Origin of the sequence: Caballeronia sp. LjRoot29 (assembly GCF_964252755.1) — a bacterium.
GTDB lineage: Bacteria > Pseudomonadota > Gammaproteobacteria > Burkholderiales > Burkholderiaceae > Caballeronia.
This window is the reverse complement of the sequence record NZ_CAXUPU020000030.1, coordinates 1-57671: the sequence shown is the minus strand read 5'-3', so window position 1 is coordinate 57671 and position 57671 is coordinate 1. Positions and strand designations below refer to the sequence as shown.

The 57671-nt window shown below is 60.0% G+C and carries 45 protein-coding genes and 2 pseudogenes (1 of these 47 running past the window's edge); 18 read left to right on the top strand and 29 right to left on the bottom strand.

Annotated features, from left to right (window positions below; translation table 11 throughout):
- Positions 1-1101, bottom strand: the 5' portion of a protein-coding gene (locus ACSQ83_RS26755) for a 2Fe-2S iron-sulfur cluster-binding protein (RefSeq protein ID WP_436230231.1). It extends 984 nt beyond the left edge of the window; only the first 1101 of its 2085 coding nucleotides appear in the window; its start codon is at positions 1099-1101; the stop codon falls past the left edge of the window.
- Between the two features lie 74 nt (positions 1102-1175).
- Positions 1176-1826 carry a glutathione S-transferase family protein gene (locus ACSQ83_RS26750; protein ID WP_436230230.1) on the bottom strand — a complete coding sequence of 217 codons (651 nt, stop codon included), beginning with the start codon at positions 1824-1826 and terminating at the stop codon, positions 1176-1178.
- A 115-nt stretch (positions 1827-1941) separates the two neighbouring features.
- Here ACSQ83_RS26750 and ACSQ83_RS26745 point away from each other — a divergent pair, with 115 nt between their 5' ends.
- Positions 1942-2844 (top strand): LysR family transcriptional regulator, encoded by a 903-nt coding sequence (locus tag ACSQ83_RS26745; protein ID WP_436230229.1) that lies wholly within the window; start codon positions 1942-1944, stop codon positions 2842-2844.
- Between the two features lie 2 nt (positions 2845-2846).
- Here the strand turns inward: ACSQ83_RS26745 and ACSQ83_RS26740 are convergent, their stop codons facing one another.
- Positions 2847-4094, bottom strand: a complete 1248-nt coding sequence (locus tag ACSQ83_RS26740; protein ID WP_436230228.1) for an acyl-CoA dehydrogenase family protein — start codon at positions 4092-4094, stop codon at positions 2847-2849.
- A 656-nt stretch (positions 4095-4750) separates the two neighbouring features.
- Between ACSQ83_RS26740 and ACSQ83_RS26735 the strand changes: the two genes are divergently transcribed.
- Both ACSQ83_RS26735 and ACSQ83_RS26730 read left to right on the top strand, forming a co-directional pair.
- Positions 4751-6031 carry a lactonase family protein gene (locus ACSQ83_RS26735; protein ID WP_414969686.1) on the top strand — a complete coding sequence of 427 codons (1281 nt, stop codon included), beginning with the start codon at positions 4751-4753 and terminating at the stop codon, positions 6029-6031.
- A 117-nt stretch (positions 6032-6148) separates the two neighbouring features.
- Positions 6149-7063 (top strand): LysR family transcriptional regulator, encoded by a 915-nt coding sequence (locus ACSQ83_RS26730; protein ID WP_414950475.1) that lies wholly within the window; start codon positions 6149-6151, stop codon positions 7061-7063.
- A 5-nt stretch (positions 7064-7068) separates the two neighbouring features.
- On the opposite strand, the gene ACSQ83_RS26725 is transcribed toward ACSQ83_RS26730, so the two are convergent.
- Positions 7069-7731 carry a peroxiredoxin-like family protein gene (locus tag ACSQ83_RS26725; RefSeq protein ID WP_414950474.1) on the bottom strand — a complete coding sequence of 221 codons (663 nt, stop codon included), beginning with the start codon at positions 7729-7731 and terminating at the stop codon, positions 7069-7071.
- A 286-nt stretch (positions 7732-8017) separates the two neighbouring features.
- Here ACSQ83_RS26725 and ACSQ83_RS26720 point away from each other — a divergent pair, with 286 nt between their 5' ends.
- Complete coding sequence (locus ACSQ83_RS26720) at positions 8018-8785, top strand: SDR family NAD(P)-dependent oxidoreductase (protein WP_414950473.1); 768 nt, start codon at positions 8018-8020, stop codon at positions 8783-8785.
- A 154-nt stretch (positions 8786-8939) separates the two neighbouring features.
- Complete coding sequence (locus ACSQ83_RS26715) at positions 8940-9227, top strand: DUF1330 domain-containing protein (RefSeq protein ID WP_414950472.1); 288 nt, start codon at positions 8940-8942, stop codon at positions 9225-9227.
- Positions 9228-9479: 252 nt separating this feature from the next.
- Here the strand turns inward: ACSQ83_RS26715 and ACSQ83_RS26710 are convergent, their stop codons facing one another.
- Entirely contained in the window at positions 9480-9806 is a 327-nt protein-coding gene (locus tag ACSQ83_RS26710) for a hypothetical protein (RefSeq protein ID WP_414969685.1), read from the bottom strand.
- A 55-nt stretch (positions 9807-9861) separates the two neighbouring features.
- Complete coding sequence (locus ACSQ83_RS26705; protein ID WP_436230227.1) at positions 9862-11451, bottom strand: alpha-amylase family glycosyl hydrolase; 1590 nt, start codon at positions 11449-11451, stop codon at positions 9862-9864.
- Between the two features lie 48 nt (positions 11452-11499).
- Here ACSQ83_RS26705 and ACSQ83_RS26700 point away from each other — a divergent pair, with 48 nt between their 5' ends.
- Positions 11500-13164 carry an alpha-amylase family protein gene (locus tag ACSQ83_RS26700; RefSeq protein WP_436230226.1) on the top strand — a complete coding sequence of 555 codons (1665 nt, stop codon included), beginning with the start codon at positions 11500-11502 and terminating at the stop codon, positions 13162-13164.
- Positions 13165-13234: 70 nt separating this feature from the next.
- Here ACSQ83_RS26700 and ACSQ83_RS26695 read toward each other — a convergent pair whose 3' ends face one another.
- Entirely contained in the window at positions 13235-14062 is an 828-nt protein-coding gene (locus ACSQ83_RS26695; RefSeq protein ID WP_436230225.1) for an SDR family NAD(P)-dependent oxidoreductase, read from the bottom strand.
- Between the two features lie 134 nt (positions 14063-14196).
- Between ACSQ83_RS26695 and ACSQ83_RS26690 the strand changes: the two genes are divergently transcribed.
- The gene (locus tag ACSQ83_RS26690; protein ID WP_436230224.1) at positions 14197-14715 is read left to right on the top strand and encodes a MarR family winged helix-turn-helix transcriptional regulator; all 519 of its coding nucleotides are present in this window, start codon (positions 14197-14199) and stop codon (positions 14713-14715) included.
- A gap of 379 nt (positions 14716-15094) precedes the next feature.
- On the opposite strand, the gene ACSQ83_RS26685 is transcribed toward ACSQ83_RS26690, so the two are convergent.
- The gene (locus tag ACSQ83_RS26685) at positions 15095-16222 is read right to left on the bottom strand and encodes an aminotransferase class V-fold PLP-dependent enzyme (protein WP_436230223.1); all 1128 of its coding nucleotides are present in this window, start codon (positions 16220-16222) and stop codon (positions 15095-15097) included.
- A gap of 192 nt (positions 16223-16414) precedes the next feature.
- Between ACSQ83_RS26685 and ACSQ83_RS26680 the strand changes: the two genes are divergently transcribed.
- The gene (locus ACSQ83_RS26680; RefSeq protein ID WP_436230222.1) at positions 16415-17143 is read left to right on the top strand and encodes a transporter substrate-binding domain-containing protein; all 729 of its coding nucleotides are present in this window, start codon (positions 16415-16417) and stop codon (positions 17141-17143) included.
- A 35-nt stretch (positions 17144-17178) separates the two neighbouring features.
- Here the strand turns inward: ACSQ83_RS26680 and ACSQ83_RS26675 are convergent, their stop codons facing one another.
- Entirely contained in the window at positions 17179-18069 is an 891-nt protein-coding gene (locus ACSQ83_RS26675; protein WP_436230221.1) for a LysR family transcriptional regulator, read from the bottom strand.
- A gap of 156 nt (positions 18070-18225) precedes the next feature.
- Here ACSQ83_RS26675 and dld point away from each other — a divergent pair, with 156 nt between their 5' ends.
- Entirely contained in the window at positions 18226-19995 is a 1770-nt protein-coding gene (dld, locus tag ACSQ83_RS26670) for a D-lactate dehydrogenase (RefSeq protein WP_436230220.1), read from the top strand.
- A 32-nt stretch (positions 19996-20027) separates the two neighbouring features.
- Here the strand turns inward: dld and ACSQ83_RS26665 are convergent, their stop codons facing one another.
- On the bottom strand, positions 20028-21533 hold the full coding sequence (locus ACSQ83_RS26665; RefSeq protein WP_436230258.1) for a catalase: 1506 nt from the start codon (positions 21531-21533) through the stop codon (positions 20028-20030).
- Between the two features lie 357 nt (positions 21534-21890).
- On the opposite strand from ACSQ83_RS26665, the gene ACSQ83_RS26660 reads away from it, so the two are divergent.
- Positions 21891-22778: an oxidoreductase gene (locus ACSQ83_RS26660; protein ID WP_436230219.1), complete on the top strand. Its 888-nt coding sequence runs from the start codon at positions 21891-21893 to the stop codon at positions 22776-22778.
- Positions 22779-23822 carry an AraC family transcriptional regulator ligand-binding domain-containing protein gene (locus ACSQ83_RS26655; RefSeq protein WP_436230218.1) on the top strand — a complete coding sequence of 348 codons (1044 nt, stop codon included), beginning with the start codon at positions 22779-22781 and terminating at the stop codon, positions 23820-23822. It abuts the gene before it with no gap.
- Positions 23823-24019: 197 nt separating this feature from the next.
- Here ACSQ83_RS26655 and ACSQ83_RS26650 read toward each other — a convergent pair whose 3' ends face one another.
- The 12 genes and pseudogenes from ACSQ83_RS26650 to ACSQ83_RS26595 form a co-directional block, all read right to left on the bottom strand.
- Positions 24020-24247, bottom strand: a complete 228-nt coding sequence (locus tag ACSQ83_RS26650; RefSeq protein WP_436230217.1) for a hypothetical protein — start codon at positions 24245-24247, stop codon at positions 24020-24022.
- Positions 24248-24249: 2 nt separating this feature from the next.
- Positions 24250-25665, bottom strand: a pseudogene (locus ACSQ83_RS26645) (YeiH family protein).
- A 320-nt stretch (positions 25666-25985) separates the two neighbouring features.
- The gene (locus ACSQ83_RS26640; RefSeq protein ID WP_414950459.1) at positions 25986-27338 is read right to left on the bottom strand and encodes a TAXI family TRAP transporter solute-binding subunit; all 1353 of its coding nucleotides are present in this window, start codon (positions 27336-27338) and stop codon (positions 25986-25988) included.
- Positions 27339-27521: 183 nt separating this feature from the next.
- Positions 27522-28100 carry a peroxidase-related enzyme gene (locus ACSQ83_RS26635; protein ID WP_436230216.1) on the bottom strand — a complete coding sequence of 193 codons (579 nt, stop codon included), beginning with the start codon at positions 28098-28100 and terminating at the stop codon, positions 27522-27524.
- Positions 28097-29952, bottom strand: a pseudogene (locus ACSQ83_RS26630) (acyl-CoA thioester hydrolase/BAAT C-terminal domain-containing protein). The gene ACSQ83_RS26635 and the pseudogene ACSQ83_RS26630 overlap by 4 nt, the downstream one beginning before the upstream one ends.
- 7 nt (positions 29953-29959) lie before the next feature.
- On the bottom strand, positions 29960-31537 hold the full coding sequence (locus ACSQ83_RS26625; RefSeq protein ID WP_436230215.1) for an ABC transporter substrate-binding protein: 1578 nt from the start codon (positions 31535-31537) through the stop codon (positions 29960-29962).
- Between the two features lie 35 nt (positions 31538-31572).
- The gene (locus ACSQ83_RS26620; RefSeq protein ID WP_436230214.1) at positions 31573-32586 is read right to left on the bottom strand and encodes an ABC transporter ATP-binding protein; all 1014 of its coding nucleotides are present in this window, start codon (positions 32584-32586) and stop codon (positions 31573-31575) included.
- The gene (locus ACSQ83_RS26615) at positions 32583-33629 is read right to left on the bottom strand and encodes an ABC transporter ATP-binding protein (RefSeq protein WP_436230213.1); all 1047 of its coding nucleotides are present in this window, start codon (positions 33627-33629) and stop codon (positions 32583-32585) included. Before ACSQ83_RS26615 ends, ACSQ83_RS26620 begins: the two co-directional genes overlap by 4 nt.
- Entirely contained in the window at positions 33626-34561 is a 936-nt protein-coding gene (locus ACSQ83_RS26610; protein ID WP_436230212.1) for an ABC transporter permease, read from the bottom strand. Before ACSQ83_RS26610 ends, ACSQ83_RS26615 begins: the two co-directional genes overlap by 4 nt.
- Positions 34558-35532, bottom strand: coding sequence for an ABC transporter permease (locus ACSQ83_RS26605; protein ID WP_436230211.1), 975 nt, complete (start codon positions 35530-35532; stop codon positions 34558-34560). Before ACSQ83_RS26605 ends, ACSQ83_RS26610 begins: the two co-directional genes overlap by 4 nt.
- Positions 35529-37004 carry an NAD(P)-binding domain-containing protein gene (locus ACSQ83_RS26600; protein ID WP_436230210.1) on the bottom strand — a complete coding sequence of 492 codons (1476 nt, stop codon included), beginning with the start codon at positions 37002-37004 and terminating at the stop codon, positions 35529-35531. Before ACSQ83_RS26600 ends, ACSQ83_RS26605 begins: the two co-directional genes overlap by 4 nt.
- Positions 37001-37990 carry a LysR family transcriptional regulator gene (locus tag ACSQ83_RS26595; RefSeq protein ID WP_436230209.1) on the bottom strand — a complete coding sequence of 330 codons (990 nt, stop codon included), beginning with the start codon at positions 37988-37990 and terminating at the stop codon, positions 37001-37003. Before ACSQ83_RS26595 ends, ACSQ83_RS26600 begins: the two co-directional genes overlap by 4 nt.
- Before the next feature lie 567 nt (positions 37991-38557).
- Between ACSQ83_RS26595 and ACSQ83_RS26590 the strand changes: the two genes are divergently transcribed.
- On the top strand, positions 38558-40618 hold the full coding sequence (locus tag ACSQ83_RS26590; RefSeq protein ID WP_436230208.1) for an alkyl/aryl-sulfatase: 2061 nt from the start codon (positions 38558-38560) through the stop codon (positions 40616-40618).
- 78 nt (positions 40619-40696) lie between these two features.
- Positions 40697-41200, top strand: a complete 504-nt coding sequence (locus tag ACSQ83_RS26585) for a hypothetical protein (protein ID WP_436230207.1) — start codon at positions 40697-40699, stop codon at positions 41198-41200.
- Between the two features lie 418 nt (positions 41201-41618).
- On the opposite strand, the gene gabD is transcribed toward ACSQ83_RS26585, so the two are convergent.
- Together gabD and gabT are read right to left on the bottom strand one after the other, a co-directional pair.
- A complete protein-coding gene (gabD, locus tag ACSQ83_RS26580; protein ID WP_436230206.1) occupies positions 41619-43088 on the bottom strand; it encodes an NADP-dependent succinate-semialdehyde dehydrogenase in 1470 nt (489 codons plus the stop codon).
- A complete protein-coding gene (gene gabT / locus ACSQ83_RS26575) occupies positions 43085-44368 on the bottom strand; it encodes a 4-aminobutyrate--2-oxoglutarate transaminase (RefSeq protein WP_414950488.1) in 1284 nt (427 codons plus the stop codon). The genes gabD and gabT overlap by 4 nt, the downstream gene beginning before the upstream one ends.
- A gap of 124 nt (positions 44369-44492) precedes the next feature.
- On the opposite strand from gabT, the gene ACSQ83_RS26570 reads away from it, so the two are divergent.
- Positions 44493-45983: a PLP-dependent aminotransferase family protein gene (locus ACSQ83_RS26570; protein ID WP_414950487.1), complete on the top strand. Its 1491-nt coding sequence runs from the start codon at positions 44493-44495 to the stop codon at positions 45981-45983.
- A 169-nt stretch (positions 45984-46152) separates the two neighbouring features.
- On the top strand, positions 46153-46623 hold the full coding sequence (locus tag ACSQ83_RS26565) for a MarR family winged helix-turn-helix transcriptional regulator (protein WP_436230205.1): 471 nt from the start codon (positions 46153-46155) through the stop codon (positions 46621-46623).
- Between the two features lie 27 nt (positions 46624-46650).
- On the opposite strand, the gene ACSQ83_RS26560 is transcribed toward ACSQ83_RS26565, so the two are convergent.
- From ACSQ83_RS26560 to ACSQ83_RS26540, 5 genes are all read right to left on the bottom strand, one after another.
- On the bottom strand, positions 46651-48924 hold the full coding sequence (locus ACSQ83_RS26560) for a molybdopterin cofactor-binding domain-containing protein (RefSeq protein ID WP_436230204.1): 2274 nt from the start codon (positions 48922-48924) through the stop codon (positions 46651-46653).
- A 348-nt stretch (positions 48925-49272) separates the two neighbouring features.
- Positions 49273-49917: an N-carbamoylsarcosine amidohydrolase gene (locus tag ACSQ83_RS26555; RefSeq protein ID WP_436230203.1), complete on the bottom strand. Its 645-nt coding sequence runs from the start codon at positions 49915-49917 to the stop codon at positions 49273-49275.
- A 24-nt stretch (positions 49918-49941) separates the two neighbouring features.
- Positions 49942-50976 (bottom strand): 2,5-dihydroxypyridine 5,6-dioxygenase, encoded by a 1035-nt coding sequence (locus ACSQ83_RS26550; protein ID WP_414950443.1) that lies wholly within the window; start codon positions 50974-50976, stop codon positions 49942-49944.
- Positions 50977-51025: 49 nt separating this feature from the next.
- A complete protein-coding gene (locus tag ACSQ83_RS26545; protein ID WP_436230202.1) occupies positions 51026-51853 on the bottom strand; it encodes an alpha/beta fold hydrolase in 828 nt (275 codons plus the stop codon).
- Positions 51854-51907: 54 nt separating this feature from the next.
- On the bottom strand, positions 51908-52660 hold the full coding sequence (locus ACSQ83_RS26540; protein ID WP_414950441.1) for a maleate cis-trans isomerase family protein: 753 nt from the start codon (positions 52658-52660) through the stop codon (positions 51908-51910).
- Positions 52661-52977: 317 nt separating this feature from the next.
- On the opposite strand from ACSQ83_RS26540, the gene ACSQ83_RS26535 reads away from it, so the two are divergent.
- The 3 genes from ACSQ83_RS26535 (at position 52978) to ACSQ83_RS26525 (ending at position 57584) form a co-directional block, all read left to right on the top strand.
- A complete protein-coding gene (locus ACSQ83_RS26535; protein WP_414950440.1) occupies positions 52978-54138 on the top strand; it encodes an FAD-dependent monooxygenase in 1161 nt (386 codons plus the stop codon).
- A gap of 71 nt (positions 54139-54209) precedes the next feature.
- A complete protein-coding gene (locus tag ACSQ83_RS26530; RefSeq protein ID WP_414950439.1) occupies positions 54210-54719 on the top strand; it encodes a (2Fe-2S)-binding protein in 510 nt (169 codons plus the stop codon).
- 45 nt (positions 54720-54764) lie between these two features.
- A complete protein-coding gene (locus ACSQ83_RS26525; protein WP_436230201.1) occupies positions 54765-57584 on the top strand; it encodes a c-type cytochrome in 2820 nt (939 codons plus the stop codon).
- Positions 57585-57671 lie beyond the last annotated feature (87 nt).

Genomic DNA, 57671 nt, shown 5'->3' with positions numbered 1-57671 from the left:
GTCAGCGGCCTGAAAATAGAACGACCGCACGCCGGGCGCTTCGTCGCTGACCTTGGAGACCGTTAACCTGCTCCATGCGTTCCTGGCTGCTTGCGTGCTCTCGGGCGCTTTCCAGCTACCCAGTTTCGCAAGTTGCGGTGCGTATTCCACACCTGACCAGCGCATGGGCAACGCATGCGGCGTGCGACGGACTTCACGCACATGCCAGCGAATCAGGCGCTCGGCGCCGTCGAAGGAATGAAGTTCCGCGCCATCCCAGATGATCTCGGCCACCGCGGCCAGATACAGCAGATCGCCGCTCTCGAAGTCGATCACCAGCAACCCCGCGCGCGGATCGTGCATCAGGTTGCCGATGGTATTGAAAAACAGGTTGCCGCTGAAATCAGGAGTGGTCAGCGTGTTGTCATCGTCGATGCGAATAAACCCCGGCTTGCCGCCACGATGCGACACGTCGGCGCCTCGTCCCAAGCCCGCTTCGTTCGACGTATTCGCGCTGGCGACGAAGAACGTATCCGCCCGTGCAACCAGCGCGCGGTCATCATTGCTCAGATGATTCGAAACAAGCGGCGTTTCTGACGCGGCTTCGTCCACATCGAACTGGACCGGCGTACGGCTCTGGATGTACTTGGCGCAATTGCCGAAGCTCTGGCTGACGGCAAGCGTGATCGCTTGATCGTCGATGGCGGTAATGACACCGTTCACACGATTGCGCCGCCGCGTGGCGGGTTGGATACCGAGTCCGCCCAACACCGATCCGACCTGCCACGTGGCCTTGAGCGGATCGCCTGCCAGACTCCGTCCAGCAATACGCAACGTGCGTTCATCGGGCGCTGAAATAAAACCCGGCGCGCCGACCCGCAGCGTAGCCCACGGTTGGCCCGTTTCATCGACTCCGCCGAGCACCATGAACGGTTGTTCTGCAAAAAACCGGCGATGCTGCTCGGGCATGTAATCGCGAATCCCGCGACGCGCATCGACGTCCATTCTCTCGCGCACGCCTGCACGTTCCTGCGCGGCGAGTTCGCCGGCATGAAAAGGCGATTCCACGGCACGCCAGCCCGAAGGCGGTGCGGCAACACGAGTGGGTGCAAGAGAGGACATGATGTTCCCGGTATCAGAGAAGTGTATGCCGTGCGGAAGATAAGTGCGCGCGGGAGTTAAGCGGCTTATGTGAGTTACGCGGTCTCGGCGAGCAGGCCAGCCTTGGTCGCGGGCATCGCGATGAAACGCGGCAACGCCTCGACGCGTTTCAGCCACGCGCGCAAATGCGGGTACGGTTCGAGCGAGATGCCGCCTTCGGGCGCGTGAGCGATGTACGTATAAACGGCAATGTCCGCGATGGTCGGCGTTTGTCCCACGGCGAACGGTTTGTCGCGAAACTCGGGATCGATGATCTCGAAGAGGTCTTCTGCCATCTTCTTGGCGGTCGCATAGTCCTTCGGCGCGCCGAATACCGTGACCAGTCGCGCGGCACAGGGACCGTACGCAATCTTTCCTGCTGCCAGCGACAACCAGCGTTGCACCGCCGCCGCGCCGGCCGGATCCTCCGGCAACCACGACGCATCGCCGTATTTGCGCGCGAGGTAGACCAGGATCGCGTTGGAATCGGACAGCACAACATCGCCGTCCTCGATCACCGGTACTTCGCCGAACGGATTAAGTGCCAGATGCGCCGGCTTGCGGTTATCGCCGGCTTTCATGTTGAGTTCGATGGTGGTGAACGGCAGGTCGAGCAATGTCAGGAACAGCTTCGCCCGATGTCCATGGCCAGAAAGCAATGTGGTGTGGAGACGTATGGGCTGAAGGGGTTTGGGCGGCGTGGGCATGATCGACTCTGTAAAGGTTTGAACCGGGTTTTCAATGAAGCCAGCATAAAGCGCCGCATTGAACATGAGAAGACGGATAATGCTGGTTACACAATCCTCTTTAAGTGGACAATCCATGACTAGCCTGAGCGCTGTGAACCTCAACCGGCTGGTGGTTTTCGCGGCGGTGGTGGAGGCAGGTTCGCTGACGGCCGCGGCCGACCGTCTCGGCATAGCGAAGACCATGGTGAGTACGCACATGCAGCGTCTGGAGGCGGAGGTCGGGGCGACCTTGCTCATGCGTACCACGCGCCGGGTTAGCGTGACCGAGGCGGGCAGGACGTTCTACGAAGCGAGCCGGCAGATCCTGAGCGCCACCGAAGAAGCCATCTCAGCGCTGGCGCAGGAGTCCGGCGTGCTGCGGGGAACGTTGCGCGTGGCGACGCCTATTGACTATGGCGCAAGCGTGATCGCGCCCGTACTCGTCGGGCTGCAGCAAGACCATCCGGAACTCAGGATTGAACTGGTATCGGCGGACCGGCAGGTGGATCTGGTCGCCGAATCAGTCGATGTCGCGATCCGGCTCGGGCGGCTGGCGGACTCGAGTCATCGCGCAGTGAAGATCGGCGGCTTCGTGAAATGGCTCGTCGCGAGTCCCGCATTTGTCGCGCAATGGGGCAAGCCGACCACGCTAGAAGCAGTCGTGAAATTGCCGTTCGTCGCTATGTCCGCTTTGCAGAAGCCGTTGGTCGTACCGCTCGAAAGCACGCGCGGCGGCAAGCGGACCGTGCGCTTCAGTCCCGGATTTTTCGCCGACACCGCGCCGACCTGTCGGGCGGCAGCATTGGCCGGCGGCGGCGTGGCTTACCTGACGGATTTCTCGATTGGAGAGGACGTTGAAGCGGGACGGCTGGTGCGCTTGCTGCCGGCGTGGTCATCGCCGCCCGCGGGTATTCACGCCATCTTTCCTTCGGCACGTTATCCCGTGCCGAAGGTGCGTGTGTTTATCGATGCACTGAAAGCGCATCTGGAGACATGAGCTTAAGTGGATGCCGGTCCCGGTCCCGGGCCTGCCCCGATCTGCCAGACGTAAATGGGTTCTTTCCGGTTGATCGACCAGTCGCCAACAAGTTTGGCTTTGTACGCGATCGGGTTATGCGACGAGACCGCGCGCGCATTGCGCCAATGGCGATCAAGCGCCTTGCCGCCACCAATAGCCGATGCACCCAGCGCATCGAATAAATGGGTCGAGGCGCGCAACGCAAGTTCTGTCGCCACGATCTGTCCTTTCGCCGACTCTATTTCGGCCTCAATGTTGAAGCGCTTTTCGGCATCGACTTCATCGGCAAAACGCGCCTCATACGCTCGCTGCGCCGGCTCCGTTGCGCGCAACGCGATCGCTTCCGCGGCATAGGCCCAGGCCGCGATTTCTCCAACCACTTGCTGAATCTGAACGTCCTGGCTGACATGCGGCGCATTGCCGTGGCTATAGATACGCTTGCGTGCGCGCACTTCCGCCGCTGCATCGAGTTCAGCCGCCCGGGCAATGCCGGCCAGCGTCGCAAGATGGAACAGTTGATAGAACGCGGTCTGATATTTAAAGCGCCGCGCGAAGTCGACAACATGACCCGGTTCGACCACCGCGTCCTTGAACACCGTGGTGCCGCTGCCCGTGGTGCGCTGGCCGAAACCATCCCAGTCGTCGCTTAGCGTCACGCCCGGCTGCTTCGCGGCCACCGCGACAATGACGTCGCTATTGTCTTCAGCGCGCTGCGCATAGACGTCGATCCAGTCCGCGAAAATGCTGCCGGTGCTGTAGTACTTCTCGCCGTTCAAGACCCAGCGGCCGCCTTGTTTCGATACTTGCGTGTTGACGCTGCCCAGTACAACGTTGCCGACTTCCGTCCACGCATTGCCGAACAGGTCGCCGCGCACGAAACGTGCAAACCACTGATCGCGTTCGGCGCCTGGCGGCGCGTTGACCACGTCCTCGACGAAAGCAAAGTGGCCGCGCAACGCTTGCGGGAGATTCGAATCGGCAGCGCCAAGCTCGATCAGCAAACGAAACAATTGCTTGATGGAGACACCGGCGCCGCCATGCGATACAGGCACGCGCAGCGCGCCGAAACCCGCTTGCTTAAGCTCCGCAATCTGATCGTAGGGCAAGGTCCTGAGCTGGTCGCGTTCAACCGCACCTGCGGCAATGTGTTCGAAAATGGGCCTGAAGCGGCTGGCGACACTTTCGTAATCCGCTCCAACCGATAACGCGACAGGCGGCAGTTGTGTCATGTCGAAAATCCTTGGGTGTTGTTGATAACGAGGCGAACGGCGGGCTAACACGCTGATTCAAGCGCGAAGGTCTTCAAATCTAGCCGATCGACTCCGCGCGCGTTAGATCGTTTTCCGCAATGTTTATCGGCTTGGTATTTATTGCGGCCGATGGATAGTTGCATTGCGTTGATATCGCTGTTGCAGCGTCGATTTTCTTTGCCGCTTCGCAAATAGTTTCACTAGCTGATTTGCTAAGTAATCCTGTATATATGGCCGTTTCTTGGTTCACTGCCTTATTGCGGCGGAACCAGTTTCAACGGCTGATGCAGACCCCGTGCGGGGCATGCCGCGACGGGGATGTCGAGTGCTTTTGTCTAGTTGACGCGTCGACATTGCATGCTAGAATTATCTTCAATTAAAACATATATTCCATAATTAAGGAATTAAACATCAGGGACGCTCACTCATTCAAGCGACGCATTGTCGGTGCGATGGCCGACGCGAACGAAGGCCACAGCGGGCGCCGGCGGCAACTGCTGCGCGGGCGCGAAGCGCTGTGATGCTGAAGCCCGCGAATCAACCTTTCAACACTTGCACCTTTCGCAAGACGGTTATCTCTGTAGCGGCGCTCATATTCACTTGGGGGCTGTTGGTCATCATCCAGGAGGCAAGCAATGAGCAAAGTTCGAAATCGAAATCTTGATGTCCATGCATCGCAACCACGACGTGTCTGGCTCAAACGCGTGAGCGCGCTGGCAGCCATGTCGGCCATGGGGTCGCTCTCGATTGCTCGCCCCGCGCAGGCGGCGAGTGCGGCCACCAAAACGAGGACGGGCGTGCCGCTATTCGCGTACGTTGGCACCTATACGCCTAATGGTCTTGGCATCCATCGCTTTCAAGTCGACACGGCCACCGGCAAGCTTGCCCCGCTAGAGCCGGTACGCGGTATCGAGAACCCGAGCTGCCTCGTCGTAGACCCGCACCAGCGTTTCCTGTTTGCCGTAAGCGAGGTGAAAAACTACAGCGGCACCGCGAACGGTTCGGTCAGTGCCTACGCAATCGACCAGGCTACCGGGTCATTGCATCTGATCAACACGGTCAATTCGCAAGGCGCCGGACCGGTGTATCTGAGTCTGCATCCGAGCGGCCGCTTCCTGCTGGTCGCAAACTACAACAGCGGAAGCATCGCGGTATTTCCGGTGGCGAGCGACGGCACGTTGGGCGACGCCTCTTCCGTGCAACAGCCACAGGCCCCCGCAGGCGCGCAACACGCGGCAGAAGGCGTCCCTGGGAGCTTTGCAGTGAGCGACCATGACGGTTCGCACGCGCACAATATTGTGTCGTCGCCGGATGGGCGCTTTGTGATTTCGACTGACCTCGGTGTCGATCGGACCTATGTCTGGAAGTTCGATGAAGCTACTGGAAAGCTGTCGCCGAACGACCCACCGTTCGTCGCCGCTTCGGCAGGCGCGGGGCCGCGACATGTCGTGTTCCATCCAAGCGGCAGGTACCTGTACGAAGTCACCGAGGAAGCATCGACCCTGGTCTGCTACGCCTACGACAGCGCGCGCGGCGTGCTGACACAATTGCAATCCGTCTCCACGCTGCCAGCCGCCTACCAGGGCACGAGCTTCGCATCGGAAATTCTGCTTTCACACGACGGCCGCTTTATCTACGTGGCGAACCGTCTTCATGACACGATCGTCCAGTTTCGCGTGGGCACGGACGGCCATCTGACGCGCGTGGGTGAGATTCCGACCGGCGGCGATTATCCGCGGGTGATCAAGTTTGATCCGTCGGGCCGGTTCTTGTATTCACTGAATCAACGCAGCGATCACATCGCGATCTTTGCCGTCGATGCCGCCAGCGGCAAGCTTCGATTCACCGGCACCTACGTGGCGGTCGGGAGCCCATCGGATATTACCTTCGCGTCTCCGGCCAGCGCAGGACAGTAGCGCACAACACGCGGTCCGGACGCGCGGCACCTCGGGACTCCGGCGTCAAAGGCGCCATGCACCGATGCTCGGTAGACTGTGCTACTTGATTCAGAACAGTTTGCAGGAGAGCCGTACATGGACCGCATGACCGCGATGGAAACGTACGTCACCGTAGTCGACGCAGGGTCATTTTCTGCCGCGGCTCGCCGGCTGAAATTGGGCCAGCCGGCGGTCTCGAAGTCGATAGCGCAACTCGAAGAGCATTTGGGCGCGCGACTCCTGCTCAGGTCAACGAGGGGCCTGACGCCAACGGATGCCGGCCAGCGATTCTACGAGCACGCCCGTCGTGCAATCGATGAAGCCGATCAGGCCGAGCAGTCAGTACGCGAATCGTCGGACGGGCTTTCGGGGCGCTTGCGCATTGGTGCGGCCGTCACGTTCGCACGGCTGCATGTTTTGCCCGCGCTCAAGACCTTTCTTGACCAGCATCCAAAACTCAGTATCGACATCATCCTCGACGATCGCTCTATCGATTTGCTCGAACAGGGCGTCGATGTCGCGCTTCGCATGGGGACGCTCGATGACTCGACCATGACTGCACGGCGCATCCTGCGTGGACGTCGACTGGTGGTGGGAACGCCGCGCTATTTTGCGGAAGCCGGCATTCCGACGACGCCTGCTGAACTAAGCCGGCACCAGGCGATCGTTTATTCGCTGCGAGGCGGCGGCGAGTCGTGGTCGTTCAGCCGCGATGATGGCTCCCAGGTCGCCGTGGTCGTTTCAGGCCGGGTAAGCGTGAGCGCTGCAGAAGGCATGCGCACTGCGGTGCTGGGGCATGTGGGTCTGGCGGTCGCGTCGGAATGGATGTTCTCCCCCGAACTCGCCGATGGCACCGTGCAAGCCGTTCTCACCGAATGGACGCTGCCGCCCATCGATGTCTGGGCAGTCTTTCCGTCCGGCCGCATGGCGACAACCAAGGCGCGGGCTTTCGTCGCTTTCGTCGAGCATCTGCTGGGTGAAGGGGGTGCTGGTACTGAATTCGACCGGTAATTTTCTTACGCCTTCGTAGCGGCCTTTTCGAGGACCGGGAACATGTCGCTCGGATCAGGGCGGCGCGTATAGTCCGGATTAACTTCGGAGTACAGCACGATACCGTCTTGCCCAATGATGTAGCGCGCGGGCATAGGCAGGGTCCAACTGGCATCGTCGTTGAACGACGGGAGATTATTTCCCAGGAGTTCGTATAAATCGACGAGGTACTCCGGCAGCCTGAAGCGCAGGCCGAATGCCGCGCTGATCTCGCCGCGGACATCGCTCAGCACCGGGAAGCTCAACCTGTTTTCGCGCACCGACTTGCGGTGATTAACCAGCGTCTGCGGCGAGATAGCGACCACGTTCGCGTTATGGGTGCGAATCCGCGGCAGCACTTCGTTGATCGCCTGAAGTTCAAGGTTGCCGTACGGACACCAACCTCCACGATAGAAGGTCACCACAAGCGGTCCCTGCGTGAGCAGATCGGCCGACGAGACGTCGTTAGCGTTCTGATCCTTCAGCGTGAATTGCGGCGCTCGGTCACCGGCCTTGATGGCGTGGCCAGCCTGACCGCTCGCAGCCAGTTCGGCAGTCGCGCGCGCCATGATGAGCTGGATTTCCGGCGGCTTGCCGGCCTTAGCCTTGAAGTTGGCCTTGAAAGCGTCGAGTCTGTCTTGCAGTGCCATCGCGAATCTCCTTGAGTGATTGAGGCTCTTGCGTACCGGCAAGGCGAACGGGTCGGCGCGTTACGCGCCCCGCTCACGATAGCCACACATTGAAGCGCTCAGGTCAGCAGCAGAAGACGTCTTCCCCGGATAACAGCTATTCCTCGCACATGACTACCGCGTGTCCCGCCACGAGCAGACGATACGCATCAACCAGTGCACGACTGCATTGGCGCACATGCAGCAATCGGCTAGCGCCTTCGCCTAAGCATGTGAGCGAACCTTTCAAAACACTATCGAGGTAATCATGACCCAAGCTCTTAAAGGCAAACTTGCACTCGTGACCGGCGCTTCTCGTGGCATTGGCGCGGCTATCGCAACCCGTCTCGCACGGGACGGCGCATCGGTGATCGTCCACTACGCATCGAGTCCGGAGCGTGCAGCGAACATCGTCAAGGCGATCCGCGATGCGGGCGGCGAGGCCGAAGCAGTCGGCGCCAATCTGGCAAAGCCCGAGGGTGTCAAGGCGCTGACTGATTCGTTGAATGGAGTCTTCGGCGGGAAGTTCGAAGGCCGGCTGGACATCCTCGTCAACAATGCAGGCACCGTCGAATACGGACCGTTCCTCGAGTCGTCGGATACGTCCTATGACACGCACTTCAATCTGAATGTGCGGGCGCCGATCGAACTGGCGAAGGACGCGGCGAAACGCATGATCAAGACGGGCTGGGGGCGCATCATTAATGTGGGCTCCGCTTTCGGTGAAGCTGCGCCGCTGCCGGGCGTAACGCTTTATATCGCGTCGAAATTCGCCATTCGCGGTTTCACACGCGGTCTTTCGCGCGAACTCGGGCAATTCGGTGTGACGGTCAATGCAGTTCAGCCCGGCCCGATCGACACCGAACTGGCTCCTCAGCCCGGAACGGAAGCGCATGCCACGATGACCAAACTCGCTAGCGTTGGCCGCTTCGGTAAGCCTGAAGAAATCGCGGCGGCAGTAGCGTATCTGGCGAGCCCGGAAGCAGGCTACACCACCGGCGAAAGTCTGACGGTCGATGGCGGGTGGATTGCCTGAGGAAGGGAAGAGCGGTTTCTTTAGCCTGATCTGAAGCGCGTGCGGGTGCGAAAGCATTTGCACGGCGCACCGGGCGTAATCGCTGGAATTCAGTAGACTGAGCGGTGTAGTCAGCGTGTTAGACCCTTCACCTATTTTTTCAGGAGCAACAAGCATGGCCACGTATATCGTTTTTACGCGAGAAAGCACACAGGACCAGTCCGAACTCGACACTTACCAGGCCAACGTGGGCGCGTCCTTTGCCGGTCATCCGCTGAAGGTTCTTGCCGCTTACGGACCGCAACAGGTGCTCGAAGGGTCGGCGCCTGAGGGCGTCGTTATTATCGAATTCCCGGATACCGCCTCTGCCCGTGCCTGGTATGACAGCCCGGCATATCAAACGGTCGTGCAGCATCGCTTCAAGGGTGCGACCTATCGGGCTGTTCTTGTCGAGGGAGTGTAGAACCTACGACGCGCAAACATGCACGGAGCATCTTGATTCGCTCACGCTCGTCATCCGCCCACCGGCTTTCATGTCGGTCGGCGGTTAGACGAAATTCTTTTTTGCCAAGCGTTCGTCCCGTTACAGGGATATCTAGGTCGGAATGAGCGGTAAGGCTACCATTCGCCGCAGATAATCAGGATGCCGAAGCGCTCTCAGTAGCGCAGTGGCTCCGACTCCGGCGTCACAGCTTTTGGAACCGGCCAAACAAGGTCATTTTGCGTTCGAAGCGCGCCGATGCTTGAGCCAGACGAGCCCGAACAACACAAGGCTAATGGTGGTAAGAATCGCGCCTGCGACCATGCAAATGGGAGTGAGCGCGGGGAAGAAGTCTCCGCTTTTGTCACGTGTGAAAGCCCAGGCGCCGCCATCAAGCATCAGCCCGCAAAATCCGGTGGCGACTGCAGGTTCGATGCCGCTAGACCCAGTCGGCAGTTTCCGAGGCAAGTCGGGTACCGGTTCGCGTTTAAAGGGTGACGTATTGGCGTGTGGCTCGTCAGCAGGGTGTTCTGAAGGCATGGCATTGGCGACATTGATCAAGGGTGCCAGTGTATAGCGGTAGCGACATCTTCGCGCGCTCGCAAACCAAGCGGGTTCAACTTTCCGGCGAAACACGAATGACTACTCCTTCGTCTCCGGCAAGGAGCAAGGTGGTTCCAGCGATCTGTTTACCCTCATGACCTTCCATGGCCGACAGCACCACGGTCCCTTGAGGTATTTCAATCGATGCATCCGTTCCGGCCATATTCAACGCGACGAAAAGCCGTTCACTGCCCACGTGTCGTTCATAGGTCAATACGTTAGCGCCCGCCATGACTCTTTCAATCGCTCCTTCCACCAAGGCCGGCTCGCTTCTGCGCAACGCTAGCAAGCGCTTATAAAACGTTAGCATCGACGATGTTGCGCGATCCTGATCAATGACGTTGACGCTATCACCACCGCTAACTGGCAACCACGGCACACCACTCGAAAACCCGGCTTTCGGTGATCCATCCCATTGCATGGGTGTCCGTTCAGGGTCGCGACCCTGACCAATGCCAGGCTGTCGCAACTCGGCAGGATCCTGCACGCGATCGGGCGGGATCACCCCGTTAGTCATGCCGATTTCATCGCCGTAATAGAGCGTAGGCGTGCCGCGTAGCGTAAGCAGCAACATTGCCGCGACTCGCGCCTGGCGCGCGCCGATGCGTGTCGCGACACGCGGGTTGTCGTGATTGCCGAGCACCCAGTTTGGCCATGCATGCAAAGGCAGCGCATGGTCGTAGTCGGACACGATCCGCGCAATCTCCGCCGCGTTCCAGGGCGCGCCGATCAGCTGAAAGTTGAACGGCATGTTCGCGCCGTCGCCGTTCGGTCCGTAGTAGCTGACAAGCTGAGGCACGGGCAAATAAATCTCGCCAACCAACACACGTTCACCGTATTCGTCGAGCGTCGCGCGCATCGACCGGACGATGTCATGAACTTCAGGCTGATCTTCCGTATAGGTTTGCAGTTGCCGATGATGATCGGGCTCGCCCGCCTTGAACTCGGGGTTCGGCGGATTGTCGCGGAAGAGGGCATCCTTGATGAGCAGCCAAAGTACATCGACGCGAAAACCATCGACGCCCCGATCCAGCCAGAACCGCAACACGTCGTCCATTTCTTTGCGTACGTCGGCATTGCGCCAGTTGAGATCGGGCTGTTCGCGCAGGAACGCGTGATAGTAATATTGGCCCGTTAGGGCGTCCCATTCCCACGCTGAGCCGCCCATGCGGCTCAGCCAGTTGTTGGGAGGCCCGCCATCGGGCGCGGGATCGCGCCATAGGTACCAATCGCGCTTCGCGTTATCGCGTGATGATCGACTCTCGGTGAACCACGGATGTTTGTCGGAGGAATGATTGGGAACGAAGTCGAGCAAGACCTTCAGGCCCAATTCGTGCGCATGTGCGACGAGCCGGTCAAAGTCGCCGAGCGTCCCGAACACAGGCGCGATCGCGCAATAGTCGGCGACGTCGTAACCGAAGTCGACCATGGGCGATGGATAGACAGGCGAGATCCATACGGCGTCTACGCCAAGCGTGGCGAGGTATTCCAGGCGCGCCGTGATACCCGCAAGATCGCCGATGCCGTCGCCGTTTTTATCCTGGAAGGATCGCGGATAGACCTGATAGATCACCCCTCGCTGCCACCACGCCAATTTTGACATTTCGTTCCTCGAATGACCGCACAGGTTGGACCCAACGAGCAGGCTTAAATGCTAAACGATCTCTGGTACAAGAATGCAATCGTCTATTGCCTCTCGGTAGGCACGTTCATGGACGCAAACGGCGACGGCGTGGGTGACTTCCAGGGCCTTATCCGTCGCCTTGATTATCTGCAAGGCCTCGGCGTTACCACTATCTGGCTGATGCCGTTCCAGCCGTCGCCCGGCCTCGATGCCGGCTACGACATCTCCGACTATTACAACGTCGATCCCCGCTACGGCACGCTGGGCGATTTCGCCGAGTTCGCGCATGCGTGCCATCAACGCGGCTTGCGAGTCATGATCGATCTCGTGGTCAACCACACGTCCGATCAGCACGCATGGTTCCGCGAAGCACGTAGCGATCCTGACTCGAAATATCGCGACTGGTATGTATGGTCCGAGAAGAAACCACGCAACGCCAAGGATGGAATCGTGTTTCCGGGCGTTCAGAAATCGACATGGACTTACGACAAGCGAGCGGCGCTTTGGTACTTCCATCGCTTCTACGATTTTCAACCGGACTTGAATACGGCCAACCCGCATGTGCAGGCGGAAATATTGAAGGTGATGGGTTTCTGGATTCAACTTGGCGTGTCGGGTTTCCGGATGGACGCAGTGCCCTTCGTGATATCGACGAAGGGGGCCAAGGTGACGAAGCCAGTCGAGCAGTACAACATGCTGCGCACTTTCCGCGAATTCCTGCAGTGGCGCAAGGGCGACGCGATCATCCTGGCGGAGGCGAATGTGTTGCCTGATACCGACCTGGAGTATTTCGGCGATGACGGCGAGCGTCTTCAGATGATGTTCAATTTCCAGGTCAACCAGAATACGTTCTACACGCTGGCGAGCGCGGATACGGCGCCGCTGAAGAAGGCGTTGCTGGCGACCAGGCCGCGCCCCGCAACGGCGCAATGGGGCGTGTTCTTGCGCAACCACGATGAACTCGATCTAGGCCGCCTGACGCCTGAGCAACGCGCCACGGTATTCGCGGCCTTTGGGCCGGACCCGGATATGCAGCTATACGACAGGGGCATCCGCAGAAGGATTGCGCCCATGCTGTCCGGCGACCGCCGTCGTCTTGAGCTTGCTTACAGTTTGATGCTGACGCTGCCGGGCACCCCCGTCTTCCGATACGGCGATGAGATTGGCATGGGCGACGATCTGCGCTTGCCGGAACGTGAATGCGCCCGCACGCCGATGCAATGGTCCAGCGAGCCCCACGGAGGCTTTACCAAGCACGCGCGGCCCGTTGCAAGAGTCATCTCGGGTGGTCCTTACGGTTACGAACGGGTCAACGTGGCCGATCAGCGGCGCGATCCCAACTCGTTCCTGAACTGGACGGAGCGCCTGATCCGCATGCGCCGCGAAGTCCCCGAAATCAGTTGGGGCGACTTCGCGGTTCTGCGTGCTTCCCGCAACGAGGTCCTCGCGTTGCGCTACGACTGGCGCAACAATTCGGTCTTGTGCCTGCACAACTTCAGCGCCGAGGCGTGCACCGTGAAATTCAGGTCGGGCTGTACGAATCCCGACGAGGACATGCTCGTCAACCTTCTATCCGACGACCACAGCCAAGTCGGAGATGATGGCCGCCATAGCGTTGTTCTCGAGCCTTACGGATATCGGTGGTATCGCGTGGGTGGGCTCGACTATTTGCTCAAGCGCAGCGAAGTCTAATGCGTGCAAGGTCATTTTTTGGCCGCCGATGTCCGGGAAAAGAACAAGACAACAGCGTATTCCCCGTCTCTTAAAGATTACCGGCTTGAACAGACGGTCGCGTCACGCTGCCTGGTAGCGAGGGTGCTGGCTTACCGGTCTGAGTAGCAGCAAATAGAGCAGCGCGGGCCGCGTCATACTTCTCCCACAGGCTTTCATCGGCTACCGACGGCCACGTGAGTTTTTCACTCCGGTCGAAGCCGACCAGCGCGGCGTCGACCATGTTTTCGGCACTCATTACGTTATCCTGATTAAGCGTGGACAGAGGTACACCGGCCAGATCCCAGATCTCCGTTGCCGTCGCGGATGGCAGTACGATCTGCAGCCTGACGCCCGTCTCCGTCAGTTCGGCCTGAAGCCCTCGGCTGAACGCCACCACATAGGCTTTGGTGCCGCTATAGACAGCGCTGAATGGCAAAGAGTGCACCGACAACGCCGAGGCAACGTTGATGATGTCGCCTTCATTGCGGGTGAGAAAACTGGGCAGAACGGCGTGCGTCAGCTGCGTTAGCGCTGTGATGTTGAGCGCGACTTGCGCCATCGAGTTGCTGACCGACGCTTGCGCAAGGGGGCTAAAGTGCGCAAGGCCGGCGTTGTTGACCAGCAAGCGCACGCTAGCGTCGTTAGCCAGCACGTTTTCGACCTTGGCAAGATCGGCTTCGTCAGCGAGGTCGGCGACCAGTGTCTGGACCTTGACGCCGTGAGATGCCGACAGCTTTTCTGATAGTGCCAACAAGCGGTCTGCACGTCGCGCGACCAGGATGAGATCATAGCCGCGTGCAGCCAGACGATCGGCGTATACCGCGCCAATGCCAGACGATGCGCCAGTTACCACAGCGGTTTTGTTGCTAGCGGCCATTGCATTTCTCCAAGTCATTAAATCGAGTGCTCAACTAAATTAATTGAGGGCTCAAGTATATGGGTTTATACTAGGTGCGTGTCAATGAATTTCTGCTCATCCTTACTTGCGTCATGGAAATGACGTCAAACGATATGAAGAAACGAACCGGACCGGCTTCCGTCCGCAGCGAAGTCCCCGTTAGCTATGAAGACCTCGTATGTACTAACACCGCGCTGCGGAGGGCCGCGCGGCGATTGGGCAACCTGTACGACGATGCGCTTGCTCCCACTGGATTGAAGGCGACACAGCTTGGCTTGCTGGCTGAGATCCATCGGTGGGGAAACGCTAATGATGCTCAGGCGCCCACGCTTCAGGATCTGGCGGGCAAACTCGCCATTCAGATATCCGCTTTGACGCACGCGCTCCGGCCTTTGGTACGCGATGGTCTGGTGATGCTGCAGCCCGATGAGCAGGACGGGCGTACCAAGCGCGCGGCATTGACGGCCGTTGGTGACGCGCGGCTTGGCGAGGCGGCGGGGCACTGGTCGGCAGTGAATGAGCGGGTCGAGGCAGTGTTAGGCGCCGATTCCGCGGCCACGCTGCGTAAGTTGGCTGATCTGGTTGCGTCAGATGAATTTTTGGCGGCGTATAGCGAAAGTCAGATGGGGTGAGGGCGCTGGGCGGTTGCGGTTGCTTGATGGTTTTAGAGGCGGTTTATGGTAGCGGCGGAGGGTAGTTGGGCGTCGATGTAACCGGTACCGTTCCGTCAATGAGCGGCCAGAAAAGGCGCGTCTGCCCGGCGTGTGGATCGGACGTTTGCGATATCTGGTGGTCGCGCTGCTACGAATGTCCGCCGGTATGAAATTGAGTGAGTCTTTTTAACAATCGCGCCCGTTCAACCAATGCCTCCGAAGCTGCCATTCGCGAACTGGGACGACCTCGCCACCGTCCTTTAAGCCCGACATTACACATAGCTGCCCACCCCGTTCCACCCCCCCAAAGCATCGCGAGGACGAGCGCCACGCCCATCCTCCGCGCACAAAAACCGCCCTAAACAATCCGATCCACCGCCTTCGCGAGCCTCGCCACCGCACCTTCAACGTCTTGCAGTTTGTCCAAGCCGAATAATCCGATGCGGAAGGTCTTGAAATCTTCGGGCTCGTCGCATTGCAGCGGAACGCCGGGCGCGATCTGCAAGCCGGCATCGGCGAACTTCTTGCCGGATCGGATTCCGTCATCGTCCGTGTAGCTGACCACAACGCCCGGGGCCTCGAATCCCTCAGCCGCCACGCTCTTAAAACCCTTGTCAGCAAGAAGTGAGCGAACGCGCTTGCCGAGTTCGAGCTGCTCCGCTCTGACTTTATCGAAGCCGTATGTCTCGGTTTCTTTCATGATGTCACGCAGGATAGCGAGACCGTCGGTGGGCATCGTGGCGTGATACGCGAACCCGCCGTTCTCGTACGCTTCCATGATCTGCAGCCATTTGCGAAGATCGCAAGCGAAACTAGTGCTAGTCGTGCCGTCGATTCTTTCGCGAGCGAGTGGACTAAGCATCACCAGCCCGCAGCACGGTGACGCGCTCCATCCTTTTTGCGGCGCGCTGAGCAGGACGTCAACGCCGCACTCTTTCATGTCGACCCAGACCGTGCCGGAGGCAATGCAATCCAGTACCAACATGCCGCCGACGGCATGCACAGCGTCGCCCACCGCGCGCAAATAAGCGTCCGGCAGCATGATCCCGGATGCGGTTTCAACGTGCGGCGCAAAGACCAGATCCGGCTTGTTTTCCTTGATCGCCGCGACCACATCTTCGACTGGCGGCGGTGCATAGGCAGCCTGTCTCCCTTGTGCGACCGGACGCGCCTTCAGCACGATCGATTCAGACGGAATGCCGCCCATGTCGAAAATCTGCGACCAGCGAAAACTGAACCAGCCGTTGCGGATGATCAGACACTTCTTGTTCGTCGCGAATTGCCGCGCAACGGCTTCCATGCCGAATGTTCCGCTGCCGGGGACCACAACGGCCGCTTTCGCGTTGTAGACTTTTTTCAGGGAACCGGAAATATCGCGCATGACTCCTTGAAAGAGCTGCGACATGTGATTGATTGATCGGTCGGTATAAACGACTGAATATTCGAGAAGTCCCTCGCGGTCGACATCGGGAAGTAATCCTGGCATGTTTGTCTCCGGTTATAGGCGAATATAAGCATCGAAAGCAGATTCTAACGAAGCCACCCGTGGCTGAGTTAAAAAGGATTTGGCATTTTTGCAGTTGTATCAGATCACGAATGCCGCTCGATCGGGACATTGTTTTATTCGTTGGTTCACGCACGCATGAAGTTTTATGACGACGTTTTGCGAGACATGGCAATGAAGATAACGATTGCGTACATCGAAGAACCGCCGTTCGGCTGGACGGAAGCGGATCATGCTACCGGTGCTGACATTGATCTGGCGGGTACAGTGCTTCGCGCGATCGGAGTCACCCGGATCGAACATCACCTGACTACCTTCAGCGAACTGCTGCCTGGCGTCGAAGCCGGGCGCTGGGATATGAACGTTCCGCTTTTCGTTACACCTGAACGGGCCAGGCTAGTCGCATTCAGCTTGCCCGTATGGTCGATCGGAGACGGCTTCCTGATTAAGGCTGGAAATCCGAAAGCGCTCACCAGTTATGCGTCACTCGCAAAACGCGACGATGCGCGCCTCGGCATCATTGCCGGTCAGGTTCAACACGATTCAGCGAGAGCGTCAGGCGTAAGCGATGACCAGATAACCATCTTCGAGCACCAAGCCGATGCTATTGAAGCGGTTCGCTCGGGGGCAATCGATGCGTATGCGAGCACCGCGTTGGGCAATCGCATTCTCGCTGACCGTATCGGCGGTTCGGTGCTTGATGCAGTCGAGCACGCGCCGGGAACGAACGGCGCACAGCGAAATCTCCCGCTCGGAGCGTTCTCGTTTAGCAAGAAAAATAGCGCTCTGCTGAATGCGGTGAACGAACAACTTCGTCTATATCTGGGCTCGCCAGACCATCGCGATCGCATGGCAAAATTTGGCCTCACACGCAACGAGATCGATCCCGCTCTTGTCCGTTGAACTTCAAGAGCGGCCTTGGCTTGCGCGTTCAGCAGTCAGCGGACCGCTCGCTGCTGCCGCAAAATCTTCACAAAGTTCAGCACTGTCGGTGACTTTTCGCGCGACCGATGGATCAACGCGATACCGGTCGAAAGCGGCTTCCCCTGCAGCGCGTGATACGACACGCCTTCAACCTGGATCTGCCGGATCGACGCGGGAACCACGGCAACGCCGAATCCCGCCGCAACCAGATTCGCCGCCGACGATATCTGCGGCGACTCCATTCCTATCGAGGGCGCGAAGCCGGCTTCGCGGCATGCACTGATGATCGAGTCGTATAGATCCGGACCGATCGGCCGCGGAAAGAGAATGAACGGATCGTCCGCAAGGTTTGCCAGATCAACGTGCCGTCGCCGGTTCAAGCGGTGATTCGCCGGCAGTACCGCCAACATGTCTTCATCGACAAGCGGCTCGACGATCAGATCCCGGCAGTTCAACGGCATGCGCACCAGGGCGGCGTCGATTTGCCGCTCGGCGACCCGGTCGAGCAACAGCGAGCTATTGCTCTCCTCACAACTGATCGCGACGTGCTCATAGGCATGCCGATACTTCTGCATCGTTGCCGCGACCTTGGGATGAAACACAGTAGAACCCGCGAAACCGAGCGATAGACGTCCCGTCTCTCCACGTCCCGCGTTCTGTACTTCAACGAATGCCTGCTGCGCGTCCTCGACAATGCGCCGCGCGCTCTCGCGAAAGAGCCGTCCGGCTTCGGTCAATTCCACGCGGCGTGGATGCCTGACAAAGAGCTGTGTGCCGATCTCCCGTTCGAGCTTCAGGATCTGCTGGCTCAAGGGAGGCTGGGCAATGCCCAGATGCGCGGCAGCATCGGTGAAATGCAGGTGCTCGGCCACGGCGAGGAAGTAACGCAACTGACGAAATTCCATATTTTTTTCGTCTCCAAAAAGCATCTTCAAGATATTGGACTAATGACCCGCCTGATTTTAACCTTTGCTTCAACCTGATGCGCCAAGAGGCCGCACGCTAAGCGGCTAGACGAAGTGGCTGCGCGTCACGCTTAAATTTTTCCTCAGGAGAATTCGATGTCAGCAACGCGCGCACCCCTGGCCACTCTTCCGGCCGACTCGGCCCATAGGTTGATTGCGGATCTTCGCGACATCGTCGGCGAGAAGCACACCCTGACGGATGACAGCGCAACCCGCCGCTACCGCACGGGTTTTCGGTTTGGCGCAGGCAAGGCGCTCGCGGTGGTATGTCCCGGCACGATTGTCGAACAATGGAAGGTGCTGCAGGCGTGCATCGCGACGAATGTGATTGTCATCGCGCAAGCGTCGAACACGGGGCTCACGGGTGGTTCGACACCCGATGGCGACGACTATGATCGGGACATCGTGATCGTCAGCACGAGCCGCATGAAGAAAGTGTACGTGATCAACGACGGCAAGCAGGTCGTCTGCCTTCCCGGGGCCACGCTCGACCAGCTGGAAAGAATGCTGAAGCCCCTTGGCCGCGAGCCGCATTCGGTGATTGGCTCAAGCTGTATAGGCGCGTCAGTATTCGGCGGTGTCTGCAACAACTCGGGCGGTGCATTGGTGCATCGCGGCCCGGCGTACACGGAAATGGCGGTATTCGCGCAGGTCGATGCGGCAGGCCGGCTCAGCCTCGTCAATCATCTGGGAATCGATCTCGGCGAAACGCCCGACAGCATCCTTGCCCGGCTTGAGCGCGGCGAGTTTTCGGAAGCCGATATCCGGCACGATGCAGGCGCTGGATCGGACCACGGCTACGCGACTCACGTGCGCGAGATCGATGCCGATACCCCCGCGCGCTTCAATGCAGACCCACAGCGTCTCCATGAAGCGTCAGGCTCGGCCGGCAAGGTGATGGTGTTCGCGGTACGGCTCGACACGTTTCCGATTGAGCAGAACGCGAAGGTTTTTTATATCGGCACGAACCGGCCCGACGAGCTCACCGAGATCCGCCGTCACGCGTTACACGAATTCAAACACCTGCCGATCTCGGGGGAATACCTTCATCGTGACGCCTTTAATATTGCTGAGGAGTACGGCAAAGATACCTTTCTTGCAATCAATTATCTTGGCACGTCGCGGCTGCCTGCGCTGTTCGGCCTAAAAAGCCGTTTCGATGCGCTGTTCGATCGCCTCGGCTTTTTTCCTTCGCATTTCACCGATCGCGTCATGCAGGCTGCGAGCCGGCTGTTTCCAAGCCATCTGCCGCCGCGCATGAAACAGTACCGTGACAAGTACGAGCATCACCTGATGCTTAAGGTGACGGCAGAAAGTGTCGAAGAAACGTGCGCTTTTCTCTCAAGCTATTTCCAAAGCGAAAGCGCGACGGGCGGTTATTTCGAATGCACCGAGGAAGAGGGCAACAAAGCCTTCTTGCATCGCTTTGCTGCCGCCGGCGCCGCGGTCCGCTATCGCGCCGTGCACAGCCGGGAAGTGGAGAACATCGTTGCACTCGACGTTGCACTGCGCCGCAACGATCGCGACTGGATCGAGACGCTGCCGCCCGATATTGAAGAGACGATCTCTATCAAGCTGTATTACGGCCACTTCCTGTGCCATGTGTTCCATCAGGATTACATCGTCAAGAAGGGCAACGACTGCCTCGAAGTCGAACACAAGATGTGGACGCTGCTGGACCGCCGGGGTGCAGAATATCCGGCGGAACATAACGTTGGTCATCTGTACCATGCGAAGCCCCAGCTTGCGGCCTTCTATCAAAAGCTCGACCCTTGCAACTGTTTCAACCCGGGGATCGGACAGATGTCGAAGTTCGCGAAGTATCGGGAAGTGGAGGCCGAGGCGAGTCGCATCAACTTCGAATGACTCAGATGCGACAAGCCGGCAAACGAGGTGGTTCAGGACAACCGCTTTTCCAGCGCTTCGATTGCTTTAGCTACGCCCTCACCATATTTCGGGTCGGCCATTTTGCAATGCCCGATATGGAGTTGCTGAACAGGCGCTGACACGCCTTTCATCGCGCGCGCGGTATTGTCGAACAGCGCCTGTTGTTGTTCCGCGGTCATGCTGCGGAATAAATTGCCAGGCTGAGAGTAGTAGTCGTCATCGACGCGGTGATTCCAGTGGTCAGCCGCGCCCTCAAGCGACAGCGGAGGCTCACGGAAATCGGGTTGCTCCTGCCACTCGCCGCGAGTGTTTGGCTCATAGGGCGTGGCGCCGCCCGTATTCGCATCGACACGCATCACGCCATCACGGTGATAGCTGTGGACGTAACGGGCGCCGCGCGGCGCATTCACGGGTATTTGATGGTAATTGACGCTCAGGCGGTAGCGTTGAGCATCCCCGTAGGCGAAGAGTCGTCCTTGAAGCATTTTGTCGGGTGAGAAGCTGATGCCTGGAACCACATTGGCCGGCGAAAAGGCGGCTTGTTCAACGTCGGCGAAATGATTTTCCGGATTGCGGTTCAACTCCATCACGCCGACATCGATCAGTGGGTAATCGCTCTTGGGCCAGACCTTTGTCAGATCGAACGGATTGAGATGGTAACTGGCTGCATCTTTTTCCGGCATGATCTGGATCGACAGCGTCCACCTCGGAAAATCGCCGCGTTCGATTGATTCATACAGATCGCGATGGTGCGTCTCACGATCGCGTCCTGCGGCAGCTTCAGCTTCTGCATCGGTCAGGTTCGCAATGCCTTGCTGCGTCCGAAAATGGAACTTTACCCAGAAGCGTTCGTTCGCTGCGTTGATGAAGCTGTAGGTGTGACTGCCGAAACCGTGCATATGCCGGAAGGTTTTTGGCAGACCGCGATCGCTCATTACTATGGTGACCTGATGCAGCGCTTCGGGAAGCTGTGTCCAAAAGTCCCAATTGTTTTCCGCGCTGCGCAAGCCGGTGCGAGGGTCGCGCTTGATCGCGTGATTCAGATCGGGAAACTTCAGCGGATCGCGCAGGAAAAACACGGGAGTGTTGTTTCCAACAAGATCCCAGTTGCCTTGTTCCGTGTAGAACTTCATGGAGAAGCCGCGAATGTCGCGCTCCGCGTCGGCCGCGCCCCGTTCTCCCGCTACCGTCGAGAAACGCGTGAACATTTCGGTCGTCTTTCCGACTTCTGAAAAAATACTGGCCTTGGTGTATCGGGTGATGTCATGCGTGACGGTGAAGGTACCAAACGCACCGGATCCCTTGGCGTGCATGCGCCGTTCGGGAATGACCTCTCGGTCAAAATGCGCCAGTTTTTCGAGGAACCATACGTCCTCGAGTAATGCAGGACCACGCGGTCCCGCTGTTTTTATGTTCTGGTTATCTGCGACCGGCGCACCAAATGCAGTGGTTAATTTGTTCACGATAGATCCTGAGAGGGTTAGCGTTGCTTGAGTCGAGGCAAAAGCTCCATGCATCCTGTCGACTGATAGCAATGCGATCGCTTGGTTGAAACTTAGTATGCGATCCCGTCTTGAGCACGACAACGCCGCACTTACGGCGAATACTGCCAACCATACGATGAGTTCTGCCACTGCCCTGTCTGCGTGTTGCCGACAGAGGCCTGGACGAACCTTAAGAGGATCCGGCTTGGGTTCCTAACCCGATTGCGCCATGTGGAACGCTGTCATGTGTGCTTGCCCCGTTCAGCCTTCTTACCCGACCGGCGCCCTCAAAGTTGGCACAATCGGATTAGAGATCTGCTCGCAACGCTCCTAAGATTTGTCCATCGCATCCACTTCGGCTGCAAGGTTCATCTCACAGGAGTTCATCGCATGTCTTCAGTCTGGCTCATCACAGGAAGTTCACGTGGCCTCGGCCGTGCATTGGCGGAAGCGGTGCTTGCCGCTGGACATCGTCTCGTTGCGACCGCACGGAATCCGGCAGATCTCGCACCGCTTGTCGAACAATACGGCGACAAGGTGCGGGCAGTATCGTTAGATGTAACCGATCCGGTATCGGCCCGGGCAGCAATCAAGGAGGCGGTCGATGCTTTCGGGCAGCTCGATGTGCTGGTCAACAACGCCGGTTACGGGAATGTCGCTTCGATCGAGGAGGGCGATGACGATGACTTCCGTGCGCAGATCGAGACGAACTTCTTTGGCGTGGCGAATGTCACACGCGCTGCTATCCCTGTCATGCGCGGCCAGGGAGCGGGCCACATCCTGCAGATTTCCTCTATTGGCGGTCGTGCTGGTTCACCCGGTCTTGCCGCTTATCAGTCTGCAAAGTGGGCAGTGGAGGGATATTCCGAAGTCCTCGCAAAAGAAGTCGGACCGCTTGGGATCAAGGTCACGATCGTTGAACCTGGTGGCTTCCGTACGGACTGGGCCGGCTCGTCGATGTCGGTGGTCCAGCCAGGAGAGGCTTATCGTGAATCCATTGGTGCCTTCCTGGCGTTTCGTGAACTCGTCAAGCCAATCGGCGACCCGAAGAAGGCCGCGCTTGCAATCTTGAAGATCGCGGGTCTTGAAACACCCCCGCTGCGGCTGCTGTTGGGAACAGATGCAGTGATGATTGCCAGCATGGTCAATAAGGCTCAAGCTGCGGGTGACGCGCAGTGGAAGGACTTAAGTCTGTCAACCGATGCGGACGACGCGGACATCGAGGCGCTCGTTTCGTTGTTGAAAAAGATTGGCTTAACTCAGGAGCGGGCGGCGTAAATGGCGACGAAACCCAATGTGCGCGTTCAGTCCGACACAGTGCCGCTTAGCGTAGCGCTTCTGGCCCGCCTTGACGCCCTTGGGATCGATGTTGCCCGTGTGCTCGAGATAGCCCGCGTGCCACAGCCGACGTCGTCGGTTGCGGTTCTTCACCTCGATACACAGCATTTTTTCGCGGTATGGGCGGCAATCGGAGAGGTGAGTGCGGACGAGGAGATTGGTATTCGCATTGGCAGTGAGGCGTTTGAAGGCAAACTCGATTTGGCGTCCCTGTGCGCGCTGCATTCGCGGGACCTATCGGATGCGTTCAGGAAACTCTCCCGTTACAAGCGTCTCACCTGCCCGGAGGATGTCCGGGTGGACGTGACTGAGGGCGAAGCTGCCGTTACGTTTCACTGGCTTCTTGCGGATGCATCTGCACCGGATCTGCTTGTTGACGCTATTTTTGCATCCACCGTCAAGTTGGCAGGACGGGCTTCCGGTGGGGCGATTACGCCGAAGCGCATAGAGCTGGCCCGTCGAACGAAGGGGCAAAAGCGCCTTGCACGTCATTTCAAATGCGACATAAGATTCGATGCACCGACAGATGCGCTCGTCTTTTCATCGACCGATATGAAGACGCCATTCATCACGCATGACGAGAGCCTGGTTCATGAACTAGTGCCTGGACTGGATGCGGAGCTTGCGTCTATCTCAAAGCACGAATCGTTCGATGGACAAGTCGACGCGGCGCTTCTTCGCGGAATGCGTGGACAGCGGCCAAGCGTTGAAACGCTTGCGGCGGAACTCGCCGTCAGTCCGCGAACGCTGCAGCGGCGACTCGCTCAGAATGGAACCTACTATCAGGAACGGCTTGACGCGGTGAGGCAGCGCGTCGCTCATCGATTGCTGGCGAATACCAACCTGGATCTTGGCGAGATAGCTTGGTTCCTGGGCTTCGAGGAGTTGAATTCCTTTTCTCGTAGTTTCAATCAGTGGGAAGGTGTCACGCCGCATCGTTGGCGTATTCAGAAAACCGGTACTGAACCTACGCTGGCGTCATAAAAGCGACCGGTCTTTTCCTGATCGATCCAATAGGAAATTAGCCTTTGAATTTAATCAGGTATGCTGATGATGCCAGATGCCATTCGAATTTTTCCGGATCAGTGGCTGGCAAAGATCGGGGAAGAGCGCTCAAGTGAGCTTCGGCCATTCACAGCGGCGGCGCTAGATACGCTGACCTGAAGCCGCCTGATGCGCTGCTACGAAGCAGTTGCCTCGAATTCAACGCACGAATCGCCCGGCGATATCAACTGATCGTGGCGTCGGCAAAGACGCGTCTCCCCCACGCTTGCGCCGAATCCCGAACTGAACGAAGTCAGTCCGGGAATCATCGCTTCGAGTACATGACGGTCTTGTTCGCAATGCCGGCAAGCCGCGCACACTGCGCGGTTCGCAACAGCGTCATCACGCTTGACGGCATGGTTCATGTTCATTGTCCAAGCGAGGCCCAGTACGCGCCGAACACATGCACTGAGAGGAGGTAGCCAATCACCACGTTCACAGCAACGCCCGCCGTGAAAGCAATGAAAGGCTTCGCGCCCGTCGCGGACAAACTACCGAGTCGTGTGGTCAAGCCGATGCTCAAGAAGCAGAAGGTGAACGCCCACGTGCGCAAGGCGGTGATCGGTGCGACGAAGGCTGGCGTCACCACGCTACGGTATTCGGTCAGCGTGTAATGGCTGCCGATCCACGTAACCAGCGCCGAAGCAATCAGGAAGCCGATCACGAACTTCGGAAAACGCGTCCAGATTTCGCGCGCGGTCGTCTGCGTTTTCACGGCGCCGGGTTCGTCGCGATCCCAGCGCGTTGTAGCGACAATCGCGAGCACGAATGCCCAGATGCCGATCCAGATGTCGCGCCCGACGACCTTCATCAGCGTGAACGCTTGCAGCGACGCCTCGGGTGCACCGGCGATCACGCTGCCGGCATGCTTCGCCAGATCGCCGTATGCCTGTGCGGCGGCAATGCCGGCGGCATCTGCGAATTCCGATGTCCCGATCCACGCACCGGCCACACCCGTCGGCAATCCGAGCGCACGCGACACGAATGGCAACGCGAACACCATCACGATGGCCCAGACCACCACAAGCGTGATGGCCACCGACGCTTGTTCGCGCTTCGCTCGCACTGCGCCCGCAATGGCGATGGCAGCCGACACGCCGCACACCGCACCGCCCACGCCGAGCACGGCAGCAAAACGCTTGTCCAGTCCGAGCGCACGGCCGACCAGGAAGATCACGAAGAAGGTGACCAGCGACACAACGGTCGCCTGCCCGACCGCAACAGGACCCGCCCACACGAGCAGCGTGAAGGGCAGCGTTGCGCCGAGCAGCACGATACCCACCTTGATATAAAACTCGACCCGCAACGCAGGCACAAGCCATGCAGGAAGCCGCGTCAGGTTCGAGACAATCAAGCCGAGCGCGAGGGCGATCAACGGCGGCTCGAGGTTGTATGTCGATGAACTGGTCCAGGCGCCGGCGATAAAGATCAGTGTCGACACCACGAACACTACAAGAAAGCCCGGCAGGAACAGTGCTATCCGCTGCCCGAGTGCGGCCACTGCGACGCCGAACAGAACGGCAAAGACGATAAAGAGTGCGATGTAGTTCGAGAGGTGATGTCCCAGGTCCCTCGCGGCCTGGGAGACGCTCGACTACTTGGCGGGGGCGACTGCCAGCCACTTGATGCTCGTGCCCGAAGCAAACAGTAAGTACGCGATCACGATGATCGCCAGACCGATCCAGACGGCCCACCAATCTTCAGTCTTAAAGGGACCGCTGCTGGACCGGTCGGGGCGGTGTTCGGCTTCGTAAGCAGGTGGTGTGGTGGATGTATCGCTCATGGTCGCCCCGACATTGTTATGAAGCAGGTGCGCGCGAGCACGGACGGCGCTCGCTACGTCCACCGGCATGGAGACTGAAGATGTTTGCGTGGTTCGTGGGGAGCGCCTGTTTTGGGCACGGCCGCAACGGCCCCATGCTGTTGCGTGCACCGCAATGCATGGAGTTCCACGATCGGATTATTGGCAGGCATGGGCGACATGCGCCAATATCGATTCGCTATTTCTAAATCCGAAATTGTGTATTAGGGCGGGTGCTTCGTTCTCCGACGGTTCTCGGACTGAGGCCGCTGCTCATCCTTTGCGGGAATGAAACCCGTACCCTACGCGTGCGCTTTCTGACGCGACGCCTCGCTCAAATGCGCGCGCACGAACCCGATGTGTTCGCGAAGGACGTAAAAAGCATCGGCATGCGCGAGTGGCATCCGCACGGTATTAAGAGACTCTTCGATCTGATCGAGTTCGGCCACGAGCGCGTTTCGCTCCTCCTCCGTCGAGCTGTCCAGCACGCTGCGCTCGATGGCGATCAGCGCACCGTAATACCGATAGATCCGCGATCTCACGCGCCACGCATACAGTGCAGGGATCAGCCGCAAGACCGGAATCAGCAACACGGCGACGGGCAGCAGCAGAACCAGTATCCGGTCTGCAATGCTGGCGAGCCAGAAGGGCAGCACGCGATAGAGGAAACTCTTGCCCGACTTGTAGTAGCGCGTGGCCTCTTCGCTGATGGGGTATTCGCGGGCAATCGGACTGGGAAATTGCCCGGCGTTTTGCAGCAGCCCCGGCATCCCGTGGACTTCCTGGGCCGCTTCGATGATCAGATCCGATATGGCCGGGTGCAGGTTTTGCCGTGCGAGGATTTCGACGGTCGGGCCGATCAGATGCAAGGTCTGCGGAGGTATCTTGCGCCGGAGATCGAGCACGCCGGTCGGCAGGTCGATTTCGTCCAGAGACGGAAAGAGCCGCGTGTAAGCGCTTGCTTCCGCGAAATCCATCACGGAGATTCCCGGGATGCCCAGCAGCCTCAGCATCAATCCGCGCGTGGTCGAATCGCCGTTGAGCATGGCAGCATCAACGTTGCCGCTCACCAGTTGCTTGGCCGCGTCCATGCCGTCGAGCGGTACGAGTTGAGTGTCGCCGCCCGGGGCTATGCCGTTGGCCTCGAGCAGGCTGAGCGACAACCGGCGGGTGCCACTGCCTTCGCGGCCTATCGCGATTCTCTTGCCCTCCAGGTCCGACAACTGCGTCAGCCCCTTGCCACGATAAAACACCACGAGAGGAACGTAAAAGACGCTACCAAGCGACATAAGCGATGACCTGGCCGCCGCATCCGATACACCGCCCTGAACCAGCGCAAGATCGACATGGCTCTTGGGGTCCATCAGTCGTTGCAGGTTCTGCACCGATCCATCCGATTGAAGCACTTTGAGGGTCACGCCATTGCGGGCCAGGATCTTCTTGTACTCGTCGGCGGTATGCAGGAGCGCGCTGTCTTCAGGACCCGCGCTGATCGTGATGGTTCTGGGAGGAGCCGGGTCGGCCAGCCACACGATCAAGCCGATCAGGACAATGAAAAATAACGCGAAGGGTGCGGACGTCAGCGAGAGGTCACGCCAGGCCACATGAGAGTGGTCGTGCAGAAGACGCGGCGGATGCGGACGATGTTGTTTCATGAGACCCCGTGGGAAAAGCCTCACACTTTTAGGAATGACACCAAGCCGTGGGCAGACAGTGCTCAAACAGAGCAAGGTCTATGCCTTAACGAATATCCGCAGGATACCCCAGCAGAAATCCCGGTGCGTCGAATACCAGGATCACTGCCGTCAATTCAGAGGAGTCAGTCAAACCCGGTCCGTTCATCCAACCGGTTCGCCGAGGTTGAGCATCAGGCGGTTGGCCCACGCGAAAATGGCGATGGAATGAATCAGGTCGAGGATCTCGTCGTCGCTCAAACCAACCTCTCGCAGCGCCCGCAACTGTGCAGGTTCAACCTGACCCGGCGTCAGCGTCAGGTCGATGGACGCCAGCACGATCGCCTTCTCGCGTGGCGACGTTCCAGCGGTTGCCGGGTCGTTAAAAACCTGTTCAATCACATCGTCGCGTTTCGCCAGTTGCTCAAAACGCTGCGCATGCACGGACGCGCAATACACACAGCCATTGACCCGCGAAACAACTGTTGATGCTAACTCGCGCTCCGCACGCGGCAAGCCGCCCGGTGCATACATGATGGCGTTGAAGGCCGCCGAGCGCTGACGCAGGATTTCCGGCTGATGCACGAGGAACAGGTAATAGTCGGATTCCTTCGCCTTCGGATGACTTTCTTCCAGCACGGTGATCTGCTCGGGGGAGGCATCGGCGAGTTCTACGACGTCCAGCCATGCGTCCCATCCCAGCACGCGATTGGTGAAGCCCTGCGCTTCAATTAACCGGCTCATGCTGCCTCCGTTGCTTTCAAGACCTGCAGCGCGCGCAAACCGGCCGTCAGGCGAATCTGATATGAGAGAAAGGCGATTAGCTGCGCAAGCGCGACCACGGCGGGTGTCGGAATGCCGGTGGCGGGCAATTGTTCGAGCGCGGTTTTATCGCCGTCTATGGGTGACTGGATCAGCGTGCGCGTGAAGATGAGCATCGCGCGCAAGCGAGGTTCTTGAGCGTCGATCGATCCTTGTGCGATCTGATCGATCACGGCGCGGTCCGCGTTGATCGAAGCAAGCCGTTCCGCATAATGTGTCGCTAACGCGGGGGCATTCGACAACGTGCACGCATATAACGCCACAAGCAAGCGGTCACTCAGCGACAGATCCGGCAGCGCGGGATCGAATAAAGCGTCGGAGCTGCGCTGCGTGGCGGCGGCGACCTTGTCGCGTTTATGTCGCGTTAGGTAAGCCGCTGATCCGGGTGTGAGGCCCGCAATCCGGTCGACAATATCGGTGCTGAGGTCGTAGGTGTCTGTCATGGTTGCTCCTGCCTCAAAGAATTGTGGGCGCCTTGTGATGCGCGAGAATTGACGGCTGCGCCGAGAAAAGCCAGCACTTCGCGCCACGATGATTCATCGGCGCGTGCGTTCGCCGCCGGCTCGCCGCCGCCCGTGCTGATGCGTCCGGACACGGGATGCGCATAGACAAGTTGCGTGGTCGGCACGTACGGAAAAACGATTGCGTGGCCGGCGTTATCGAAGTCGAGATGACGCACCGGGTACGCATGCTTCTCCCGTTCGAGCCGATCCACGACCATGCGTGAATAGTCGGAGGAGGGCCACGAACCGTCGTCGGTAGCGGAGAGCAGCAACACCGGGCCATCGGTCTTTTCGACGTGAATCCGCGCCCGCTCCACCGCTTCGTGGTCGAGTAATGCCGTCCGGATTGCGCGTTCGTGGCGATGCGGCGGCGGGCCATCGTCGAAAGGTTTCCAGCTGGCCGTGCGGTTGTTTTCCCACAAGTGCGGCAGGGGCTTGCCGTCGAGCAGCCAGGTCGGACCCTCGCGACCGGTTGCGGGATCGGCGGCGTTCTGCGCGCTATGAATGACCGCGCCGGGCACATAGCCAATCACTGCCTTGACACGATCCGGATACGTCGCGCCGAGCAGTAACGCGAGTTCACCACCGCGCGATTGCCCGCTCACTGCAATGAAGCCAGAGGCCGGTTGCAACTCGCGCGCGATCCAGTCGAGCGCGCGGCGAAAGTATTCGAGTGGCGTATTGGAGATGTAGTCGGACAGCCCAGGCGTCTTGAAGTAACCGAGTGCGAGGGCCGCGTATCCGCGCGATGCGTAAAGCGCGCCGCGCGGTTCATTGATGCCACCACCCGATCCGTTCAGCACGAGCACCGCGGGATGAGGCCCAGGTGTTGCCGGCAGGAACACCGTGCCCACACAGCCGTCAACGCGCATGTCGCGCCGTTCCACACCGGGCGCCATCAGCCGCTGGATGAGCAGCGTCGCGCTCAACACCTGTCCGCGTTCATCGATCACTTCGATGCAGGTCGATAACGCGTCCGAGACATCGGCGGGAAACACCTCGCGGTTGCCTGCAACGACCGGAACCTGCGACCAGATGAGCCCCATCGCCGATACACCGCTGTAGTCGCCTTCAACCGGCGCATCCCGGGCAAGGTCGATGACGCCGTGGTCATCCGCTCGAAAGATCGCGCGGCTGGTCCAGACCGCGCCTGCGCCGCGCACGGTCTGTGTGCGAAGCGTCAGCAATGAGCCTGCGCGCGCGCCGCTCACTGCAATGCGCCGGGCGATATCGATCAGATCATCGCCGGGTGTCGCCGTGATATCGATCATGTCGGCCTCAATTGCCGCTGCGCGTAACCATCATCGCGGTCGTCCGGTCGCTTACTATCGGCGTCACATTCAGGCCTTTCTTCGCGGCCCAGATGTTCTCGTAGTGAAAGAGCGGAATGATGCCCACGTCGTCACTCACGACCTTCACCGACTGACGCAAGATGGCTTCGCGTTTGGTGGCATCGAACTCGGCGGTGGCAGCGTCGAGAGCGTGGTCAACGGCCGGGCTGCTATAGCGGCCCCAGTTCGATGAACCAATGCCCTTTTTCGCATCGACGGTGCCCAGAATGTTGACGAGCGCGTAGCTCGCTTCGCCCGTGCCGTTGCCCCAGGCAATCATGCTCATCGCAAACTCGTTCTTGTTCGCGCGGCTGGCGTAACTGGCCCACGGCATCACTTCGACTTTCGTCTTCACGCCAATGCGCGTCCAGAATTGCGCCACGGCCTGTGCTGTTTCAGGTGCTTGCGGATAACGATCGTTAGGCACGCTGAGCGTCAGTTGGAAGCCATCCGGAAAGCCCGCTTCGGCCAACAGTTTCTTTGCCTGGGCCGGGTCGTTGGGAATGTCCTTCACGTCCGGGTTATAGCCGAAGGTCTTGGCCGGCATCCACTGGTTGGCGACCGTTGCCGCGCCTTGAAGGATGCGGTCGGTGATGGCAGGGCGATTGATTGCGAGCGACAACGCGCGGCGCACGCGCACATCGAGCAGCGGGTTCTTGGCTAATGGCTTACCGGCATTGTCCGTAATGTACGAGCTCGGTCCTTCACGGAAACTCGGTTGCAGTATCAACACACGCAAGCCCGGATAGGCGAACACGGATACCTTTGGCGACTGTTTGAGACGCGGCAGGTCGGAGACGGAGACCTTGTCGATCATATCTACGTCACCCGACAGCAGGGCCGCCGTGCGAGCTGCGGCGTTGCTTACGTAGCGGTAGTTCACCTTGTCCCAGATCGGCTTGACGCCCCAATAAGCATCGTTACGCGCCATCACTACGCGATCTCCGGGCGTATACGAAACGAACTTGTAGGGCCCTGAGCCGATCATTGCGCGGCCGGAATTGTAGTCCTCCGTCGTCGACTTTTCGCCTATATGTTTACTCACAATATGAACCGATGTCAGGTTCAGCGGCAGGTCCGGCGTCGGCGAACTGGTCTTGATGATGAGCGTGTATGGATCGGGTGCAGTAACGGACGCGATGGTTCGCAGATATCCCGCGAACGTGGCGATCGTCCCCGGCACATTGCGGGCTCGCTGATACGAAAAGATCACGTCGTCCGCAGTGAATGGCGTACCGTCCTGCCACTTGACATCATGGCGCAGCTTGAATTCCCATGTGTCGTTGCCGGTCGATTTCCAGCTTGTCGCAAGGCCGGGCGCGAGCACGTTGTTGTGATTCTCGACCAGCAGATCCCAGAAGTGCAGGTCGACGGAGCGGTCGCCCGCATAGTTGTTCAGTTGCGGATCGAGCGACGAGAGCGGATCGGCGAACGCAACGTTGAGCGTCTGCGCCGACGCGCCCGTGCTGAACAATGCGGCGCTGGCGAGCGTGGCGGCCAGCGTGGAAAGGATCAAGCGGTTCACGATGCAATTCCTTTTTCTTAGGTGTGTTTTGAAATTTAGCGGGCGTCGTTAAGATGGCACGCGCTGACATGCTTGATAGCGATGCCGCGCAACTGCGGCACTTCGGTCTTGCAACGCGGCGTCGCGTGCGGACAGCGTGGATGAAAATGGCAGCCCGATGGCGGAGCGAGCGGGCTTGGCATCTCGCCGCGAATCGCGGTGAAGTGCTTTTTTCGTGCATCTATACGTGGAATCTCCGCCAGCAGGGTCTGCGTATAAGGATGATTCGGATGACGGAATATTTCTTCCACGGGTGCGCTTTCCACCACGCGCCCGAGGTACATGATCACCACGCGATCCGACAACTGCTCGACCACGCCCAGGTCGTGACTGATGAACAGGTACGTAAGATTGAGCTGCTCGCGCAGGTCCATGAAGAGATTCAGGATCTGCGCTTGTATCGATACATCCAGCGCGGCGACCGCTTCGTCACAGACGAGCATGGACGGGTTGACCGCGAGCGCTCGCGCAATGCCAATGCGTTGCCGCTGACCGCCGCTGAACTCATGCGGATATCGGTCGGCAAGCGACGGATCGAGGCCTGCGCGTTTTAACTGCGCCGCTACGTAGTCGTCCAGATCGACGCGGTCGGCCATGCCGTGAATGAGCGGTGCTTCTCCCACGATATCGCGAATACGCCGTCGCGGATTCAGGCTCAAATACGGGTCCTGGAAGATCAACTGGATCGCCAGCCGCGCGGCGCGCGATTCGGTTGGCGACATGGCCGCGCGGTCTTGTCCATCCACGAGCACATCGCCTTCTGTTGGCGCAATGAGGCCCGAGACAATGCGGCCGAGCGTCGATTTCCCGCAGCCGGATTCACCGACCAGACCGACCACTTCGCCCGGTGTGATCGCAAGATCGACATGGTCGACGGCTCGCGTCACCGCTTGCGCCGCGAGTATGTTTCGCTCGCGCAGCCAGCGTGTCGCGGCGTTCTCATCGCGTTCGCCAAAGCGCTGGCTGACGTCGCGCAGTTCAATGAGCGCGCGTGCTTTGATCTCGCTCATGTCGTGGTCTCCACGCGGACATCGGAACGCCTGCCGGGATGAAAGCAGCGCACGAGATGCGTGCCATGTTCGGACGCTTGCGCGGCAGGCGACGGTCCAAGTACCGGAGGTGTCGAGCAGACCGCCGTGGCCCGCGTGCAGCGCGCGGCGAATGCACAGCCCGGCGGCAATGAGCGCAGATCAGGTGTGATGCCCGCAATCTGCGTGAGCCGTTTGCCGCGCGTGTTGAGACTCGGCAAGCTGTCGATCAGACCGGCAGTGTACGGATGCTGCGGATGGTCGAGCACCGCGTCAACGGTGCCCTGCTCAACGATGCGGCCCGCATACATCACGGCGATGTCATCGGCGAGACCTGCGACCACGGACAAGTCGTGCGTGATCCAGATCAGCGACGTGCCTTGCGTGCGCACGAGCGTCTGCACCTCGGACAAAATCTGCGCCTGGATGGTGACATCGAGCGCGGTCGTGGGTTCATCGGCAATGATGAGGTCCGGCTTGTGCAGCATCGCAATCGCGATTGCCACACGCTGACGCATGCCGCCCGACAACTGATGCGGATACGCACGCAGGCGTTCGTCGGGACTGGCAATACCCATGGCCGCCAGCGCTTCGCTCGCCTGTTCTCGCGCGGCGCTTCGGCTTACATCGCGATGCGCTCGCACCGCTTCGATCATCTGCGCATCCACGCGCTGCACGGGATTCAGCGTGGACATGGGGTCCTGGAACACCATCGCAATGCGGCTGCCGCGCAGGCGCCGCATGTCCGCTTCGGGCAAGCCGACAAGGTTCTTGCCCTTGAACAATATCTCGCCACCGACCACGCGGCCGGGGGCGTCGATGAGTCCCATGATCGAGAAACCCGTCACCGATTTCCCCGATCCCGATTCGCCGACGAGACCCAGCACGCGACCGCGCGCGAGCGTGAGCGAAACGTCCTCAACAGCCGGCAATTCGCCTTCGCGCGTGAAGAAGCGGGTTCGCAGATGGCGGACTTCGAGCGTGTTATCCGCGGTATGAAAATCATGAAGGGCAGCGTCGCTCATTTCACGAACCTCGGATTGAGCAATTCACGCAGACGGTCGCCCACCATGTTGATCGATACCAGCATGGCCAGCAGCGCGAGTCCCGGATACACGCTGGTCCAGTATTCGCCCGAGAGCATGGTCTGGTAACCGTTGGCAATTAGCAGCCCGAGCGAAGGTTCGGTGATTGGCACGCCAAGGCCGAGGAACGACAGCGTTGCTTCCAGGGTGATCGCACGCGCGACCTGCAGCGTGCCGACCACGATCAACGGCGGCAGGCAATTCGGCAGGATATGAACGAGCACGATGCGCCAGTTCGGAATCGCGAGACTACGCGCGGCTTCAACATATTCGCGCCGTGCTTCGACCAGTGCTTGCGCTCGCGCAGTGCGTGCGTAATACGCCCACTCGATCAGCACCAGCGTGAGCACGACATTCGTCACGCTCTTGCCGAGGAACGCGAGCAGCATCATGGCGACGAGGATGGATGGGAAAGCCAGCAGCAAGTCCACGAGCCGCATGATGAGGCTGTCGACCTTGCCGCCGGCGTAAGCCGCGATGAGGCCGAACACGGTGCCTACTACCCCCGCTATCACCGCCGAGCCGAGGCCCACGGATAAGCTCAGGCGCAGACCGTAGAGCATGGCGGAATACAGGTCGCGGCCCTGGCCGTCGGTGCCGAGCCAGTACGCGTGCGTGCCGGCGCCGTTCATCGAACCGGGGGGAAGTCGGGCATCGAGGACATCGAGTTGCAAGAGGTCGTAAGGATTCTGCGGCGTGATCAGCGGCGCAAAAATGGCCGCGAGCACCAGCAGTATCGCGACGATCAACGCCGCCATTGCGACGGGAGAACGTCCGAAGTCAGCGATGAGTTGACGCCACGGCGACCGACGGCGTTTGAGCGCGCCGCGCACGGGCGTTTCCGTTTTGGGAACCAGCGGAGCCGTGCTCATCGCGTGCCCTCCAGCCGCACGCGCGGATCGAGAAACTTGTAGAGGATATCGACGAACAGATTCAGCGAGACGAACATGCAGACGACCACGATCAGGTACGACAGGATCACTGGACGATCGAGCGCGTTGATGCTGTCGAGGATCAGCTTGCCGGCGCCCGGCCACGAGAACACGGTCTCGGTCACGACTGCGAACGCGATGGTCGAACCGAACTCGAGGCCGATCACCGTGACAAGTGGAATCAGCGTATTGCGCAGGATGTGAACGAGCACCACGCGTGTAGGCGACAGGCCCTTGGCGCGGGCAAAACGCACGTGTTCCATCGGCATGACTTCGCGCACGCCCGCACTCGTCAGGCGCAATACAAGCGATATCTTGAAGAGCGAGAGATTCAGCGCGGGCAGGATCAGGTGACGCAAGCCGTCGAGCGTGAGCCACGACCATTGCACGCCGAACAGACTCGCGGTCGCGCCGCGTCCACTGGCAGGCAGCCAGCCGAGCTTCACGCTGAACAACATGATGAGCATCAGGCCCACCCAGAAAGTCGGCAGCGAGAAGCCGACAATACTGCCTGTCATCAGCATCTTCGAGAGCGGATTGCGTGGGTGCAATCCCGCGAACAAGCCTAGCGGAATACCAATCACCAAAGCGAGCAGCAACGCCGAAACAGCGAGTTCCAACGTCGCTGGAAGACGCTGCAGGATCAGGCGGATCGCGGGTTCGTTATAAACGAAACTGTTGCCGAGATCGCCGTGCATGGCGCCCGCAAGAAACGCCAGATATTGTTTCCAGAGCGGCTGATCGAGGCCCAGGTGAGCAATGATGCGCGCGCGGTCGACCTGATCGACGTCCTGTCCAATGAGAATATCAATCGGATTGCCGATCGCATGCAGACCGATGAACACAATCAGCGTCATCAGCAGCACGACGAATGCCGCCTGCGCGATTCGACGAATGAGCCAGCCGCTCATTGGTCCTCCGCAAACTGGGGCGGTGCTTCGGCCGGCTGCCATTCGTCGCCGTAAAGTTCCGGCTCGGCGTACGCTTCCAGTGCCGCGTAATGCTGCTCCACGTCTTCGCTGTACAACAAGCTTGCTATTCCCTGCGCAAGACGTTTCGCGCCTGTGCTGATCGCGGGAATGTCACCCGAGACGGCGCCTTGAGAGAGCGACGCGGGATAGCAGAAACAGTGAATGCGCGACAATCCGGGGCAAACGCCCGGCGACTTCTCGAGGAATTCAAACCCGGGTCCGACATCGGGCGAGTCGGATAATTCGATGTCTTCATCGCCGGGCGGCGGCGTGTAGCGGTCGGCCCATGTGCGGATATAGGGAGCAAACGCGGCGAATTCCGGACGCGCGGACCAGTCGACTTTGAAGCCGGTGGAGACCACGAGAAAGTCAGCCGCTAAGGTGCCTTTGGGTGTCTGGATTGAGAGGCCATTCTCCGTATTCTCAACCGATAACACCGGGCATCCAAGATTAAAGCGCGCATTCGGATGACGCGATACCCGCAACGTACTGCCACGCGGCGGAGGAACCTGAACGGTATTGATGTAGTGGCGGATTTTCCATTTCCACTCATCGGGCAGGGTTTGATGACCATGCGTCAGTCCCGGATTGCCGGCCCCCTTACCCTTGTTCACGCGTGGGAGGTCTGCTCGTCTAATCAGCAAATCGACACTGGCCGCGCCCGCTTCGAGCGCCGTGGCGGCGCTGTCCATGGCCGACGAACCTCCGCCAACCACGGCCACTCGCTTGCCGGCGAGTGTGCTGTAGTCGGTGGTATCGGACGAATGCGCCCAACGATCACGCGGCAATCCTTCGATAAACCCCGGCAACGCCGGCCCACCCAATCCGTCACGCCCGGTAGCAAGCACGACACGTCGCGCATAGACATCGAAGCGTCGGTCTGCCGTCCGCACGCTCAGTACGACGAGACCATCGGCGCGCGGCGTCACGGCTTCAATAGTGTGGCCGTTGCGGACATCGAGTGCGAGCACGCGGCGATACCAGACCAGATATTGCATCCATTGCAGGCGGTCGATTTTATCGAGCGCTTGCCATGCATCAATGCCGAATTGCGCTTCGAACCATGCGCGGAACGTCAGCGCGGGCAAGCCTAAAGCGGGACCGGTCAATTGCTTCGGTGAGCGTAGCGTTTCCATGCGCGCGGTCGTGGCCCACGGGCCTTCCAGTCCCTGCGGCGAGCGGTCAAAAACTTGCGCTCGCACGCCCAGCAACTTCAGTGCGGCCGATGCAGCCAGCCCCGCCATGCCACCGCCGATAATCGCCACGTCCAGCACTTCGCTGCCGTTGTGCGTCTTGCCCGGCACCCATTCGCGCGCGGGCAATTCGAGCAGTGACAGGTCTTCCGCAAGGCGCGCTTCGAGCGCCGCGAGGCCAGTAAGGGTTGTCGCTGAAGCGTTTTTGTCGAGGTTCACGTGGCGGGCTCTTCGGTCGGATTGAGGATGTCGTCGGGCTCGCCGTAAAGCGCTTGAAGAATCGCGCCGTGCTGGTTTGCGTCGTGGAGGACGAAGTCGGGCAGGATCTCGGCGGCAGCTTGCGCCAGTGCTTGCGCCGCGGCGAGGGCCGCTGCACTGGGCGGCCGGAACTCCGGCGTGATGACGCCGAACAGGAAGGCGATGCGGATATCCAGCGGACGGATCACCACGCCATCGACGGGCAATCCAAGTGCGGTCACCGGCTCCAGCACGGCGAGCCCGAGCCCTGCACGCACTGCGCCGAGCGCGTTCAGCGACGAGTTGGTTTCGATCACGCCCGCCGTGCGCACGCCCGCTTGCGCGAATGCCGAATCGAGCCGTGGGCGCAAGCGGTAGGGGTTCTGCATGGTGACGAGCCGACGGTTGGCAAAATCGCTCAATGCGATGCGCGGCGACTTTGCGAGCGGATCGTCAGCATGCACGGCCGCAACGCACGCAGCTTCGCCAATCCAGTGAACCAGCACGCCGCGATGTTCGAGCGGCAGGCTTGAGACCCCCATATCGACGATGCCATTGAGCACGGCATCGACGACTTGTTCGGGGGCGGCGCTGCGCAAGTGTACGGATTCGAGCGGATGGTCTTTGTTGAGCAAAGCTAGCGCGCGAGGCACGAGTCCGGCGGCAAGCGCCGATGTGGCGGCAATGGTGAGCGGAGGGGGCGCTTGCCGTGCGATCTGCTCGGCGCGCGATTTCACCTGGCGCAGGCTTGCCAGCGTGCGTTCGACGTCCTGGTAGAGCTCGGACGCCTCGCGTGTGGGCGCGACGCGCGGCCCGAAGCGCTGGAACAGCGGGTAGCCGATCTCGGCTTCGAGTTCCTGGATCGAACGGGTTACCGCGGGTTGCGAGCGCCCGAGCAAACGCCCGGCGGCCGTGACGCTCCCGGCCGACATGACAGCGGCAAACGCTTCCAGTTGACGGATTTCCATGGGTGCGCGGGGTCCGATCGTCTAGATCGATGAATGCATAAAACGCATTCTTGCGCGACTAGCATGTGAAATGCAAATGATCAAAAATGCTTTAGATAGTGCTGGGGATGGGAAGGCGGTGGGTAGGGACAGCCCATCAAAGCGGCGGATATCCGACTGCGGCACGGCACGAAATTGCATGATGGTTTGACCAATTTAATCATCACGAACAAGCCGACTATTTCACTTGAATCAGTAATCGCCTCGCGCTATAGGCGAACTGGCGATTAATATCAAGCGGAAAAAATTTTCAGCAACGTCATCTCAAACGCTATGAAACCCGATATTGGTTGAGGTGGCTTAATGACGCCTGGGAGCAGTTTTTCAATCGTCCTTGGACAGCATTTACATTACTGTGTCGATGATTGAAATATGTAGCTGACTTGAAAGGTTTTCAGGCGAATGAGCGAATGCGAAACATCGCAGCTGAACGAGATTGAAAGGAGCCGCTGCAGGGATGCGTTGACCGCGCGTTTCCATGACCTTATCTGCTTTTTAGAATAATTCGAATCCTGGAGGTAATTGCCCATGTCTGATGAAAAAATCCCGTCTTCCTTGACAAAACGCAGAGAGTTTCTTAGAGGCGTTGGCGCTGTCACCGTCGGCGTTGCATCGGGTCTTGGTGCGGTAGCCGGAGATGCGTTGGCGCAAGGTACGCCGCCTGCCAAGCCCACGGGTATAGGTTCCAAGCCGCCAACCAAGGCCACTCTGGAAGCGAATGCTGTGTATGCGCATGAATTAGCTTTCAATGACACACAGGATTTTCAGGATGCGAGCCGTGGACTGATTGGCACGCTGCCGAGCCCCGGGGTTATTCCGAGTTCGAAGGGCGGCGCGGCCTGGGATTTGGGGCAGTTTGATTTTATTACCGGGGGTCCGGAAAATAATGCACCTGATTCGGTCAATCCCAGTCTCTGGCGAAATGCCAAGCTGAACATGAACCACGGCTTGTTCGAAGTGGTTGACGGGATCTGGCAGGTCCGGGGGTATGACCTTTCAGTGATGAGTATTATCCGCGGGGATACCGGCTGGATTGTCATTGATCCATTGATGACGGCGGATGTATCGACTGTAGTGTGGAAACAATTGGTGGTGCGGCATCTCGGCGACCGGCCGATTACACACGTTATTTATACGCATAGTCATGCGGATCATTACGGTGGAATTCGAGGTATTGTCGATGAAGCCGATTTAAAGTCGGGCAAGATAAAGATTTACGCGCCGGAGGGATTTACTGAGGCCGCCGTGGGCGAGAACGTCATCGCGGGGAACGCAATGAGCCGGCGGGCGGCGTACATGTACGGCAATTTGCTGCCACGGGGCGTGGATGGCGTAGTTGACGCGGGATTGGGTAAAACCACGTCCATTGGCGCAATCACGCTGTTGGTGCCGACCGATTTTGCGACCGGGACGGGGCAGACGCTGACAATGGACGGCGTTGAGATGAAGGTCATCATGGCGCCGGAATCCGAAGCGCCCTCTGAGTTCATGTTCTACATTCCGAAATACAAGGCCTTTTGCGCTGCTGAAGATGCGACTCATACGCTGCACAACCTTTATACGTTGCGTGGTGCAAAGGTCCGGGATGCGTTGTTGTGGTCGAAGTACCTTCAGGCAGCCATTGATATGTTTGGCAGCGACATGCAGGTCCTGTTCGCTTCGCATTACTGGCCAACCTGGGGAAATGACCGGATCATTGCTTTCCTGAAGGCGCAGCGCGACATGTACCGGTATTTGCATGACCAGACCATGCGCCTCGCGAATACTGGCTACACGCCGCTTGAGATCGGGGAAATGCTGCGGTTGCCTGACACCTTGGCAAAGCAATGGTACTGCCGCAGCTATTACGGCACAGTTTTCCACGATGTGGTTGCGCAATACAACCTGCGTCTGGGCTTTTTCGATGGTGTGCCGGCAAATCTGCATAGATTGCCGCCGGTTGAAAACGGCACGCGTTATGTCGAATTCATGGGTGGTGCAGATGCCGTCATGCAGAAGGCGCAGAAATACTACGACAAAGGTGAGTATCGCTGGGTTGCAGAAGTGGTGAACCACGTTGTATTTGCCGATCCGAAAAACGTTTCTGCCAAGCACATGCTGGCTGATGCCTATGAGCAACTCGGCTACCAGTCGGAAGCCTCAAGTTGGCGCAATTTCTATCTCACGGGCGCAATGGAACTGCGTAATGGCGTGCATAAGGTTCCGTTCGGCAGTTCGCAAAGTCCTGACACGATCAAGGCGATGCCGCTGGAAATGTTCCTGGATTACCAGGGTGTCCGCTTGAATGCGGACCGGGCGGCGGGCAAAACGATCTCGTTCAATTTCATCATGACGGACACGAAAGAAAATTATCTGGTCGGCGTTGAAAATTCAGCGCTGCACTATTCGAAGGGCAAGACCTCGGATACGGCCGATGCATCCGTGACCATGTCGCGGTCCGATCTCAACGACGTGATGATGGGTGTCGCGACCATGCAGAAGCAGATTATTGCGGGCAAGGCGAAGATAACTGGCAACACGCAGAAGCTGGGAGAGTTTGTTTCCTGGCTGGATAACTTCGACTTCTGGTTCAACATTGTCACACCTTGAGATCCATTAGTCTCATGCGACGCTTGCAAAGGAATTGAGAGAATGTGCTCTATCTGTGACCTAAAGATTGAATTTAACGTGGATCATCCTGGATCGCTTACTGTGGCGGTCGCGACCCGGGAGGCGATCGATGCGGGCGTGTTGCCGGAAAAGGTTTTCGATGGTCCGCTGGCCAATGTGAAATTGCGCGTGGCGGCCATTGATACATTGAAGGCGTTGCAACGTCGGCTCAAGTCGTCCATGCCTGTGAGTCAGTTGATGGCGCTACCGGATTTCTATGTTCTACTGATTGAAATAGGAACTTGGGGATTTTTCCGCGCGACGGAGACCGGATTCGATCCCGACTGCAATCCAGAGCCGCCTGATGTGACGGCGAAAAATCAGGAGGATCGGGACGTGGTCTTTATTGCGACGGAAACGGCAATGGAGGCCGTGATCGAGGGCGGCCTTTCGCTGGAGAAGGCTTTTGCGGAGAACCTGATCGTCCTGGATGCGGGCGCTGCGCATGCGGCGCTGCTGCATGCGGCGTTCGGCACGGCGTTGGCGGTAGAAAGCGTGGAGCGGGTGACGGTTGAGGTTTGAATGGGGCGGTGTTAGCAGCACGCCCGGGCCGGTGGTCGCTTGCTGATCAATGGGTGGCTATCCGCGGGTAAGGGGGCGAACCTGGGCAGGTTTAGTCGCTGATGGCGAAGCGTGGGGGTATCGGTGTTCGGAGAGGGAGGGGCGCAGTGGAACACTGCGCCCCTCTCTGGCCCATGCCATGGTCTTGCCGCAATCACCGCGCCACCTGATGGCTTAGGCAACCCCGTGGCGGCGCTCCTATCCCTTGCAGACTTGCCGGTGATAAGTTGCTCACGGACGGGCAGGTGCTAACGCGGATTCCTATTTTCGCATCTTCTGTTTCGACCATGAGAGACACGACCGGATGAAAAGGAACCAACACGCTACAACGGCCATTGGTACGTGATGCGTAAGGCGCAAACCCAAGTTCGAACGTTCCTCACACCGCCATACACAAATACTTGATCACCAGATAGTCATCGATTCCATACCGCGACCCCTCGCGCCCGAGGCCAGACTGTTTAACCCCGCCAAACGGCGCGACCTCGTTGGAAATCAGCCCGGTATTAATCCCGACCATGCCATATTCCAGCGCCTCGGCCACGCGCCACACTCGCCCGATATCGCGGCTATAAAAATACGCGGCTAACCCAAACTCGGTATCGTTAGCCATCCGTATCACTTCTTCGTCGGAAGAAAACCGGAACAAAGGTGCGAGCGGCCCGAACGTTTCTTCCCTGGCGATCTTCATCTCCGACGTCACGCCTGACAACACGGTCGGTTCGAAGAAGCCGAATCCAAGCGCGTGCCGCTTGCCGCCAACGACCACCTTGGCGCCTTTATCCAGCGCGTCATGAATGTGCGACTCGACCTTCTGAACTGCCGCATCGTTAATCAGCGGCCCGAGCAATACGCCACTCTCCAATCCATTGCCCACCGGCAGCTTCGCCACGGCCGCGCCCAGCTTCGCGGCGAATTCGTCATAGACCCGGTCGTGAATATAAAAGCGGTTCGTGCACACACACGTCTGCCCGCTGTTGCGATACTTCGATGCAATTGCGCCTTCGACTGCGGCATCAATATCGGCATCGTCGAAAACAATGAACGGTGCATTGCCGCCCAGTTCCAGCGACACCTTCTTGACCGTCGGCGCGCTTTGCGCCATCAGCAAGCGGCCGACCTGAGTCGATCCCGTGAACGACAACTTCCTCACAATCGGATTGCTGGTCAGCTCGGCGCCAATCGCCTTCGGGTCCCCCGTCACGACGTTCAGCACACCCTTGGGCAACCCTGCACGCTCGGCGAGCACGGCCATGGCGAAGGCCGAAAACGGCGTTGCTTCAGCGGGTTTCACGACGATCGAACAGCCCGCCGCCAGCGCCGGGCCGACCTTGCGCGTAATCATCGCGCTCGGGAAATTCCACGGCGTAATCGCTGCGCAGACGCCGATCGGTTCCTTGGTGACCACGATACGTTTATCGGCGGCGGGCGACGCCAGCGTGTCACCCGCGACGCGTTTGCCTTCCTCAGCGAACCACTCGATGAACGATGCAGCGTACACAATCTCACCCCGGGCTTCGGCGAGCGGCTTGCCTTGTTCGCGCGTGAGGATCATCGCGAGATCGTCGGCGTTTTCCAACATCAAGTCGTACCAGCGGCGTAGAACGACGGCGCGTTCTTTCGCGGTCTTCTTGCGCCAGAGCGGCAAGGCGGCGTTCGCCGCATCAATAGCACGACGCGTTTCCGCTGCACCCATCTTCGGCACATGACCGAGTGACTGACCGGTTGCGGGATCGATGACGTCGAAGGTCGCCGAGTCCTCGGCGCCTTGCCACTCACCATTGATGAACGCTTCGTGACGCAGCAGCGCCGGGTCTTTCAATTGCATCGACAAACCTTGCGTGCTCATGCCGCCACCCCCACTTCTTCCGTCAGGACGCGTTCGAGAATGGCAAGTGCTTCATCGAACACGGTGTCCTGGATGGTCAGCGGAAACAGGAACCGGATCACGTTGCTATGCACGCCGCAGATCAGCAAAAGCAGGCCGCGCTCAAGCGCCAAGGTCTGCACGCGCTTGGCGAAAGCGGCATCGGCTTCGGTGGTGCCGGGCTTGCAGAATTCGACGGCGATCATGCCGCCGGGGCCGCGCACATCGGCGATCCGGGGTACGTCAGCCTTCAGCGATGACAGCCGCGCTTTCAGCTTGTCGCCGAGTTGCGCGGCACGCTCACAGAGCTTCTCTTCATCGATGATCTCAAGCACCGCATGCGCCGACGCGACCGCCATCGGATTGCCCGCGTACGTGCCGCCCAGGCCGCCAGGTGCTACGGAGTCCATCACATCGGCACGGCCGACAACGCCCGACAGCGGCATGCCGCCCGCGAGACTCTTGGCGATGGTCATCAGATCCGGCACCACGTCGTAGTGCTGCATCGCGAACATCTTTCCTGTGCGCGCGAAGCCGGTTTGCACTTCATCGGCGATCAGCAGGATGCCGTGCGTATCGCAGATCTTGCGCAGCGCACGCACGAATTCCGCCGGCGCCTGATAGAAACCGCCTTCGCCCTGAACCGGTTCGAAGATGATCGCGGCCACGCGCTTGGCTTCAATATCCGCCGCGAAAAGGTGCTCGATCGCGCGCAACGAATCCTCGGTCGTGATGCCGCGAACCGGGTTCGGGAACGGAGCGTGGAATACATCCGACGGGAACGGCCCAAAGCCGATCTTGTACGGCGCAACCTTGCCCGTGAGCGCCATGCCCATGAACGTGCGGCCGTGGAACCCGCCGCTGAATGCAATCACGCCCGGCCGGCCCGTCGCGGCGCGCGCAATCTTGATGGCGTTCTCGACAGCTTCCGCGCCGGTCGTGAAGAACGCGGCCTTCTTTGCATGGTCGCCGGGTGCGCGCGCGATGATTTTCTCGGCGAGCGAAACATACGATTCGTAAGGGACGATCTGATACGCCGTGTGCGTGAAGCGCTCGAGTTGCGCGCGCATGGCCGCGACAATCTTCGGGTGCCGATGTCCCGTGTTGCATACCGCGATGCCCGCCGCGAAGTCGATAAAACGCCGGCCTTCTACGTCCCACAGTTCAGCGTTCTCGGCACGTTCAGCGTAGAAATCGCACATCACGCCGACACCGCGTGGCGTCGCTGCGTCCTTGCGGGCTTTAAGGTCGGCGTTCTTCAGGTTCTGGCTCACGGTATATCTCCTGGGCGGGTTTTTAGGCAATGCATCGACTATAGTAAGATTTGGCTCTTTCAATCAGAGCCATTTCCGTGTTTTTATAGGAGCCATTTCTTCGATGTCCGCGATGCGTGCAAGCATGTTGTCCGACTGGCTGGCTCAGCGGATCGAACGAACGAGCGGGCTGCCGATTTATCGGCAGTTATATGGCTTGTTGCAGCAGGCCATCCTGTCGCGGGAATTGCCGGCGGGGACGAAGGTGCCGTCGTCCCGTTTGCTCGCAAGCGAGCTGGGCCTCGGCCGCAATACGGTCACGCAGGTGTACGAGCAACTCGCGCTGGAAGGCTACGTGTGGTCGGCGACCGGTCAGGGCACGTTTGTCTCGGACAGCGCGCCCGATGAGATCGTGGGGGCGGACCCGTCGGTGCGCGACGCGGCGCCGACGGAACCGCGCGTGTTGTCCGCGCGCGGCGCGCGGTTGTTGCAGGGCGCCGGTGTGTCGCAGCGGCAGGGCGGCGCGTTCATGCCCGGCGTGCCCGACGTATCGAAGTTTCCAGCCGCTGTCTGGAGCCGCTTGCAATCGAAATACTGGCGCCGTTTGCCGCCGGATCTGCTGACCTATGCGCCCGGCGGCGGTTTGCCCAAGCTACGTCAGGTGCTCGCCGATTATTTGCGGACCTCGCGTTCGGTACGCTGTACGCCGGAGCAAATTATCGTGACGACGGGGATTCACCAGTCCATCGATCTTGCCGTGCGTCTGTTGTCCGATTCCGGCGATGTCATCTGGACCGAAGACCCTTGCTATTGGGGCGTGCGTAGCGTGTTGCAGGTGTCGGGGCTATCGCTCAAGGCCATTCACGTCGATGCAGAGGGCATCAATCCTTCAGCGGATGATCTCGCCGATCCGCCCAAGCTGATGCTGGTCACGCCGTCGCATCAATACCCGCTGGGCATGGTGATGAGCCTCGCGCGGCGGCGCATGCTGCTGGAATTCGCGCGGCAAAACGGCTGCTGGATCATCGAGGACGACTACGACAGCGAGTTTCGATACGGCAGCCGGCCGCTTGCGTCGCTGCAAGGACTCGATACATCGGGCCAGGTGATCTACGTCGGCAGCTTCGGCAAGACATTGTTTCCCGGGCTGCGGATTGGTTACATCGTGGTGCCGGAGGGATTGTCGACGAGCTTCGCGACGGCTTCGGCGGAGTTGTATCGCGAGGGGCAGTTGTTGCAGCAAGCGGTGCTGGCCGAGTTCATCGCCGAGGGGCATTTCACGTCGCATATCCGGCGAATGCGCGGGATCTACGGGCAGCGTCGCCAGATCTTGCTCGATACGATCAGGAAGCGTTATGGCGACGCGTTGCAGATTGTCGGCGGCGATGCCGGGCTGCATCTCGTGCTGCGTTTGCCCGATGGCGTGGATGATCGCGAAGTGGCGAAAGCAGCGCTTGCAGTCAATATTGTGGTGCGGCCGCTGTCGGGTTATTTCTTGCGGCCGGGGGAGGGCATGTCGGGTTTGTTGATCGGGTACGGATGCGTGCCGGAAGAGGAGATACAGCCGGCGTTTGAAAAGCTGGCGGCGGTGCTTGATCCCGCGCTCAAGGGGAGGGTTTCTTGATTCCCCTTCAGTTGTTCCATGAGCCGCTGTGACTCGTTAATTTGCTTGCGCGAAGCGGCCTGCCCACGCTACGCCGTCTATGATAAAAAGAGATCCACGGCAGGGCAGAAGAGAGCGGTGCGTGACCGTAATCGAAGCATAATAGAACGTGTACCCTACAATTCTTCCCATGTCCAAAAAGCCCTCTCCCCCTTCGGTCGTTCCCGCTAACGAGGAGTATCACTTCTCCGAGCAGATCGGCCACTTGCTGCGGCGCGCCTATCAGCGCCACGTTGCCATTTTCCAGGCGGCCATACCCGATTCCGATCTCACTGCGGCGCAATTCGTCACGCTGTGCGCGGTCAAGGAGCAGCAGTCCTGCTCGCTCAACGACATCGTGAAGGCGACAGCAATCGACCAGGCGACTATCCGTGGCGTCGTAGAGCGTTTGAAAGCGCGTTCGCTGATCGTGGTCGCGCCCGATCCGCTCGATGGCCGCAAGCTGCTGGTGCGCACCACGCCCGAAGGCCTGGCGTTGATCGACCAGACGGTGCCTTTTGCAAGGCAGGTAAGCGAGCAGACTTATGGGGCGTTGAACCCGGCCGAGCGCGTTGCCATCGTGTATCTGCTGCGCAGCATGACGCGGGCCGAAGATAACTGAGCTTGCACGTCTGTCACTTCCCGCTCATCAATGCCCGGCGGGCGCCATTGTTCTAAACGCTTGCAGCGTGGCCCTGACAGCATCTGGCGTGAAGGGCGGTTCGCGGAACCGCACGCCGGTTGCATCGAATAACGCATTGGAAATAGCGGGCGCCCCGGGAAGCGAAGCGGACTCGCCGGCACCGAGCGGCGGTTCGCCTTGCCGGTCCACCATTACCACATCCACCGGCGGCAGCTCGGGGAACGTCAGGATCGGATAGCTGCCCCATTCCTTGCTTGCAACCAGACCATCGGTAAAGCGCACACGCTCTTTCAACGTGCGGCTCAACGTCTGGATCACGTTGCCGTGGATCTGATGGCGCACGCCGTCGGGATTGATCACGGTGCCCGTATCCTGACCGACCGTCACTCGCTTGATGCGGATTTCTCCGCTGACTGTATCGACCTCCAGATCGACGATCCACGCCGACCAGGCCGCACCGAAACCGGGGAAGCGGCTATGCACATATCGCGCAAACGCCACGCCGCGTCCTTGAAGCACGCGCTCGCCGGTATCGTTAAATGGAACTGCACGGCGTCCGGCACGCGCTTGCCAGCCTGCGCGCTCAGCGACTGCTTCAAGCAATGCCGCAGCACGCTCATCTTTCAGATGACGCAAGCGGAAAGCCAGAGGATCGGCGCCGGTCTCGTGCGCGAGTTCATCGATGAACACATCATGGGCGAAGGAGTTCGGCAGCGCCGACACCCCTCTGAACCACGACGCCCGAACCAGCGGCGCCAGGTCGTGGCAGACAAAACGGCGATGCGCGAAGGTGTAGGGCGTCACCGCGGTCCGGTCGCCCATTTCAAAGACGCGCGGCTCGGCCGGCGTCACGCCGGTGAGCAGAAGCGCGAGCAGCGGCGCATCGTTCGATGGATAACGCGAGGCGAACGTATAGCCCAGCGTGTCGCCTGTGCGGGACACCGTGCCGGTGACATCGACGACTTGCGCCGTGCCCTTGGGCTCCCACTGATGTTCGTCAGCACGCGATAGCTGGACCCGCACCGGCTGGCCCATCGCGCGTGAAAGCAGGAGCGCGTCGCCCGCAACATCGTCGGCGCAATTGCGGCCATAGCAGCCGGAAGCCTCCATGCGGACGATATCGATATCGGCTTCATCCCGCTCGACCAGACGCGACAAGTCGTAGCGCAAGGTCTGCGGATTCTGCGTCCCCGACCATATCGTGATGCGTCCGTCCTGGTAGTCCGCGAGCGCGCAGGACGGCCCGATCGAGCCATGCATCTGATACGGCCAGACATAGCTGCGTGTCAGCGTGGTCGTTCCGGGTTGTCCCTGTACGCTTTCTACGTCCCCTTCCTCCAGCAGCAGGCGCCGCTGGGCCGGAGCCTCGGCTATCGCCTCCGCGGGGTGATCCAGGGACTGCAGCGGCGGCAGCGGACGCCACCGAACGCGCAGTGCGCGCGCTGCGCGGATCGCCTGTTCCTCTCGCTCTGCCACCACGCCAACGAAGTCGCCGATAACAACCACGCCGCGCACACCCGGCAGCGTATCGACCGATGCACGGTCCACATCGATCAGCGTCTTGCCGACGAACGCGCCGCAATCGTGACCGGCATACGGTGGCCGCACGACGCGCCCATGCAGCATGCCGGGCACACGCATGTCGTGTACGAAGGTCAGCGTGCCGGTGGCTTTAGCAGGCAGATCGACGCGCGGCGTTGGCCGTCCGATAACCCGATAAGTCGACGGGTCCTTCACCGTGACCGATGAATCGATGGGCAGCGAGATCCGTTGCCCCTGGAGCAACTCGCCAAAGCTGATACGGGTCTTGTCGGGCGCGATGACATACCCATCGTCGGTGGCAAGGCTAGCGGAATCGCCCCCCCAGCGCTCTGCCGCCAGCCCGATCAACACGAGCCGCGCTTGCGCCGCGGCAAACCTGAGCGGCACGGCGGATATCTGGATCGTCGCGCTCGCGATGGTTGGCCCTTGGTTCGGCACCAGGGCGGAATTACCGAGGATCATCTGGACGCGCGGGGCGGCCACGTCGAGTTCCTCGGCCACGATTTGCGCAAGCGACGTGCGGATGCCCGTGCCAAGATCGACGTGGCCGTTGAACGCCAGGATGCGGCCATCGTCCAGTATTGCGACGAAAATTTCCGGCGAATCCTGGACGTAGGAAGACCCGCTGCCCGGTTGACCAGGCGCGGGTTTGACCGGCGCGAGCGGCTGCCTGACGATGGTCAGGCAGCCGTTGCGCGCAAGCAGTTCACCTCGGGTGAGCGCTGCTGCAGTAGGCATGATGGTTCCTGAAGATACCGCTCATTTTGTCCAAACCCGCTCAACGATTAACAATACGCTTCGGCATCGCCAACACCAAGAGGCAACCCGCCAGCATGCAGATACCGAAGGTAATCAGACCGGCACTCATGCTATGGGGTCGACAAGTCGTGTCTCCTGGAAAATCGGTGGTCGCGTTGCTTACAAAGTTACGAGGCCAAAATCAGGAAAGCAAGAATTTTATGATAAAAAGACTATATAAATCAATGATTTATGAGATGTTGCGGGACGTGATGAAGCGTCCCGCGGGCTGAACCCGGAGGACGCTTGCGCGTTATGCAGAGTGATTAAAAGCGAATGATCGAGTGCTCAGGCGTGACGTTTTTCGATACTCGAAAGCGCTTCATCGAGCGTCATTACCGCGGCATATTTCTGCTGCATGTCGAAGAGATTTGCATCGTGTGGACCGATTGCCCGGTCGCCCACGCAATCGGAAATAACCAGCGGACGGAAACCATGCGACATCGCATCGACCACGCTTGCGCGCACGCATCCGCTCGTCACTGCACCGGCCACGATCAACGTTTGCACCGCGCGCTGCGATAACCACGGCGCGAGTTGCGTGCCGAAGAACGCGGAGGGCACGGTCTTGCGTACGACCAACTCGCCCCGTGCCGGCGTCAATTCAGGCACGATCGCGCTGTTCGGATGGTCTTCGGTCAGCGTCGCCATGCCCGGCACTTTCAGCGAAAACACGTTGTCGTCGCTGCCGTCGGCCGCGTACACAATACGGCTATGCGCAACAGGCCAGCCATGCCGGCGCGCGGCGGCCAGCAGATGCACCGTACGTTCAATTGCCGGCGCAATGTTGCCGCCGCCGAAAGTCTTGGGGTCAGCGAAGCCGACCACGAAGTCGACAATCAGCAAGCCGATATTGCCTTGCACCGGCAACGGCGTGCCGAATCCCTGCTGTTTGTACACGCCCGATTCGGCGTGGCTCTGGATGTCGCTCATTCAGAATGCTCCAAGGGTCAGGTTCTATCGGTCCATTACCACGCCGTCGCGGACCACGGCGTCGCCGTCGAGCATCACGTCGCAATGGCGCAGCGGGATGTCGATATGACATGTGGTCGTGCGCTTGCCGCCGGCTTCGTTGTTCGGTCCAAGCGAAAACAGGAAGTTGCCTTCGAACGCGCGGGCATCCATGCCGATGGTCGCCTCGCGGTCGTACAGGCCAAGCGTCGACCAGCGCGCACGCGGTTGCAAACCCCAGCCGATATGCGAGATTGCGTAACCTTCGGGATCGTTGAACGAGGCCATGTAGTCGCTTAGCAAATCCGCGTCGACGCCGCCATCGATACGCGTGGCGTAACCGTTTTCCACCGTCAGCGTGATCGGATCGTTCACGTACTTTTTCTGCGGCAGCAGGATGTCGCCGCGATCGATCACGATCTGGCCGCTCGCTTGACCCTCGTTCGGGAACGTCAGCACAAAACCGCTTGGCCAGTGATCCCAACGGCCGGGTTCATCGACGAAACCGTACTCGGAGATAGCGGGAAACTCGCCCAGCGGACATACGAGTTCCGTCCCCGCTTTCGACTTCACGCGCATTTCACGCGATGCCTTGATCCGCTCGGCCGCTGCCCGTACGCGGATGCGATCGGCTTCGGTCGGCACGAGTCGCGCGAGCACCTCGGGCGGTTCGACCGCGAGCAGGATCTTCGTGCCGGTGGCCAGGATCTCGTGCTGCTCGGGCGAGAACAACAAGGTCATCAGGTCGAGCACGAGATCGCTTGCCTTCAACGCGGCGATAGCGGCCAGGTTGCCGGTAAGAGGCGTGGTGCCGAGATACGCGAGCGAGTCGCGGCTCAACGCCTTTTCGCCGTTCACCGGCAGCAGGTCGAGGCGGTTGACGATCGCGCCCATCGACTGCGTGGCGATCAGTGCGCTTGAAAGCGTTTGCGGATGCGTGGACGCGCTGGTGAGGATGGTGACGGTCTGGCCGGCCTGCAGCTTCGACAACGTCAGTACCTGCTTCCACGCGGCAATCATTTCGTAGTCGCTGATTGGCATGTTGACTCCTGAAGAATGAGTGTCAGTGTCGGTTCGTGTTGCGCTGAATTTAGACGAGCTTCGCGCCGAGGAAATCGCCGAAGGCTTCGTAGAAGCCCGCTTCGTTGTCCCACGGAATCATGTGGCCGGCATCCGGCACGCGGGTGTGCAACAGTCCGGGGCAAAGCGTCTGCATTTCCTGCACGTCTTCATCGAGTACGACGTCGCCGCGTGCGGCCGTGATCAGCAGCGAAGGCACGCGAAGCAGCGGCAGGTCGGCGTGGATGTCGTCGGTATGAAAGCCTTCGAACGATGTCAGCATGCCGCGTTCATCGCAGGTATGCAGCCACTGCGCACGCACACGCAATTGTTCTTCCGTCCACGTCGGACAGAAGGCGCGCATGCCGTCGGCGTCGATGCCTTTCACAGCCAGGCGAATCGAATCCACATACCACGGCAACTTCGACGGATACGCGCGGCGGCCCGGTCCCGACACGGGCGGATCGATCAGCACCGTGCGCGTCAGGCCCTTCGGCGCGCTGCGTGCCGCACGGACCGCGATGCGCGCGCCCATCGAGTGGCCGACCAGCGCATAGTGTTCGAGGCCGAGCGAATTAGCCAGCGCGATGACATCGGCGGCTTGCGCGTCGAGGCTGTAGTCGAGCGTCGGCGATGCTTCTGACAAACCGCGGCCGCGCACATCGAGGACGTAGGTGTCGAACTGCCGGCCAAGCGTCTCGCCGATAAACCCCCACGTGACGGCGGGGCTGGTAATGCCGGGAATCACGATCACGGCGGGACGGCCGGCACGCACGCCCTCCGTGCCGCCGTAGCGCAAGTAATGCTGGCGAATGCCGTTGGCGTTGACGTTCGCGCCGTAGAGAAAAGTTGAGGTCATCGCGGAGTCCGTGAATGGATCGAAAGCTATCAGTAAGTACGATCAGGAGTACGCTTAATATGCACCGGACAGCAGCGCGCCCGCGCCCGGCACCACGCGTTCCAGATCCAGCTCGCGCAGCATGGCGTAAGTCGTGGCAATGGCTGCGGTAATGACCGGCTTGCCCGTCATTGCCTCGACTTGCGGCACTGCAGCGAGCGACGGCATTTGCACGCAGGCGGACAAGACGATGGCATCGACATCCTGGTAAGGCAGGGTTTTCACGATGTCCGGCAGCAGGCGCGGGTCGTGGCGGCCTACGTCCAGGTTGTCGGGAATCTCCAGCGCCCGGTAGGCGACGACTTCAAAACCCTCGTTGCGGATGTAGTCCACAACGAGCTCCGTCAGCGGCTTCATATAAGGCGCGACCACGACGATGCGTTTTGCCCCAATTACCTTCAATGCTTCGACAAGCGCGCCCGCGCTGGTGATCACCGGCGCAGCGCCGCCGTTCTCGACAGTACGCTCGTGCAGACGCTTCTGCGACACACGGTGATAGCCATGTCCCATCGCCATGATTGCAACGAGGCACGCATAACCGAGCACGTTCACGCGCGCGTCGCTGAGTTCCAGCGCGCAGCGGTCCGATTCCGCGTCCATGGCGGCGAGTTCCTCCTTGACCACTTTCTTCATGCGCATGCGGCTGGAATGGAACGTGAAGCGCTCCGGGCGAATGCTCTGGCGGGCAAGCAGCATGGCCGGGATTTCGGTTTCCATCGTCGTGTTCGAACTCGGCACGATCTGGCCGATGCGAAAGGTCTTGGTCATCTAGTCGACTCCGTGTGTCTTCGGGCCGCCCGCGGCGGCGTTATGGGTCCGGCAAATGCTGGGGTAATTTGATTCGATAAAGTCTAGTGTACACATTGGAATTTAACAAGATTCAGAAAACTTTTTTAATGGTGCACGCATGCTTTGGATTGGTGAAAACCCTTATAAATTGCACAAATAAAGGGATAAATCGCACCTGCATCGACGCAATGCAAATTTTCTTTACTCAAAAAAATTCAATGTGTACACTCGATATAGGTTCATTTAACAGGCTCGGCTGAACGACATCGGCGAGCGCCAGACATGGAGAGATCATCATGAGCAAACCCCGTATCGCGATCGTTGGCGCGGGCCTTGGCGGAACAGCAGCAGCGGCGCTGATGCAGCGCGCCGGTTATTCGGTTCGCCTGTACGAGCAGGCTCCCGCATTTTCGCGCCTCGGCGCGGGGATCCATCTCGGTCCCAATGTGATGAAGATCATGCGCCGCATGGATTGCGAAGACGCGCTGAACGTCATGGGTTCGCACCCGGACTACTGGTACAGCCGCGACTGGAAAACGGGCGAAGCCATCGCGCAGATTCCGCTGGGCGAGTTCGCGCTGAAAGAATATGGCGCGTCGTATCTGACGGTGCACCGCGGTGACTTTCATGAACTGATGACCGGTGCGGTCGCGCCTGGCACCATCGAGTTCAATAAGTGCCTGAGCAAGATTGAAGAAGTGGACAACGAAGTGCGGCTGACGTTTGCCGACGGCAGCGTCGAGAGCGCGGATATCGTGATTGGCGCGGACGGCGTGAACTCGAAGATCCGCGACCATTTGCTCGGCGCGGAACCGCCGCGTTACACGGGTTATGTTGCGCATCGCGCGGTATTTCCGGCGTCGTTGCTGGGCTCCGATCCTTTCGATCTGTGTGTAAAGTGGTGGTCGGAAGATCGTCACATGATGGTGTATTACGTGACGTCCAAGCGCGATGAAATCTATTACGTGACTGGCGTTCCGCAGGCTGAGTGGCCGGCAGGGCAGTCTGTTGCGCCCAGCAGCCGCGACGAAATGCGCGAGGCGTTCGCGGGCTATCATCCGTCGGTGCAGAAGCTGATCGACGCCACGCCTGAAGTCACGAAGTGGCCGCTGCTGGAACGTGATCCGCTGCCGTTGTGGAGCCGCGGCCGCCTGGTGCTGCTCGGCGACGCATGCCATCCGATGAAACCGCACATGGCGCAGGGCGCGGCCATGGCGATTGAAGATGCAGCCATGCTGACGCGCTGCCTGGACGAAGTAGGGACGACCGATTACGCCGGCGCGTTTGCGCTGTACGAAGCGAATCGGGCGGAGCGTGCGTCGAAGGTGCAACTGGTCTCGCATAACAACACGTGGCTGCGCACGAACGAAGATCCGGCATGGGTGTTCGCTTACGACGTGTTCAACGAGCCCCTGAAGTCGCCGTCGGCCAAGCAGGCAACACCTGCTGCCGCTTGATATTTCGACCCGGCTGCCGCGGCAATGCCCGAACGCATTGCCGCAGGCGGTCTTGATTCGATGACTAGAAGATGAGCGTCTCTGCTTCCGCCGCATCCGTTTCCGGACCGTTGACGCTGACCGTCAACGGCAGCACTCGCACGGTCGACGTGACCCGCGACACCCCCTTGCTGTACGTGCTGCGCAACGACTTCGAACTGAACGGTCCGAAGTACGGTTGCGGTCTCGGCCAGTGCGGTGCGTGCACGGTGTTGCTGGATGGTGGTCCGGCGCGCTCATGCGTCGTGCCGGTTGCGGCAGCTATTGGACGTGAGACGCTCACGCTGGAAGGGCTTGGAACGCTGGATGCGCTGCATCCGATCCAGCGGGCTTTTATCGATGAACAAGCGGCGCAATGCGGCTATTGCCTCAACGGCATGATCATGAGCACGAAGGCGCTGCTCGATCGCAATCCCGAACCCGATGACGACCATATCCGCGACGCGCTGCGCTTCAACTTGTGCCGTTGCGGCACGCACATTGAGATCATGCAGGCGGTGCATCGCGCGGCCGAGTATTTGAAACGCGAACAAAAACGTTGACTCATTGGACTCATGTAATGGACGCCCTGTAATGGACCCGACGTAATGGACGCCGTGCACGAAGGCAGTTCTGGCGGACCCGTGCTGATGCCCGAGTCGATCCTTCACGCGTGCGTGCTGGCAGAAGCTGACGCTGCGTTGCTCGCGTCTGCGCAACAGTTGAGCGTTGAAGCGGGCGTGCGCTGGGTGGTCGCGGGAAATGTGGCCGCGTTCGTGGCTGAGCGTTTCGAGCAAGCGCGCGATGCTGCTTGCCAACTGGTGTTATCGGCTCGTTCGCAGCATGCCGCTGATTCTGGCTCTCTGCCCGTGCAACATTCGGGCTTGCAGCAGGAAGCGCATTACACATGGCCGATTCCGGCGCACAGATTGGTGGCGTGCGAGGCCATTGCGTGTGACGACGCCGGTAGCATCGCAGTCTGGACCAATGCCCCCGACATTGTCGATCTTCGGGCGAATCTAGCTGCTGTCACGGGCCTGCCGCCCGAGCGCTTTGCGTTGCACTCCCTCAGTGCGAACGATGCAAACGATGACCACACCGATCCGCTAATCGCCACGCATGCCGCGCTCGCTGCGGTTGTCTTGATGGCGGAAACTGGCCGGTCGATGTGCGTCGGCGGTTACGTGGCGGTGTCTCACGTCAAGGAGGCAGCGGTTTCTGTCGCTGCGTCGCTGGACGGCGAGGGCGCGCTGCTCGACTGGCGATACATGGCGCGAACGCCGGGCTTAACGGGCGGCGAAGCAGTCGCACAACATCCGGGTCCTTATGCTTTACCGCGTGCGACGTCGCTTGTCGACGATCCCGCCACGCTGATTCCTCGCTCGGCGCATACCTTTGCACGCGAGTCGTTCGTCGATGAAATCGCACGCGACAATCATCGCGATCCGGTTTCGTTTCGTCTCGATCATCTCGACCCGGTTGAGCATGGCGGCGCGCGGGAGTTGATCGACACGGTGGCGCAGCGGGCAGCGTGGAACGCCGATCATCAGAATCGCAAGACGCGCCGCGCTGGCAACGCAGTCGCTCACGGCCGCGGTTTCGCGTTCGACGAACACAACTCGTCATCCATCGATAACCCCAACCGGACGCCCGACTACTCGGCGTGGATCGTCGATCTCGATGTAAACCGCCTGACCGGCGACGTCGCGCTCAAACGGGTGGTAGCGGGGCGGGCAAGCGGACGGCGCCGCATCGGCAGGTTGAATGGCGTTCCAGCCCGGCAGATCGCTGCTGCGGCCTCCCGTGCTCTCGGTCTACAACTTACGGCACGGCCGTCTCACGACCAGACGCTAGGCACGCAGGCTGTATCGCACGAACTTGCACCGGCATCGGCATCGGCATCGGCGGCGTCTGGCGAACTCGCTGCGCAGGCCACTGCCGGCGATCGCCTGGAAATAGATGTCTCCCCGGCTGCAGCGGCTATTGCCAATGCACTTTACGACGCAACTGGCGTGCGTTTCCGAGCGCCGCCGTTCACGCCGGAGCGTGTGCTTGCGGCGCTTGGGAAGGATTCCACCGGTACAGTTGGCACGATCAGCAACCCGCCACGACGCGCAAAACGCTCGCTGTGGACCGCGCTCGCTGCCGGCGGTGTTGGCAGCCTCATCGGGCTGGCTTGCACGCTGTGGCCCCTGCGAGCGTCGATTGACCCTATCGCGCGACCCGCTGCATCGACATGGTCGGACGCCACCATCGCTCGCGGTCGGCAGATTGCCGAGTTCGGGGATTGTGCGGTCTGCCATACCGCACCCGGCGGCGCGGTGAACGCCGGCGGCCTCGGTCTCGAGACACCTTTTGGCATGGTCTACACGACCAACCTGACGCCCGATCCGAAGACGGGCATCGGCAACTGGTCGTTCGCCGCATTCGACCGGGCCATGCGCCAGGGCATTTCACGCGACGGGCATCATCTCTATCCCGCGTTCCCGTACACCGCGTTCACGAAGATGAGCGAGGCGGACATGACTGCGCTTTACGCATACCTGATGTCGCAGCCGGCGGTCGACAATGCGCCGCCGGTCACACGCTTGCCGTTTCCGTTGAATCAGCGCGCGCTGGTCGCGGGATGGAATGCGCTCTATCTGAAGCAGGGCGAGTTCAAGCCCGACCCGACACGTTCAGCGATATGGAATCGCGGCGCTTATCTCGTCGATGGCGCCGGGCATTGCAGCGCGTGCCATTCGCCGCGCAATGCATTCGGCGCTGAAAAGGGCGGCCGTTTATATCTGACGGGCGGCAGCGCGGAAGGCTGGGTGGCGCCGTCGCTTGTCGCCAATTCGAAAGCGCCGGTGCAGTGGACCGAGCAGGCGCTGTATGACTATCTCAAGACCGGTTTTTCGCATGAGCATGGCGTTGCAGCCGGCCCAATGGCGCCGGTTGTCGCGAGCTTGTCGACGTTGCCGGAAGAGGACGTGCGCGCGATGGCGCACTACGTGGCGTCGCTGTCGCCGCAACCGCAACTGCAACCGCAACCGGTCGAAACGCCGTTATCGAAACCCGCGCATGCCGCCGCAGCGGATGCCGTGACCTTGCAAGGACTCGATAGCGGGCGGCGGATCTTTGAGGGCGCTTGCGCCGTCTGTCATGCCGCGACCGGCGGTGTTGGCAACTTCGGGGTGCGTCCGCTGCTCTCGCTGAACACCAGCGTGAGCGAAGCCACACCCGATAACCTGCTGAACGTGATCCAAAATGGCATCGATGCCCCCGCAACCGACGCGCTTGGTTACATGCCGGGTTTCAAGGATTCGTTCGATGACCGTCAGATAGCCGATCTCGTGTCCTATATCCGCGCGACGTTCGCACCGAATGAAGCGGCGTGGAAGGACCTGGCTCAGGCGTCGGCGCGGATTCGAAAGCACGTGCATTAGCGGCCAGCAAAATGTGGCGCCGGCACCATTTGGCAATGGCGCCGCCCGCTGCGTGCGAGCGCCCGCCACCATTCCACCCTTAGAGGG

What these genes read in the sequence shown, in the direction of transcription:
- ACSQ83_RS26750 (WP_436230230.1), bottom strand. Translation starts at nt 1,826, where the DNA reads ATGCCCACGCCGCCCAAACCCCTTCAGCCCATACGTCTCCACACCACA.
- ACSQ83_RS26745 (WP_436230229.1), top strand. Translation starts at nt 1,942, where the DNA reads ATGACTAGCCTGAGCGCTGTGAACCTCAACCGGCTGGTGGTTTTCGCG.
- ACSQ83_RS26740 (WP_436230228.1), bottom strand. Translation starts at nt 4,094, where the DNA reads ATGACACAACTGCCGCCTGTCGCGTTATCGGTTGGAGCGGATTACGAA.
- ACSQ83_RS26735 (WP_414969686.1), top strand. Translation starts at nt 4,751, where the DNA reads ATGAGCAAAGTTCGAAATCGAAATCTTGATGTCCATGCATCGCAACCA.
- ACSQ83_RS26730 (WP_414950475.1), top strand. Translation starts at nt 6,149, where the DNA reads ATGGACCGCATGACCGCGATGGAAACGTACGTCACCGTAGTCGACGCA.
- ACSQ83_RS26725 (WP_414950474.1), bottom strand. Translation starts at nt 7,731, where the DNA reads ATGGCACTGCAAGACAGACTCGACGCTTTCAAGGCCAACTTCAAGGCT.
- ACSQ83_RS26720 (WP_414950473.1), top strand. Translation starts at nt 8,018, where the DNA reads ATGACCCAAGCTCTTAAAGGCAAACTTGCACTCGTGACCGGCGCTTCT.
- ACSQ83_RS26715 (WP_414950472.1), top strand. Translation starts at nt 8,940, where the DNA reads ATGGCCACGTATATCGTTTTTACGCGAGAAAGCACACAGGACCAGTCC.
- ACSQ83_RS26705 (WP_436230227.1), bottom strand. Translation starts at nt 11,451, where the DNA reads ATGTCAAAATTGGCGTGGTGGCAGCGAGGGGTGATCTATCAGGTCTAT.
- ACSQ83_RS26700 (WP_436230226.1), top strand. Translation starts at nt 11,500, where the DNA reads ATGCTAAACGATCTCTGGTACAAGAATGCAATCGTCTATTGCCTCTCG.
- ACSQ83_RS26695 (WP_436230225.1), bottom strand. Translation starts at nt 14,062, where the DNA reads ATGGCCGCTAGCAACAAAACCGCTGTGGTAACTGGCGCATCGTCTGGC.
- ACSQ83_RS26690 (WP_436230224.1), top strand. Translation starts at nt 14,197, where the DNA reads ATGAAGAAACGAACCGGACCGGCTTCCGTCCGCAGCGAAGTCCCCGTT.
- ACSQ83_RS26685 (WP_436230223.1), bottom strand. Translation starts at nt 16,222, where the DNA reads ATGCCAGGATTACTTCCCGATGTCGACCGCGAGGGACTTCTCGAATAT.
- ACSQ83_RS26680 (WP_436230222.1), top strand. Translation starts at nt 16,415, where the DNA reads ATGAAGATAACGATTGCGTACATCGAAGAACCGCCGTTCGGCTGGACG.
- ACSQ83_RS26675 (WP_436230221.1), bottom strand. Translation starts at nt 18,069, where the DNA reads ATGGAATTTCGTCAGTTGCGTTACTTCCTCGCCGTGGCCGAGCACCTG.
- dld (WP_436230220.1), top strand. Translation starts at nt 18,226, where the DNA reads ATGTCAGCAACGCGCGCACCCCTGGCCACTCTTCCGGCCGACTCGGCC.
- ACSQ83_RS26665 (WP_436230258.1), bottom strand. Translation starts at nt 21,533, where the DNA reads ATGCATGGAGCTTTTGCCTCGACTCAAGCAACGCTAACCCTCTCAGGA.
- ACSQ83_RS26660 (WP_436230219.1), top strand. Translation starts at nt 21,891, where the DNA reads ATGTCTTCAGTCTGGCTCATCACAGGAAGTTCACGTGGCCTCGGCCGT.
- ACSQ83_RS26655 (WP_436230218.1), top strand. Translation starts at nt 22,779, where the DNA reads ATGGCGACGAAACCCAATGTGCGCGTTCAGTCCGACACAGTGCCGCTT.
- ACSQ83_RS26650 (WP_436230217.1), bottom strand. Translation starts at nt 24,247, where the DNA reads ATGAACCATGCCGTCAAGCGTGATGACGCTGTTGCGAACCGCGCAGTG.
- ACSQ83_RS26640 (WP_414950459.1), bottom strand. Translation starts at nt 27,338, where the DNA reads ATGAAACAACATCGTCCGCATCCGCCGCGTCTTCTGCACGACCACTCT.
- ACSQ83_RS26635 (WP_436230216.1), bottom strand. Translation starts at nt 28,100, where the DNA reads ATGAGCCGGTTAATTGAAGCGCAGGGCTTCACCAATCGCGTGCTGGGA.
- ACSQ83_RS26620 (WP_436230214.1), bottom strand. Translation starts at nt 32,586, where the DNA reads ATGAGCGAGATCAAAGCACGCGCGCTCATTGAACTGCGCGACGTCAGC.
- ACSQ83_RS26615 (WP_436230213.1), bottom strand. Translation starts at nt 33,629, where the DNA reads ATGAGCGACGCTGCCCTTCATGATTTTCATACCGCGGATAACACGCTC.
- ACSQ83_RS26610 (WP_436230212.1), bottom strand. Translation starts at nt 34,561, where the DNA reads ATGAGCACGGCTCCGCTGGTTCCCAAAACGGAAACGCCCGTGCGCGGC.
- ACSQ83_RS26605 (WP_436230211.1), bottom strand. Translation starts at nt 35,532, where the DNA reads ATGAGCGGCTGGCTCATTCGTCGAATCGCGCAGGCGGCATTCGTCGTG.
- ACSQ83_RS26595 (WP_436230209.1), bottom strand. Translation starts at nt 37,990, where the DNA reads ATGGAAATCCGTCAACTGGAAGCGTTTGCCGCTGTCATGTCGGCCGGG.
- ACSQ83_RS26590 (WP_436230208.1), top strand. Translation starts at nt 38,558, where the DNA reads ATGTCTGATGAAAAAATCCCGTCTTCCTTGACAAAACGCAGAGAGTTT.
- gabD (WP_436230206.1), bottom strand. Translation starts at nt 43,088, where the DNA reads ATGAGCACGCAAGGTTTGTCGATGCAATTGAAAGACCCGGCGCTGCTG.
- ACSQ83_RS26570 (WP_414950487.1), top strand. Translation starts at nt 44,493, where the DNA reads ATGCGTGCAAGCATGTTGTCCGACTGGCTGGCTCAGCGGATCGAACGA.
- ACSQ83_RS26565 (WP_436230205.1), top strand. Translation starts at nt 46,153, where the DNA reads ATGTCCAAAAAGCCCTCTCCCCCTTCGGTCGTTCCCGCTAACGAGGAG.
- ACSQ83_RS26560 (WP_436230204.1), bottom strand. Translation starts at nt 48,924, where the DNA reads ATGCCTACTGCAGCAGCGCTCACCCGAGGTGAACTGCTTGCGCGCAAC.
- ACSQ83_RS26555 (WP_436230203.1), bottom strand. Translation starts at nt 49,917, where the DNA reads ATGAGCGACATCCAGAGCCACGCCGAATCGGGCGTGTACAAACAGCAG.
- ACSQ83_RS26550 (WP_414950443.1), bottom strand. Translation starts at nt 50,976, where the DNA reads ATGCCAATCAGCGACTACGAAATGATTGCCGCGTGGAAGCAGGTACTG.
- ACSQ83_RS26545 (WP_436230202.1), bottom strand. Translation starts at nt 51,853, where the DNA reads ATGACCTCAACTTTTCTCTACGGCGCGAACGTCAACGCCAACGGCATT.
- ACSQ83_RS26540 (WP_414950441.1), bottom strand. Translation starts at nt 52,660, where the DNA reads ATGACCAAGACCTTTCGCATCGGCCAGATCGTGCCGAGTTCGAACACG.
- ACSQ83_RS26535 (WP_414950440.1), top strand. Translation starts at nt 52,978, where the DNA reads ATGAGCAAACCCCGTATCGCGATCGTTGGCGCGGGCCTTGGCGGAACA.
- ACSQ83_RS26530 (WP_414950439.1), top strand. Translation starts at nt 54,210, where the DNA reads ATGAGCGTCTCTGCTTCCGCCGCATCCGTTTCCGGACCGTTGACGCTG.
- ACSQ83_RS26525 (WP_436230201.1), top strand. Translation starts at nt 54,765, where the DNA reads ATGGACGCCGTGCACGAAGGCAGTTCTGGCGGACCCGTGCTGATGCCC.